Below are 57,671 nucleotides of genomic sequence, written 5' to 3'. Positions count from 1 at the left end.
CTCCTAAACCAAATAGCGCTATAAATAACAGTTCAAAGATACAATCATCATCTAATACCATTACATCGAATACATCAACTAACACACAAAGTGTATTGGATAATCAACCTGAGCCTTTAACGCAAAAAGAATATGATGCGTTAAAGAATAAATTATTAAAGGCTAATGTCATTAATATAGACGATAACCAATATGTAAACATAATGAACATTATTCAAGATAATCTAAATGCGATGATTGGAAAGACGGTAACCACAAAAGGATTTGTGTATCGGGAAAAAGAATTTATGCAAAACCAGGTTATTGTTGCTCGATTTGGAATCACATGTTGTGTTGCGGATGCCTCCGTATATGGAATGATGGCAAAAGGAGAGGTCGCTGCATTGCCAAAGGATAAATGGGTTCAAGTAACAGGAAAAATTGAGCAAACCCAATTCAATGGGGAGACAATTCCTTTTATAAAAATTAACCAGCTTTCAAAAATTACTGCTCCACAGCAGCCCTATGTGTTTGATGTAGGTATTAAAATTGAATAGACCTTTATTTATTAATGAAAAAAATGATTACTCTATCAAATTAAAAACAAGATGAAAGGCATTTATTTTTATCTATTTATAAAATATTCACATTTTAGGAGTAGAATCATTTTTTGGTAAACGAACCATTACCTAATAAGAGATCCAGCCGTAATTGTGCTGGATTTTTGGTTTTAAATAAAACATTTAGAAAATTTTTTTGAACTGTTAACAATTTCGTCACAAAGATTGTTTAATATATTTTATTGGGAAACATATCTACCACATATGGAAAATCAAAACATATCAAATTAGTGATAAGTTTGATATGATAGAAGTTGTTTTTTTAAAGAAACCAATTGTGTTATATCACAGGAGGAGTATGCATGGATCGATTATTACAATTAAATACGATTTTTATAAGTATTATTATTGAAGCATTCCCATTTATTGTCGTTGGGGCTTTTATTTCTGCACTGATAGAAGTTTTTGTTTCTGAAAATACATTGCTTAGAATTCTGCCGAAAAATAGATATTTATCTGTTGTTGCGGCTAGTTTTATGGGAGTATTCTTTCCTGGATGTGAATGTGGGATTATTCCCATCGTTTCACGGTTAATAAAAAAAGGACTCGCCCCTCATGCAGCCATTTCCTTTATGCTTTCTGGCCCAATTATCAATCCAATTGTTTTATTCGCTACATTTATTGCTTTTGGAGATAGCTGGAAGATGGTAGGGTACCGAGCAGGATTAGCGATCGGTGTTTCTATTTTAGTTGGCCTTGTATTATCTTTTGTCATAAAGGAGAATCCATTAAAGGAAAATAGTGAATTACACACTCATGACCACTCACACCAAAATACTAAACAAAAAATAATGAGTGTTTTTAACCACACCGTTGATGAATTTTTTAGTATGGGAAAATACGTAGTGCTGGGTGCACTAATTGCCTCTACTATGCAAGTTTATGTTCCTACACGGATATTAACAACACTGGGTGGTACGCACGTAACGGCTATATTGGTTATGATGGGTTTAGCTTTTATCTTATCTGTTTGTTCGGAAGCTGATGCTTTTGTAGCAGCATCTTTTCGTAATTTTTTCCCCCAGGCTTCCATTGTATCTTTCTTAGTGTTTGGCAATATGGTAGATATTAAAAATTTACTTATGATGTTTGGGTCTTTTAAAGCAAAATTTGCTCTACTTTTAGTTTCGTTAATTTCTTCATTTGTATTCATTGGTTCACTTCTTTTGTAAAGGATGTGGGAGGATGTTTAAAGTCCTTATTTTAATACTTACTACAAACTTGTTTTTTATGCTGCATGTCACAGGAAATATTTCAAAATATATAAACATGAAGTATAGCTTCTTATCTGCAAGTATGATCGTGATTTTATTCATACTTACAGTTGTCGAAGGAATTAAATTATGGTCATCTGGAGACGAGAAAGAGAAACATCATGATTGTGAATGTAGCCACGATCATCATGAGCAAGAACACCATCATGAACATGGTCACGAAAAAAAGAAACCATCTGCTGGAAAAAAGATAAAAAAATTCTTGGCTTACACGCTTGTATTAATTCCTGCCATTTCTGGAGTAGTTTTGCCAGTGGCAACTCTTGATTCACAGCTTGTGGATGCAAAGGGGTTTTCATTTCCAACATTAGAAGACGGAACGAATCGGGAAGGGATGCACCAAGTTCTAAATCCTGATATGAGTAAATTCATGAATCAAACTGATTTTGAGGATTTAGTCAGGAAAGAGTCTAAGTCTTATATTCCAAAAAATAATATTACCTTAACAGATGAAGACTATTTAGTCGGGTTAGAAGTAATGTATAATTTTTCAGGGGCTTTTGCAGGGAAAACTCTTACCATGAAAGGATTTACTTACAATGGTCCAGGAGTACAACCTAACCAGCTGTTTTTACTTCGATTTGGGCTCATTCATTGTGTCGCTGACTCTGGTGCCTTTGGAATGATGATTCAATTCCCGAAAAACGTACACATTCCGAATGACCAATGGTATCAAGTAACAGGTACAATGGATACAGTTTATTATCCACAAATGAAAACCAAAATTCCTGTTTTAAAAGTGACAAGCTACAAAACCATTCCAAAGCCGAATGACCCTTATGTTTATAGAAACAGTTTGAATTAATAAGAAGGACCCTGTGGAGGGTCTTTTTTTATGTCGATTTATGTATGGAAATACAGAATGAAATCATCTGCTTTCAACTGATTTCTAAATAGATGTTAGGGATAGATTTGATCCAATCCTTCATTTCTACTATTAGACATCTGTTTTATATAGTGCTATTTTTTTAAAGGGGGTGTTGATTATTGTCACGCGTAAGATTAGTTGAGCCGCTGATTATGATCGTAACGATTTTACGGTGGTTTGTTTTAGCAACAATAACTGGGGCTATTGTGGGTACAGGGACAAGTCTTTTTTTAAAAGGGCTATACTTTTTTACAGATAAATCCTCCAATCTGCCATTGTGGATCACTATGTGTCTTTTGCCTATTGGCGGGTTGTTAAATGGTCTCATTTTATATTTTGGTTATCGAAACGGATCCAAGGATAAAAAAGACTCTGTCATTGCAGCCGTTCATGAACAATCCGGTCTAATGCCTTATAAAACCATCGCTATTAAACCAATAGCCGCTATTATTACACTTGCTTCAGGTGGGTCTGCCGGTAAAGAAGGTCCTTGCTCTCATATTGGTGGAACACTGGCATCCTGGTTTGGACATATCATCCGATTAAGTCCCGAACTTCAAAAACGTCTGGTTGCCTGCGGTGTAAGCGCCGGCTTTGCTAGTGTATTCGGTACGCCGATTGCAGGAGCCATTTACGGAATAGAAGTTTTAACCATTGGACGAATTCGGCATGATTTTATTTTTCCGGCCGTTATTGCAGGGGTTACTTCCTTTGAGGTAAGTAAATTATGGGGAATTACTTATGATTATTATCCGATTCATCTCTCCGAACAGTTTTCAAATAGTTTATTTATCAAAATCCTTCTAATTGGAATGATCTGTGGTCTTATTTCATGGTTACTTATTGAGTTATTTGAGCTCGTACGCAGAACTTTCAGTATGATTCAGCAAAGATTACATATTTGGCCGCCGATGATGCCTTTTATAGGTGGTCTCATTTTATCTATTCTTCTTTTGATCATACCAGCGGATTATTTTGGTTTAAGCTTACCCATTATGGATGATGCCTTAAGTGGGGAACGAGTATCTTACCTAGGTTGGTTTTGGAAAATCATTCTTGTTTCCATTACATTAGGTTCTGGCTTTTATGGAGGAATCGTTACACCGCAATTTGTAATTGGAGCCATAGTAGGAAATGTTTTAGCACATGTTCTAGGTATCAATCCTGTTTTAGGCGCAGCAGTGGGTATGGTATCGGTGGTTGCCTCCGCATCTAATACCCCAATAGCAGCCGTTTTTATGGGATTCGAGTTATTCGGCAGTTTCACGGGAATATATGTAGTGGGGGCCTGTATTACAGCCTATATCACCATAGGGCATAGGAGCGTTTATCCAGACCAAATGGTTGCTTATCCAAAATCCTTGTGGATGAGACTGGTGCCAGGGATTGCATTGGAAAATGAAAAAATTCACGTATCCTATACGCTTTTAAAGAAGATTAAACGATGGCAGTCTCATCAAAAACGAATATATGTTTATTTGAAACGTCCTAAAAAGCTTTAAAGTTCTAAGGGCCTATGTTGATGGTAACAATATGGATTCTAGTGTGGAAACTTAAAATAGATCCTCCTATTCACTCAACCAAACGGTCCTTATGTGCTTTTTTTTCTTAGGTGTTTGTTAGGCAATAATCAATCAAAGATAAGAAAAATAGCAAATTTTTTCTGTCAAAAAGGGTACCTTAGTTAAATTTTTAGTAGAGAGAAACAGGAAGAAGACTAAGTTGAAAAAAATGAAATAGAGAATTAGAGAGTCTACAGGAAATTGTAGGCTTTTTTAATTGGGATAAATTACCTGTAAGTGGAATTTAAACAATCTAACCAATGGAAGACGATTTTTGCCATTTATTATGAGAATTTTGGGAATATACACTTGATGATGTAAATATAAATAATTGTGTAACCGTTTTCTTATAAGAGAATTTAAAAGAGGAGGTCTTTACACAAAAAACTATTCTTAAAGAGATAAATATAGAAAAAATCATCATCGCACATAAAATAGAAGAAAGTTTATTATATGGTCTATTATGTAACCGTTACCACAAATGGTATTTGCAATTATCTATAAAAGTCTTGAACTGTTAAAAGTTAATTAGTTTATTTTGGACTGGAAATTCGGTAAAACGATCGTTGCGACATAGATCAATAGACAGCATAGGATAATCTTCACATTGGACTGTTAAGCGTTTTTTATCAAAATTATCACTAGTTAGGAGGATTTCAATGAAAAAAGGAGTCTATGCTTTATTGTTTTCCGCACTACTACTATCCAGTGCCGGATGTTCCTCAAACAAAGATGTGAGCAGCAGTTCAAACAATTCTAAGGCCGGTGATTCTGGCAAAGTTGAGTTGACGTATGTATCAACTCAAGGTGAAGAAGCTATGAAAGCTGTTATTGACGGTTTTGAACAGGAGAATCCCAACATAAAAGTAAAAGTAGAGCATTACCCGTTCCGATCTCTATTTGAGACCATTGAAGTAAAAATGGGATCAAAATCCAAAGATGTTGATTTGATAGATGTTGACGTCCCCTTAGTAACAAATTACTCAGTAAAAGGATATTTGGAGCCACTTGATAAATATTTAAGTCCAGGCATTAAGGAAAAATGGATTGATTCTGCGGTTACTGCTGGTTCCTATAAAGGCGAGCTAATGGCGCCTCCGTTAAATTCATCAAGCCAGGTATTATTTTATAACAAGAAAATTCTGCAAGAAAGAGGGGTAACACCACCGCCGATGGAACCTGAAAAACGGTGGACATGGGAGCAAGTAGTAGAAGCAGCTAAGAAGCTGACATACGACAAAAACGGAGATAAGCAAACAGATGTATTTGGATTTTCATTTGAACAAATCAGCCGTCCTTATCAAATTTTACCTTTATCACAAGGATTGGGGGCTGAAGCCGTAGATAAGGATGGGCTTGTTTCCGAAGGATATACTAATTCAAAAGAAGCCATTAAAGCTGGGAAATTTTATTACGATTTATTTAATACTTGGAAGGTTAGTCCAAAAATCCCTGTCGAACAAGCACCTGAATACTTCAAGTCTGGAAAAATTGCTTTTTTTGTAGGAGGAACTTGGAATATTAAAGCATTTACTGACGCTGGAATTGATTTCGGAGTTGCACCGCATCCTTATTTTGAGGGCGGAAAAATTGTTACACCGACAGGAAGCTGGCATATTGGCGTTTCGAAATATTCTACCAAAAAAGAAGCAGCAGCAAAATTTGTTGAGTTTTTAACAGCCGGAAAAGGTGCACAAATTTGGCAGGATCAAACAAAAGGGCTGCCTGCAAATGTGGATTTGTTGAAGCAGATTGAAACAGATCCAAAATATGAAAAATTCCCTGAAAACGTTAATAGATTAGGGGCATATGAAGCGAGCCATACTGCAGTCCCACGCCCGCTGACTCCTGGTTATTTGGAATGGGAAACACTGGTGAATAAGGCCTATGAAGATATTAAAAATGGAACGGATCCAAAGCAGGCTTTAGATACTGCAGCTGCTCAAATTGACCGCCAGTTGAAAAAGTACACATCCGCCGTAAAATAGTCTTTTTATTAGTAGTTCACAAATAAGGGATAGGAAATGCCGGTTCTTCTGACATTTCCTGTTTCACATTCTGTATCCTTAGTTAAAAGGTGTGTGAAAAATGAAAAGGGAAAAGGCTGTACCATACTTTTTTTTACTCCCTGCATTTATTGGAATCATTATTTTTAAACTATATCCGATTATTGATGCCTTTATTGAAAGTTTGTCTACAGCTTCTTTTAAGGCAGGAGAAAGATTATTTGTAGGAATGGAAAATTATTGGCTGCTTTTTAAAGATCCTGTTTTTTGGAATTCGTTTAAAGTAACTTTATGGTTAAATGTTTTTATCAATCCGATACAAATCGCGTGCGCCTTTATTTTGGCAATTTTATTAAATCAAAAGATAAAGGGTATTGGCCTATTCAGGGCTATCCACTTTATCCCCATTGCCGTTTCAATGCCCATTGCTTTAATTATGTGGAATGTGATGCTTAACCCGGAACAAGGGGTCATTAATACGATATTAGTTGCAATGGGATTAGATGCCCAGCCGTTTTTGGGAAGTAAAGCCCAGGCTTTATGGATAATCATCCTGATCGCTTCGTGGAAAGGTATTGGGTATTGGGCGATTTTTCTTTTGGCAGGATTGCAGGAGGTGCCCAAGTTTTTATATGAAGCCTCTTCGATCGATGGAGCTGGAAAATGGCAACAATTTAAAAATGTCACTCTTCCCATGATGAAACGCCCATTAGCGTTTGTCATTGTTGCGGATACAGTAGCCAATTTCCTCTTATTTGCTCCAATGTATATTCTTACAAAAGGAGGACCTGAAAATAGTACAAATGTCTTAATGAATGAAAGTTTTAATAGTGCGTTCGTTTATTCTGATATGGGAAGAGCATCTGCTATCGTCATGATCCTTCTGGTTCTAATCCTGCTTATTATATTGGCAGAATTTAAATTATTAAAAGCAAAACATTAGGAAAGGAGGAACACTATATGAGCGGCACAAAGGCATTTACCGATACCCAAACTTCTGAACGGATTTTGCTCCATCCGAATGTATCAGCAAAAAAATCAACAAAAAACAAAAGTAAGAAAATATTACTCTACATAGTTCATACCGTCTTAGCTTTTGTTATTTTGTTCCCGTTGTTTTTTGCAATTGTTTCTTCATTTCGTCCACTCGAGGAAATTTTTAAATATGTCTCACCTATCTCGTGGAAAACCTTTATTCCAACCCAAATTACACTGGATGCTTATATTAATTTGTTTACCGAAAGGGGATTTGGAAAAATTTTTTTCAATACCCTTTATGTTGCGATACTAAGTGTCGTTTTTTCCATTCCTATCAATTCCATGGCCGCATTTGCTTTTGCCAAATTTGAGTTTAAAGGTAAATCGGTGCTCTTTGTTATTGTGTTAATTACCTTTATGATTCCATTTGAAGTCATTTCCATCCCTTTATATAGCCTTGTCGATCAACTGGGATGGATCGATTCGTATTATGCACTAATCGTACCGGGACTTGCAAATGGGCTGGTTATATTCCTCTATAGGCAATTTTTTATGGATCTTCCCAATTCTTTAATGGAATCTGCACGAATTGATGGTGCTTCATGGTGGACAATTTATTGGAAAATCATTATGCCTTTATGTAAACCTGTAACTGTAAGTGCTAGTTTATTAATCTTTGTTTTTCAATGGGAATCATTTATGTGGCCACTGATTGCAACACGTTCTGACAATTACAAAGTAATCCAAGTGGCAATGAGTGATTTTGTTACAGAACATGCTACCTTTTGGAATGAAATGTTTGCAGCATCTGTTTTATCCACCATTGTTCCAGTCATTTTGATATTAACTCTGCAACGCTACTTTGTACAAGGAATTGTAGGAACAGGTTCAAAAGAATAAGAGTTGAGGTGGGGTATGAGACGTATCACTGTCATTGGCAGCATCAATATGGATATCGTAACCCATGTTCCTAGACTCCCGTTACCGGGAGAAACGCTTAAAGGATTGAAAACCGCCTATAATCCAGGAGGCAAGGGAGCGAATCAGGCGATTGCTGCCTTTTTGGCGGGAGGCAGCGTAACTATGATAGGAGCTGTAGGTGAGGATGAGATTGGACAAAAATTGTTGGTGAATTTCCAAAGTATGGGTTTGGACACTTCGAATATTTTGACAAAAAAAGACCAATCAGGTATTGCTTTTATTACGGTGGATTTGTCAGGTGAAAATCAAATTGTTTTATCTGAGGGTTCCAATGCCAAATTATTCAAGCAAGACCTGTTAAAATTAAGTGAAGTAATTAAAACTTCTCATACCATTTTGCTCCAAAATGAAATTCCTTGGGAGACTACTAGATACTTAATCGAACTTGCACATTCTGTTGGGATTCGAGTGGTTTTGAACCCTGCCCCGGCTATTGCAATGGAAGAAAACATTCTTAGGCACATCGATGTTCTTATATTAAACGAAACGGAAGCAGAAACTATTACCGACTTCAAAGTTCTTGATGAACCAACAGCCAGAAAAGCCGCAGAAAAGCTGCTTGATTCAGGGGTCAGGGAAGTCATCATAACACTAGGTGAAAAAGGCTCCCTGTATTTAGACCAAAATGGTGAATATATTTTTACTAGTGCCTATTGTGTTGAAGCTGTGGACACCACCGCAGCCGGAGATACATTTATTGGAGTATTTACCGTCACCAGTGCCATGAATCTACCAAAACAAGATTGTTTGAGATTTGCTTCTGCTGCAGCAGCTATCTCAGTCACACGTAATGGCGCTCAAGGATCGATTCCCCACAGGGAAGAGATTGAATTGTTTTTAAAAGATAACAATAGACGTAATGGGATCAATTGCTAGATAGCAAGATTTCCATATATAAAGTAAAAAAAATAAAAGGAGTGTTAGAAATGAAGTTCCCTCAAATTAATGCCGACAAATTAGTAAAAAGACTTCAAAAGCCAAATAAGAAAATTCGCATGGTACTTGATACAGATACGTTTAATGAAATCGATGACCAATTTGCAATTGTGTATGCGCTGCAATCTAAAGATAAATTGGATGTAGAAGCCATTTATGCCGCCCCTTTTGATAATGAGCTTTCCACAGGTCCTGAAGACGGGATGGAAAAAAGTTATGATGAAATCCTAAGGATTTTGGACCGACTAAATATTTCATCGAAAAATTTTGTGTTTAAGGGTTCAAGAGCATTTTTGACTGATGTAAATCAACCATATAGAACTGAAGCAGCCTTAGATTTGGTAGAAAGAGCTATGAAATCGGACAAAGATGATCCTTTATATGTGGTTTCAATCGGGGCGATTACCAACATTGCATCTGCATTATTAATAGAACCAAGCATTATTGAAAAAATTGTGGTGGTTTGGCTAGGGGGGCATGCTTTCCATTGGCCCGATACAAAAGAATTTAACTTGCGTCAGGATATTCTATCGTCCAAAGTTATCTTTGACAGTGGAGTTCCTTTAGTGCAGATTCCTTGTATGGGCGTTGCTTCCCATTTGTTAACCACATTGCCTGAGATGGAGCAATATGTGAGCGGCCATGGAAAAATTGGAGACTTCCTTGTTGATCGATTTAAAAATTGCCATAATGATCATTTTGGTTATTCTAGGGTAATTTGGGATATTTCGACGATCGCTTATCTTGTTCTGGATGATGCTGTAACTACAGAACTTGTTCACAGCCCCATTTTAACGGATCAATACACTTGGAGTTTTGATTCGTCCAGACATTTTATGCGGTATGCATCCTTCATAAATCGAGATGCAGTTTTTAAAGACTTGTTTATGAAGTTGGCTTTGCACAAATAATCGAGATATATAATAGAGGCCATTCTTCCATTAAATGGAGGAATGGCCTTTACTTTTTAACGTGGATGCCCGAGCCACCAATTTTAATTCCAACTCTTGACCACTCTGCTCGCAGGGGATCTTTTTTTGAATTTGATCAATTAAGCAATTTACGGCCATAGCCCCTATTTGGTAAATCGGTTGGGCAATCGTGCTGATTTCAGGCTCCATTTGACTGGTAATGGAAATACCGTCAAACCCAATCAAGGCAACCTCTTCCGGGATTTTCTTTTTTAACCGAATTAAAGCCTTAAGTGCTCCAACTGCCATTAAATCATTAGCAGCAAATATTCCATCTATTTCCGGGTGATTACTTAAAAGGCGATTTGCCATTTCAAAACCGCTTTCTATTGAAAAGTCTCCTTGTACTACATATGAAGGGTGGAATTGATTTATATCTTCTAAAGCATCAACATATCCTTTATACCGCTCGATGGAGGTATGATAATAAATGGGTCCACATATATGTCCGATTTTTGAGCAGCCCATTGATAGCAAGTGTTTTACTGCCATAATCCCTCCTTCATAATTTTGAACACCAATGGAGGGGAGCCCCTTCAAATTAACAGCTCGGTCTAAAGTAGCCATTGGGATTCCTGAATCTTTAATTTGATTTATTTTATCTAAAGAAAGTTCATGGGAAGCAAAAATAATTCCATCCACATATCGATTAGTTAGTGATTCAATATAACTGGTTGTTTTTTCTTTATTGCTGTCAGAATTAGCTAGAATGAGAGAATAACCAAACTTTGTAGCCGTATCTTCAATGGCTCGGGCGAGCTCTGGAAAAAAAGGATTTGTAATATCCGGTAAAATTAGAGCCAGCGTATAGGTTTGCTTATTGGACAATGCACGAGCTATGGTGTGCGGTTTATAATTTAATAGCTTCATGCTTTCTAACACTTTTATTTCTGTCTGTTTATTTACATACCCATTTTTATTAATGACTCGTGACACGGTAGCTACGGAAACGCTTGCTAACTTTGCTACATCTCGAATGGTGGCCATAGTTTTCTCCTTTTAATAAACCCTTTTTCATAAATTTATGAGTGTTATATAAATATATATGTAACCGGTTTCATAAAATGAATAATTTATCAAAAAAAGGTTTAAACCAGAGCCATTTCAAGGCGAATTTACGGCAAACATTTATATAGTTTTAGCTTATAGCATCCTACTGGATCATACTAAAAACTTCGTTTAAATTATTATTATCCAAAAAATCAAAGTATTCAAAAAACATTGACAAATAGTATTGATGCATGTTAAATAAAAAATAAAAACGTTTACACAAACGTAGTTGAAATATTTTTTGTGTTATCCATTCTTTGCTTAATCTTTTGAAAGGAAGTGTTGATATAGTCTATTTAAAACAGTGAAATTCTAGTTTCGTGCTAATCATAAAATACATGTTGGGCGAATATACATTGACTTATAAATGAAAATAGTATTGTTCAAATGTGGATTTGGAAAAGATCAAGTATATATAAGGGAGATTGAGTTATATGATATTTTATGCAAAATGTAAACGTTTAGATTTTTGCTTAAATATCGTTCCAGATAGTAGTAAATAAGGATTAAATCTAGAAGAAATATAGGAGTGAGAAATAAAATGAAAGCTAGTATTCTTATTGGTCCTGGAAAAAGCAGAGTAATAGAAATGCCAATGCCTGAAATTGGGGCTACAGAAGTATTAATAAAGGTGTTGATATGTGGTGTTTGTATGTCTGAAGCTTATCCATGGAGTAATGGTATGGATGAGACTGCAAAAAGGATCTTGGGACATGAGCCAATCGGAATTATTGAAGAGGTAGGGGACCAGGTAATAGGATTTAAAAAAGGAGACCGGGTTACCGGATTATTTCAAAAAGGATTTGCTGAATATACTAAATCGGATTATAAGCAATTGGTAAAAGTTCCAGATGGACTAGACGATATTGAAGGAATTGGTGAGCCTTTATCCTGTTTAGTCAGTGGTGCTGATCGTACTCCTGTTAGACTGGGAGATACCATTTCTATCGTCGGAACTGGGTTTATGGGACTTGGTTTCCTGCAATTGATGAAATTAAAGGGAGCAGGAAAAATTATCGCCGTTGACGTTCGGCAAGAGGGTCTTGATCATGCCTTAAGTTTTGGGGCCGATGAGGCAGTATTTCCTGATCAAATTGAACCAAAATATAAGGTCCTTGAATGGGATGAAATCGGTCAAGGTGTTGATGTTAGCGTGGAAGCTAGCGGCTCTCCAGATGCACTTCAATTAGCAGGGGAAATGGCGGGGGCTCATGGTGTATTATCCATTGTAGGATACCATCAAAGCAATAATGGAAATAGAAATATAAATATGGATTTTTGGAATTGGAAAGCAATTACAGTAATTAATGCCCATGAGCGTAGAGAATACATTCATTTAAAAGCAATGGAATCAATTATGAAACTTATTCAAAATAAAAAATTTAATATGAAAGATTTAGTTACCCATACATACAGCTTAGATGAGGTAGATCGGGCATATGAAGATTTGAAAAATAAACCGGAAGGCTTTATTAAAGGAATAATCAAAATGCATTAATAGAAGTTGGGAATAGTATAAAGCATATCATCATTAAAAAATGAAGCAATAGTTGATAGACTTATTTATTTTTTTGTTATTTTCTGAATTTATTGACTTTACCAATAATTAGATATAAAATAAAAACATAGTAAAAACGTTTACATTCTGAAGTGGTAAGGTGCAAAAATGAAGAAAACGATTAAAGATGTTGCAAACGAAGCAGGTGTTTCTATCGCAACGGTTTCAAGGGTTTTAAATAAAAAGGATCGTGTGAAAGAAACTACCCGTAAAAAAGTAGAGGAAGCAATCAAGAAATTAAATTTTAACCCCGATCAAATCGCAAGGACAATGATTATGAAAGAAACAAAGACAATTGGATTAATCGTTCCTGTTCTATCAAATGAATATTGGTCCTCAGTTTCAGAGGTTATTCAGGAGGAATTATGGCAGGCTGGATATACGGTTTTACTTTGTGCAACATCTACTTGGGATAATCCAGCAGAAAGGGAAAGTGCCTTTTTTAGAAACCTGATACAAAGAAAAGTTGACGGGATCATCTATGCTACCAATAACGATTTTCATAAGAATGGATATCACCCAATGGTTAATGAATTGATAGATTATGATATTCCTTTGGTAGCCTTTGACCAAAATATTCCTGGAATTAGTAAGGTGAGAGGAATGCATCTAAGAGGTGCCTTGGATGCAGTCGAACACCTGATTGATCTTGGACATAATCGTATAGCCTATATAGGCGGGCCGTTATTCAGCCCTGATCGTGAATTGGGTTATCGGAATGCTCATACTCTCAAAGGATTAGCTGTTTTTGAATCACTCATTAAAAGAGGGAGTCCCACATTTCAATTTGGATATGAAGCTATGTCAGAGTTACTGGAATCGCCCGAAAAGTTTACTGCAACTTTTTGTGCTAATGATATGATAGCTCTCGGGGCTATACAGTGTTTAGACAATATGGGTATCAGGATTCCAGAGGAGATGGCAATAGTGGGGTATGATGATATCAAAATGTCACAATTGATTAAACCGGCCCTTACCACCGTTCAGCAGCCGATTGGTGAAATGGGCGCTGCCATTGTAAAATTATTATTGAATCTAATTGAAAATAAAGGGGATATTCTTTCTCCTCAAACTCTAGTATTTGATATGAAATTAATCATAAGGGAGAGCTGTGGTGCAGTAAATAGCAACTCACAGGTAAGTATGTCATGATGATAGTTTACATTGATAAACTTACTTTTTGATAAAAAATGTAAACGTTTTTATTTTTATAGAAAAATGTAAACGTTTTTACGATTGGTTCAATAGAGATTATTTGAATGATAAGTGGGGAAGGTCAAGTTAATCAGCTCTTTTCAGTACCAAGAAATTAGTTTACTAAATTATTTAAACATAAATCTATTAAATTAATTTAAGAGGTGAAAACATGAGAAAGAGTAAAAAACTGATTTCTGTATTTATTGCACTGTTATTATCCTTAACTTGGCTTGCAGCATGTTCGAAGGGATCGGATGAAACCGCTTCTTCTTCTAGTGGCGGCAAACAACCTGTTCAACTTCAATTCTGGGATATGGTTTGGGGACCACCTGAATATATAAAAACGGCAAAGAAACTAGTTGATCAATTCAATAAAGAAAACCCCGGAATTCATGTAAAGTATCAATCTACCCCTTGGAACAACTGGTATCAAACCTTCTCTACAGCCATTGCCTCCGGTTCTGCACCTGATATTAGTACAGGAGCAGGATACCAAGCATTCCAGTTTGCGCAAATGGGAGCGATCCTTCCAATTGATGATGTCATTCAAAAAGATACAGTAGATGTCAATGACTTTTATCCAGGCTCCATTGATTCGATGAAGTATGATGGACATTATTATGCATTGCCATGGGCCGATGATATTCGAGTCATCTATTATCGAAAAGATCTATTTGAAAAAGCAGGAATCACAACTTTACCTTCCACATGGGATGAACTTAGAACAGCTGCGAAAAAGCTTAGTGGAAATGGTAACTATGGAATAGTCATGCCGAATGACACCGGCGGCTCTCATTATGTCATGTCATTGATGATTAATAATGGCGGAGGATTATTTACAAAAGATGGTAAGCCGGATTTAACTAATCCGCGTAACCTTGAAGCGGTTAATTTCCTTTTAGATATGCAAAAAGATGGATCACTAAACCCTGCCGGTGCAGGAATGCAAGGTGCAGATGCACAAAAGTCTTTCGCACAAGGTAAAGCAGCCATCCTAATCGATGGTCCAGGTCTTAAAGAATCATTACCCGAACTAAAGGATAAAATCGGTATTCTGACTCCATTAACCGGCCCACATGGGGATCAAGGAACGATTAACTGGATCAATAACATTATGATTTATAAACAAACCAAATACCCAGATGAAGCGAAAAAATTCTTGGCATGGTGGTCCAAGAATGAAAAGCGACTATGGACAGAAGGACATGTAGGACAGTTGCCAATTCGCAAGTCTTTCCAAGCAGATCCATATATCCAAAATAACGAGGATGTAAAGTTTATTATTGACAAATATCTTCCTATCGCAAAAACGACGGCTTTTCATAATGCTTCCCTATTCCCTGAATTAAATACGGTCGAAGGACAAGGATTTCTGCAAACCATGACACAACAAATCAGTATGGGTAAGGATAGTAAGGACATCATTGATAAAGCAAACAACGCCTTTAAAAATATTATGAGTCAGCAGCAGTAAGGTATATGGAGCAATTATTAATTACAAGGAGGAAGATGAAAAGCTTCTTCCTTGTAGAAAGGAGTGGGAAATATTAATACTTCGACCACTGTAGTGGAGGAAAAACTTTACAAACGAAATCGGAGACCTAAACGGCAAAAAAACCTGTTACCTTTTACCTTTATCCTTCCTTCACTCATGATGATTTTATTGATTAATTTATACCCGACACTTTCTGGATTTGTTTACAGCGTCCGAAATGGAAACCTGATTCAACAGGGTTCCTTTGTAGGATTACATAACTTCACACAAGTCCTAAAGATGCCGGATTTTTGGAATGCATTGCAATTTAGTTTGATTTTTTCAGTTGTTTCTGTTTTGGGAAGTTATTTATTCGGATTAATTCTCGCGATGATATTAAATCAGGACTTTTTCGGCAGAGGATTCTTTCGTGTAGCATTATTAGTGCCTTGGATTATTCCGTCCATTGTTTCGATTGTCAGCTGGCGTTGGTTAATTGGAGATCAAACAAGCCTGATAAATGAAGTACTCGGCTGGTTTCATATCCATCCCATCCTATTTTTAGCAGATAAAACCTGGGCAATTGTATCCGTCTCGATTATTAAAATTTGGAGAAGTTTCCCTTTTATGATGCTTTCCTTGCTTGCTGCCCTTCAAAGTGCAGACGAAAGTCAATATGAAGCTGCTGATATTGATGGAGCCACCTCATGGCAAAAATTCTTTTATATTACTTTGCCTCATATAAAAGGTGTCACGATTATCTGTTGGATACTTATGACCATTTGGTCGGTAAACGATTTTGATACCATCTATCTGTTGACCCAGGGAGGTCCGGATTATGGTACTGAAAATCTGATTATCTTAGCCTATCGATTGACATTTGGGACAAATAATGTTGGTTACGGTGCAGCCATCGCAATTATCACACTGATTATTTTAATGGTCATTGCTTTTGTATTTCTCAAGCAGCAAAAAAATTCTGAGACGATGGAGGATTGATCATGAACTCCAAAAAAAGAAAAAAAATAGTACTGTTTTGGGTCATGGTTGTCCTTACCATTTTGGTCAACTTTCCTATTATCACCATGCTTTTAAATTCATTTCGAACGACTTCAGAGATTATGTCATCAAAAAGTATTCTCCCTTCCAAAATCACATTCTCAAATTATATTCATCTAGGTTCCAGCACAAACTTTGGTGCTTACTTCAAAAACAGTTTGATCGTAGCACTGTCTGGTACCTTAATTAGTATTATTATCGCGGCCTTTGCCGGATACGCCATGTCTCGTTATCGTTCCAGGTTTATTTCAGGATACTCACAATCCTTGCTCCTTTTGCAAATGTTTCCGGGAATTCTTGTCTTAATTCCTTTGTTTATTATGTTTCGAAATGTAGGACTCGTAAACACGTATTGGTCCGTCATTTTGCTTTACATTACAGGAAACCTTCCCTTTGCAATCTGGATGTACAAAGGATTCTTTGATTCTATTCCTAAAGAATTGGAAGAGGCCTCATGGATTGACGGTTGTTCTAGGCTTCAAAGTTTTCTACGGATTACGCTCCCATTATCCGGACCTGGTATTGCAGCAGTAGGAATTTTTTCATTCTTGTTTTCTTGGAATGAGTATTTAGTAGCCAGCACGTTTTTACGAGGCGATGATTTAATGACCATTCCTGTTGGTATTCAAATGTTCATGCAACAGTTTTCGACTGATTGGGGCAGCCTAACTGCTGCGGCAACTCTTGCCATGATGCCGCCGTTTATCTTCTCGTTGTTTGTACAAAAACACATGGTCCATGGTGCTGTTGCTGGTTCAGTTAAAGGGTAAAAGATTGATTCAAAAAAATAACTAATTGATAAAGGAGTTATGTCATATGAAAAAAGTAAAAGTTGGAGTTATCGGTTTAGGAGAAGTCGCACAAATTATTCATCTTCCCATTTTAGATAGTTTAGCAGACCGTTTTGAAATTGCTGCTCTATGTGATATTTCAGAACAGCTTTTACAATTAATGGGTGAAAAGTATAGGGTAACTCGTCTTTATAACAATCCAATTGATCTTTGTGAACAACCTGATTTAGATGCTGTCTTTGTTTTAAACAGTGACGAATATCATGCTGAATGTGCGATTGCTGCCATGAATAATAAAAAGCATGTCCTTATTGAAAAGCCAATGTGCCTAACACAACGTGAAGCAGATGAAATAATTAAAGCAAGAGATGCAAATGGCGTTCAAATTATGGTGGGCTATATGAGAAGATTTGCTCCAGCTTTCTTACAGGGCGTCGAAGAAGTAAAGAAATTGAGCAAAATCAATTATGCAAAAATTAGAGATATTATCGGACAAAATCGTTTAATTATTGAACAATCCAGTATCGTGCATCGCTTCAACGATATTTCTGCAGAAGCGATCCAGGATAAAACAGACCGGGCAAAGAAGATGGTTTTAGAAGCGATTGGAGAGGCCCCACAAGAAATTAGCGGAGCGTACCGTCTATTATGCGGCTTGAACAGTCATGATATTTCAGCGATGAGAGAAATCATTGGCATGCCAAAGCGCGTAGTTTCAGCTGCACAATGGAAAGGCGGTGGTTATATCAATGCTATTTTAGAATTTGACGGGTTTTTCGCCACTTTTGAAACAGGGGTGGATAATCAAAGAAGATTCGATGCTTCCATCGAAGTTTTCGGTGATACGAAATCACTGACCGTTCAATACGATACTCCTTATATTCGCCATTTGCCAACAACCTTGATCGTGAAGGAAACAGTTGGTGATACCTATAATGAAACTGTCATTCGCCCAACCTTCAAAGATCCTTATACTTGTGAAATCGAAGAGTTTTATGAAGTAGTAACAAACGGGGCACAGCCTAAAACTACGCCAGAAGATTATAAACAAGATTTAATAGTATTTAAAATGATTATTGATGCATTAAAAGAAGCAGTTCAAAAAGAGACAGTTTCAATTTAATAATTAATTACCCACACTTATTATTGAGTTAATAACAGATTTCAAATAAAAAGCTTTAAAGTCACTTTGTCTACATTCACCGGCTTTTGCCTATCTGGTTGTATATAAACCATCAAGTAGAAGTTTTAAAATAAAAAGTAATGGGAGTCAGACCCCCATTACTTTTTTAAAGTTTTTCATTTATTTTAATAGTTTTTTAGTAGCATTTTATCTAATTCACGGACTTTATCATAGGAATTTACTAATTTTTCCGGAACCAAGGTTCTGCCATAATCCCAGGCCTTGGATTCTATATTAGCTAGAAGCTGTGCTTTTTTTTCATCCCCGAAATACTTTAAAACCCTTAAATCATGTTTGTTGTTCCTAAATGCTAAATAATATCCAAGCTGATGATAGAGCATAAGTCTTACACAGTCTTCATCTGTCTCTTTAATCTTAAAGTTAATATTAGCTAGGTATCCATTAATTTGTAAATAGTTAAACTTAATCGTAGTATTTGATACGTTAAAACTCATAGGTGCGGGTAGGTTATTGTTAAATTCATAATCAACCGTTAATTTGTGTTCTTGCAATGTATTTTCAATTATTTTCTCAATATCTCTTATATAAAGCATTTATCGATCACAACCTTTACAAAATCTTCTCCTTTTATTTTTCAGAAATAATAGTGGAAAGTAAATCCTACTATTTTCCTTTATCCTTTTTTTCTAGCGCAAATGGACTGATTAACTAAAATAACTGAAAAAGGTTAACCTATTATTTTTTTAAGTCATTTTTATCTGAATCTACTATATCCTTTATAGGCAGGACTATTGAGAGATTTTTTGCGGTGTATGAGTTTTTACTCATTTTTTATGTATTTATTATTTTTAGAAATGTAAGTGTTTTCAATTAATACTATGCCGTTTATTATACTTAATAAAGGCACTGGAAAAAGGAAGTTTGGGAGAGTCAGAGGTGTAAGGGTATGCGCAGAACAGGCCATTTAAAACTGATGCAAGAACTTAAAATAGGTGAGCTAAATGCTATAGATATTTGTACGGCGGCAAAAATGGGGGACTCCTTTTCAATCAGCTTGCTGGAAGAAACTGGGGAATATCTTGGATTAGGGATTATTAATCTGATCCATCTTTTTAATACAGAAGCGGTGATAATGGGCGGGGGTGTAATGAACGAATCAGAATTAATCCTGCCATCAATCCGTAGAACTGTTCAAAAGCATGGCATTCAAAGTATGGTGGAACGTGTAAAAATCGAGAAATCATGTCTTGGCAGCTATGCATGTGTAGTGGGGGCAACCGGTTTATTTTTTTGCAAGGCTGATGAACTAGCAGCCCAGCCTCATTAGATCTAGGGTTGTTTCCAATTTAATAAAACTAAGGGAGAGATGAGAGTGTTACATGTACTTTTAATTGGGGCTGGCACGATGGGAAATGTGCATGGAGAAGCCTTTGCCAATATGGAAAATGCCGTTCTTTCTGGAATCGTCGATAAAGATTTGGAAAAAGCGGGGAAGCTGGCTGAAAAATTACAAACTACAGCCTTCCAAACATTTGAAGAAGCCATAGAAACATTGAAAAAAGTGGATGTCGTTTCCATTTGTTTACCTACGCCATTTCATAAGCCTTTTTTGAAAATAGCTGCCGATCAAGGGCTGCATGTCATTTGTGAAAAGCCCCTTGCCAGGAACCTAGTTGATGCTCGAGAAATGATCGATTACTGTAAGGAAAAAGATGTCAAGCTTTTTGTTGGTCATGTGGTGCGATTCTTTCCTGAGTATGTTCGTGCCAAAAAGATGATTGAGGAAGGAACAATTGGAAATACCGCTGTTGTACGTACGTATAGAGGGGGAGGATTTCCAAACGGATCTGATGACTGGTATGCGGATTATGAAAAGAGCGGCGGATTGGTGTTAGATATGATTATCCACGACTTTGACTTCCTGAGATGGTGTTTTGGGGAAGTGGAGCGAGTCTATGCCAAAAGCATCAAAAATGGGATTTTGAAGCGAATTGATTATTCGTTGGTGACTCTCCGCTTTAAAAACGGCGTGATTGCTCATGTAGAAGGATCCTGGGCGCATCAATCGTTTACTACTCGATTTGAATTTGCGGGTCAAAGCGGAATTATTGAACATGACAGCTCCAAGTCTGTTCCCGTTCTATTTGAAGGCAGAAAGAAAAGTACATCTGGCGGTGGCGTAGCTGTACCGGAAAGTCCGTTAAAGGACAATCCTTATTTCATGGAATTAGCCCATTTTATTCACTGCATTGAAACCGGCAAGGCCCCGATTGTCACAGCAGAAGATGCCTATAAAGCAATGGAAATCGCGCTTTCTGCCCTTAAATCAATTGAAACCGGCAGAGAGGTTGTCATTAATGAAAATCAAAAAGAGGAGGCACAAATCCGATGAAGGTGGGAATTATCAGTTTTGCTCATGGCCATGCCAATAGTTACGCAGATGCATTAACCAAAATTGATGGAGTTCAATTGGTTGGAATCGCGGATGAAGATGAAAATCGTGGTACAAACGCAGCCTTGAGATATCAATCTCAATATTTCAGCCGTTATCAAGAATTACTGGAACAGGATCTAGATGCCGTGATCATCACATCTGAGAATAGCAAACATCGCGAACATGTCGTGGCAGCAGCAAAGGCTGGTAAACATATTTTGTGTGAAAAACCCATTGCGTCGAAATTGGAAGATGCAAAAGAGATGATCGAAGTATGTAAGCAGAATCAGGTCATTTTGCAAACAGCGTTCCCGGTAAGATTTAACTCAGCGATTCTTCGCGCCAAAAAGATCATTGACAATGGGGATCTTGGGCAAATCCTCGCCATTAAAGGCACCAATCGTGGGACCAATCCCGGCGGATGGTTTGTCGATCCTAACCTTTCAGGTGGAGGAGCTGTGATTGACCATACCGTCCATGTGGTCGACATCATGAGGTGGTTCATGGGTTCTGAGCCAAGAGAAGTATATGCAGAAATTGACCATTCCATCTCCTCTTATCTCATCGACGATTGTGGGATCCTCACGATTGAGTTCGATAATGATGTATTTTCAACTTTGGATTGCAGCTGGTCACGTAACGAAACCTATCCAACCTGGGGGGACGTAACGCTAGAAATTATCGGCAGTGAAGGAACCCTTAAGGTCGATGCATTTGCTCAAAAGTTAGATGTTTATGACAAGAGCGGTGCTAATTGGAATTTTTGGGGAGATGACATGGATTTTGGATTGATAAGTGACTTTTTGAATAGTGTTTCCACTGGAAAAGACCCTTCCATCACAGGGACTGATGGCTTAAAAGCACTAGAGGTTGCCTTAGCTGCCTATGAATCCGCAGCCAAACGTCAACCTGTTAAGCTGATAAAAATTTAAGGAGATGATTGCATGTTAAAAGGTATTAATCAATGGTGCTATCCAGAAGGTACTTCTTTGAAAGATGTATTTGAATTCAGTAGAGAAGCTGGCTTCGATGCGGTTGAATTGAACCTGTACAATTCTGGAGGAATAGGTTTAACAATGGACACGACACCAGGTGAAGCAGAAGCAATTGTTACCCTAGCCTCGTCTTACGGATTACAGTTAAGAAGCATTTCCACCGGGTTATTATGGCAAAGTCCCTTATCATCTCCTGACTCAACTATAAGAGAACAGGGCAGAAAAGTCATCTTCAAGCAACTAGAATTAGCTAGTGTGATGGGGATTGATACAGTGTTGGTCGTTCCCGGTTCAGTCTCAAAGAATGTATCTTATGATGATTGTTACAACCGAAGTCAAGAAGAACTTAAAAAAGTACTAGTTGAAGCAGAAAAACGCCAGGTTGCCATTGGAATAGAGAACGTCTGGAATAAATTCCTTTTGTCACCGCTTGAAATGGCGCGATATATAGATGAGTTAGATTCTGATTATGCAACAGCTTATTTTGATGTAGGGAATGTCCTCCAGTTTGGTTTTCCAGAACAATGGATTCGGATTCTTGGAAAACGAATCAGTAAAGTCCATGTAAAGGATTTTAGTACAGCAGTTGGGAACATCACTGGATTTGTCCCTCTATTAGCTGGTGATGTCAATTGGCCTGCTGTTGTCGATGCACTAGAAGAGATCGGCTATAACGATACCATTACAGCTGAGCTAAGCCCTTATGCCATCAATCCAAAACAGCTGCCGAATGATACCGCGCGTCATATGGATGTCATATTAGCTAGCAATTCAAAAGTGAGAAACTTTTAGGAGGTAACAGGTGCGCAAAGTAAAAGTTGGATTTGTAGGTGTAGGCGGAATTGCTGGAGTCCATTTGGAGAATGTGAAAAAATGCGATCATGCAGAAATAGTTGCTGTATGTGACATCGTTGAAGAAAGCGCCAAGAAAAAAGGATTGGAATTTAACGCCGCGGTCTACACCGATCTCGATGAGATGCTTGAAAATGAAGCCTTAGATGCTGTCTTTGTCTGTGTTCCTCCATTTGCACACGGGGAGATTGAAGAAAAGATCGTCAAGCGCGGTATTCATCTATTAGTAGAAAAGCCGTTAGGCCTCGATTTAGAAACGGTACAAAAGAAGGCGAAAGTCATCAAAGAATCAGGGGTTATCTGTGGAGTAGGCTATTGTTTACGCTATCTGGATACAGTTGCGAAGGCAAAAGACTATTTAAAGGATAAGACGATCGCGATGGTAAGGGGACATTACATAACATCCTTTGTTCCTACCCCGTGGTATCGCGAAATCAATAAATCCGGCGGACAACTTGTAGAACAGTCCACTCATACATTAGATTTAATGAGATATTTAGCGGGTGATATTGAGCAAGTTTATGCCAATATGAGGTTACAGGTTTTATCTGATATCCCTAATATGGATATTCCAGATGTCACATCGGTGAATGTTATTTTTGAATCTGGTGCTGTAGGACATCTTGATTCTTCCATTATTCAATTTGACCATCGTTCTGGCATTGAAATTTTAGGTAAGGATTTCCGTGTGGTGATTGATGGAACAAATCTTACTATTGCTGAAAAAGATTCTTCGAATACCTACCAATCGAAGGTGGATTTTTATCTGGAGCAGGATAGACGATTTATTGAGGCGGTCCTGAAGGGGGATGCTGCACTTCTCTTATCAAGTTATGAAGATGGAGTAAAAACTCTTGCTGCTACATTAGCGGCAAACAAATCGAATGAAGTGGGTCTGCCAATCAACCTGTCAGCCTTAGAAGGAGAAAAAATCACGTTAGCTAATCAATAGTGCAATCGTTGATGCAAGGGAGTATCAAAATACTCCTCTTCTTTATATGATCATTCTTTTCGGTGGTAAAGGTTCATATTAATGAATTGCACTTATGTTTAATTTTGGAGGTAGAAAATGAAACTTGGTTTAAGCTCTTATAGTTTATATTCAGCCCTTAAGTCAAAGGAATTAAATATCCTTGAAGCAATCGAATGGACTGCGGAACAAGGCGGAGAACATATTGAAATCGTCCCAATGGGGTTTTCATTGGACGAAAATCCGGAATTAACAGATGCGATACGCCAAAAAGCAGAAAATGTTGGTATTAAGATTTCTAATTATGCCATTGGAGCAAACTTTATTACGGTGGATGAAGAGCAATTTGAACAAGAAGTAGAAAGAGTAACTAAACAAGTCGATATTGCAAATAGACTTGGGGTAAAGCTTATGCGTCATGATGTGGCATGGAGACCTATCGGAGAGACTTCTTTTCAACAATTTGAACAAGATTTACCAAGGCTCACTGATGCTTGTAAAAGGATTGCGGATTATGCAGCCGGATATGGTATTACAACTAGTGTTGAAAACCATGGATATTTTGTACAAGCAAGTGACCGTGTCCAAGCTCTGCTTCATCGTGTAAATAAGGATAATTTCAAAACCACATTAGACACCGGAAATTTTCTTTGTGTAGATGAAAATCCTATCAAAGCAGTCAAGAAAAATATTCAACATGCTTCAATGATTCATATGAAAGATTTTTATTACCGGCCTGAAACGTATAACCCTGGAGAGGGATGGTTTCAAACAACTTCTGGGAATTATTTAAGAGGCTCCATCATTGGCCATGGGGACATTGATATATATGAAATCATTAAAGTGATTAAGCACTCAAATTATGACGGCTTTATCTCCATAGAATTTGAAGGTATGGAAGATTGTAAGAGGGGTTCAAAGATTAGCTTAGACAATGTTCGGAGAATTTGGGAACAAGTTTAATAGAAGGGGAGAATGAGTAATGGGGAAACTTAAAATAGGGGTTATCGGTGCTGGGTCCATTTCGGATATGCATTTGCAGTCCTATCAAAGTAATGAAAGAGTAGAGTTATATGCCGTTTGTGACAAGAATACAGAAAGAGCAGAAGAGAAGGCAAATAAATATGGTGCTGCCAGAGTTTATGGAGATTATTTGTCATTACTAGCTGATCAAGACATTGATGCTGTCAGTATCTGTACATGGAATCACTCCCATGCGGAGATCGCCATTGCCGCATTAAAGGCAGGAAAACACGTTCTAGTAGAAAAGCCATTAAGTACCACTGTAGCTGAGGCTAAGCAAATGGAAGAAACTGTAAAACAGACCGGAAAAATCCTTCAAGTCGGTTTTGTCAGAAGATATGCGTCCAATACAGCGATATTAAAGAATTTTATTGATGCGGATGAGATCGGTGAGATTTATTATGCCAAAGCTTCCTGCATAAGAAGACTCGGAAATCCAGGCGGTTGGTTTTCAGATATCGAAAGATCAGGTGGAGGACCTTTAATTGATCTTGGCGTACACATGATTGATATTTGCTGGTATTTAATGGGGAAACCGAGAGTAAAGTCGATTAGCGGGAATACCTACACTAAGCTCGGGAACAGATCTAATATTAATAATCTCTCATTCTATAAAGCTGCAGATTATAATCCGGAAATCAATACCGTTGAAGACATGGCAAATGCGTTGATCCGATTTGAAAACGGGGCTTCTTTAATGGTAGATGTCAGTTTTACTCTCCATGCAAAACAGAATGAAATCTCAGTCAAACTGTATGGAGAAAAGGGAGGACTCGAAGTTGAACCAGAATTATCAATCATTACTGAAAAGCACAATACGATATTGAACATGACTCCTCAGGTAGATTCGTTAACATTTGACTTCGAACAAGGCTTTCAAAATGAAATCAATCACTTCGTATTAGTCTGCCTAGGTGAAACCGAGACCTTAAGTCCAGTGGAAGACGGCTTAGAAATGATGAAAATTTTATGTGGCATCTATGAATCCAGTGAAAAAGGAATGGAAATTTCGTTTGACTAACATTGATTCAGGAAAAAAGAGATCATGACAGTTTTATCATGATCTCTTTTTAAGAGGTAAAGATAGTTTAGTCGTGTTGTGGCAGCTTAGTGATTTTATCAAACTTTAAAGAGAATACTATCATGCATAGGTACTACTGGATCATTATCCTTCATTAAGCCTTTACTTTCTCCATGATAAGCAACTTGTATCAGCCATCTCGTGAAGGGGGCTACATTCATCGACTCGATTTCTTCTAAACTGTAAAACCCTGCTTCATCAGACTCTACACCATCTGGTCTTGGAACTCCATCCAAATATTCCATTTCAAAAGCAACATAAAGATTATGAATGTTACGTGGAAGATCTCGAATCGCAACAATTCCTTTTACTTTTGCTTTTATTCCTGATTCTTCCTCAACCTCTCGGATAATCGTATCTTCAATCGATTCCAATTGTTCGATATATCCGCCTGGATTCGTCCAGTATCCTTTTCCAGGATTATGTGCCCGTTTCACTAGCAGGATCTTTTCATCCTTAATGACTAATGCTCCAACGCCAACGCTATAGTCACCCCAGAATATAAAATCACAACGGGGGCATGCCTTTCTCATAGTTCCATCCATATCACGAAATTCCAGTCCAGTACCACATTTTAAACAGAAATTTGCTGACAAATTCGCCCATCCTTTCTACTTCAAAAAACATCGTGTAATAATCATTTTCGACGTTATTTATTTATATCCTTTACAATAGTCCTTTTTTTACTGTCAAAATGCAAACAAAGTGATTTAATCGTTGTTGAGTTTTTTAATACATATTATTCAGGTGTTTATAAGTCGAAAATCTAATTAATATAGTAGAAATTTCATTTTACAGGGCAGGTGCTGAAAAAGTGACAGTAATCAACGATTTTAAATTATTTTTGAAAATCAAAGGAGCTTGGATTCTACTAATTGGTATGTTTTTGTACGGCATTGGAACGGGGATTTTGGCACCGATGAACGCGGTCTATATGCGTGATGAAATTGGTTTATCTAAAATTGAAATCGTTTCAATTTTTTCTATTTCTTTATTGCTGAATATGGTAACGACCATGGTGGTCGGTATAATCAGCGATAAAATCAAGCGAAAGAAACGACTGCCCATATTTGCCTGTATCGTTTGTATGGCCGGATTGCTAATTTATATGAATGCTGCAACCTATGTGATAACGCTGATGGGTATGGTTTTTGCTGTCGCACCTTCTGGACTTATTATGGGGCAGTTATTTGCCATGGCACGAAATCATTTTATGACCCTTGCCCCCGACATTTATGAAATGGCGCAAATCTGGCTTCGAGCCACGTTTAGTGTAGGATTTTTTACTGGATTGCTAGTAGGAGCGAATTTATATATGATTGGCGAATTCAAAAGTGTTCTGTGGGGGAACTTTCTGGGATATGCAGCTTTGTTCGTGGTACTTATCATCTACAAAGAGTATGAGGCTCAAAGCTCCATATCAAGTGTAAAAGGTGAAACTTTCTCCCTCGTCATGCTTTTTGCTCTTCTTTTTCTCGCCTGTGCTGACGCATTACGAGGACTCTATTTACCACTTGTTGTCGTTCAATTGTTTAAAGCTCCCCAGATCATGTCTTACTTATGGAGTGTTCAGGCTGTTTTTGAATTAGCGTTTATGACAGTTGCAGGATATTGGGCCAATAAGTTCGGCAGTAAACCTGTTATCATGATTGGAAGCATAGGTGCGTTAATCACTTATATATTGTACTCAGTACAACCGCCGTTATGGGTGTTCTTTCTAGCCCAGCCCCTATACTCTTTCTTCGTCTCGGTTTTGTATGGGGTAGCAATGGGATATGTACAACGTATGTTTCATACTCGCATTGGATTTGGTTCTAGCTTATATGTTTTCTTATCTCAGACAGCTTCTTTGATTGGTTATTTTCTGCCCTTTTTCATTCCTGGTTACCAGCCGCGAATCTTCATCATTCCAAGTATATTGGTTTGCGCGTCGATTATTTTAATGGTTGGACTTGTATTCATTCATCGAGTTCGGGCAAAGAAAAATTCTCAATCAGTTGGAATAACAGGATGAAATGTGGTTTATCATCTTGAAAAAGTTTTTTATAAAGGGGCCATGGCTTACGCTATTACGATCTTCCCGTTATAAGTAAGTAGAGGACCAATCCACAAGTGTTTTAATAGAAAAACAAAGAACTAAACCTAATCAGCATTCATTTGATTGATTAAGTTTTTGTTTTTTTTTACCATTTTCATAGAACTCAGAGAATATGGTTTTAAATTTTTGAAAGATAGGGTACTAAACAAATAAAGAAATAGGAAAGGAAAACGATTTCAAAGCCTTTTCACAACCAGCCCTGTCATCTGGAACTCACCATCCCGCCTTTTGGAATCTCCATTTTCCGGCCTGTGAAAACAAGAAAGGGGAGTAAAAGTAATGAAACAGAAAAAAAAGTGCGTAGCCATGTTACTGGCAGGCGGACAAGGTAGCCGTCTTAGTTCATTGACGAGGGATAAAGCAAAACCGGCTGTTTCTTATGGTGGAAAATATCGAATTATTGATTTTCCTTTAAGTAACTGTACAAACTCTGGAATTGATACAGTAGGGGTATTAACTCAGTACTTGCCCCTTGTGTTACACTCCTATATCGGGATCGGCAGCGCGTGGGATTTAGATCGAATGAATGGTGGAGTAACTGTATTGCCTCCATATTCGGAATCTTCCGGTCTTAGGTGGTATAGAGGTACGGCAAACGCTATTTATCAGAATTTGAATTATTTAGACCAATACAATCCAGAATACGTGATCATTCTTTCCGGTGACCATATTTACAAAATGAATTATACTGAAATGCTTCATTATCATATGGAAAAAGAAGCTGATGTTTCCATTTCTGTGATTGAGGTGCCTTGGGAGGAAGCAAGCCGTTTTGGAATTATGAATACGAATGAGGATTTAGAGATTATTGAATTCCAGGAAAAACCAAAATCCCCCAAAAATAATTTAGCGTCAATGGGTATATATATCTTTAAATGGCCAGTTTTAAAAGTGTTTTTGGAGATGGATGATAAAAATCCAGAATCCACCAATGATTTTGGAAAGGATATTATTCCGCTGTTACTGGAAGAAAACAAAAAGGTGGTAGCGTACCCATTCAAGGGCTACTGGAAAGATGTTGGGACCGTTCGTAGCTTGTGGGAAGCGAATATGGATCTATTAAAGGATGAGACAGAACTGGATCTTTATGATCGTGATTGGAGAATTTACTCTGCCAATCCAAACCGGCCGCCCCAATATATTGCCCCGTCAGCTCAAATAGTAGAGTCATTGATTAATGAAGGATGTATGGTGGAAGGAAATATCCATCATTCTGTATTATTCCAAGGTGTAACAGTAGAAGAAGGCAGTCAGATTTTCGATTCTGTTATCATGCCGGACGCTCGTGTAGGAAAAAATGCGTTGATCGAAAGAGCCATTATCGCCCCGGGGATTGTAGTCGAAGATCATGCTGTCATTCGTCCATCAAAACAGGATGACGTCATCCTGTTTGCTGGAGAAGAAAAGTAAGAAAAGCCACAGAGGAGAAAGGGAGATACTATGTCATGTTCAATGCTTGGAATCATTAATGCCACTAGTGAGTTTGATACCTTTCAAACGTTAACTGCGGAGCGTTCTTTAGCCTCTCTTCCGTTTGCAGGACGATATCGATTAATTGATTTTATGTTATCGAATATGGTGAATTCAGGGATTACGAATGTGGCTATTTTTACCGGCCAAGAGATTCGCTCGCTGATGGATCATTTAGGATCAGGCAAACAATGGGACTTGGACAGAAAGCGTGATGGGCTGTTTTTGTTTTCGCCTGATGGCAATTCTAGCAACGAGATATTTGGTTCCTTTGCCCATTTGGCAAGAAATATGACCTATTTCTTACGTAGTAAGCAACAGTATGTCGTTATTGCCAATTGCTATACCATGGGAGTCATTGACTTTTGTAAGATTTTAGATCGGCATTTGGACACAAGAGCGGATATTACAGAGGTCGTTCATAATGGGAGATCTATACAGACATACATTTTGAGCAAAGATTTATTGCTCTCTCTGTTTGAACAATACAAGAATCAGGGTTATTACAGTATATTAGATGTCGTCCATGATACACGCCATAAATTTCAGATTAATAGATATGATTGGACTGGATATATCGCCATCATTGATTCTCTCAACCGTTATTATCAAAATAGCTTAGATATCCTTCAACCATCCGTATGGAAACAGGTTTTTTCGAAGAACGATCCCATCTTTACAAAGGTAAAAGATGAACCGCCAACACGCTATAAAAAGGGAGCAAAGGTTACGAACTCGATGATTGCAAATGGGTGCATCATTGAAGGAGAAGTAGAGAATAGCATTATTTTTCGTGCCGTTAAAATCGGCAAAGGTTCGATTGTTCGAAACTCTATTATTATGCAAAAGTGTCGGATTGAAGAAAATTGTGTACTGGATGGAGTCATTTTAGATAAGGATGTCACTATTGGGGATGAAATCCAATTGAAAGGGACGACGGAGTCTCCTTATGTAGTAAAAAAAGGTACCGTACAAAGGGGCGTTAATCAATCATGAAAGTTTTATTTGCCGTATCGGAGTGCGTCCCGTTTGTGAAAACAGGAGGTCTGGCTGATGTAGCGGGGGCACTACCTAAAGCGTTACAAGATCTTGGTACAGAAGTGAGAGTTATTTTACCCAATTACTCTTTGATTCCTGAAAAGTTTAAAAAATCCTTTCAGTTTCACAAAGAAATTCATGTGCAGGTTGGATGGCGGAACCAATACTGTGGCATCTTTAAAGGAGAGCAAGACGGGATTACCTATTATTTTATTGATAACGAATATTATTTTTATCGGGATTCCTTATATGGTCATTACGATGATGGAGAACGGTTCTCTTTTTTCTGTAAGGCCGTTCTAGAGTGTATTCCTCATTTGGATTTTAATCCTGATGTCATCCATTCCCATGACTGGCACACAGGGATGGTCAATTTTTTATTGGACGCACACTATCGTCTTAATCCGCTCTATAAAGATATTAAAACCGTATTTACGATTCACAATTTGCAATTCCAGGGAATTTTCCCCTATAGCGTAATGAGTGATCTGTTAGGATTAAACCAACAGTATTTTAACAATGAGCAACTAGAGTTTTATGGGGATGTGAGTTTTATGAAGGGGGCGATTGTGGCATCTGATATCGTGACGACTGTCAGCCCGACCTATAAAGAGGAAATTCAATATCCCTATTTTGGCGAAAGACTTGATGGGCTCCTGCGAAAGCATAGAAATAAGCTGATAGGAATTGTCAATGGGATAGATGATACGGTCTATAATCCAGAAGGAGACCGTGATCTTGCTGTTTCCTATGATATCGATTCGTTAGAGGGGAAAGCGAAAAATAAGCAAGAACTACAGCACTATTTCGGATTGGTAGAATTAGAAACCACGCCTATTATTGCGATGGTCACACGCTTAACCAATCAAAAAGGATTGGATTTAGTTCTCCGTGTATTTCGGGATCTGATCAAGGAGGATGTCCAATTTATCGTTCTTGGTTCAGGTGACCCCCATTATGAAAACTTCTTTAACCAAATGGAACAAGAGTATCCAAATCAGGTAGGGGTATATCTTGGTTTTAATGAAGCTTTGGCACATCAAATCTATGCAGGGGCTGATTTGTTTTTAATGCCTTCTCAGTTTGAGCCATGTGGATTAGGACAGCTTCTTGCATTACAGTACGGTACCATTCCCATTGTCAGAGAAACAGGCGGCTTAAATGATACGGTTCAATCCTATAATGAGTTTAAAGGTACGGGTAACGGTTTCACATTTAAAAATTTCAATGCTCATGATATGCTGCATACAGTTAGAAGGGCGATTTCTTTTTATCACCAAAAGGATACTTGGAATCGGTTGGTACAAAATGCGATGAGTCAAGATTATAGTTGGCTGCAATCAGCAAAGAAATATAACGAGATTTATGAGTGGCTGCTACTTGACCCAGTAATCGAGTAAAAGATTTTTTTCTAATAAAAGGATTAATGCTAATGCGATCTTCCCATTTTTATAGACAAATCTACAAGGGCTTTAATAGAGAAACAAAGAACAAAACCTAATCAGCATTCATTTGCTTGATTAGGTTTTTGTTTATTATGACATCTTTTCTGTAGATATCCAGGAGTGAAAAAAAACTACTTTTTCGGTTAATTAATTTTGTTTTTTATTTTTATAATTAGTGTCCAGTTCCTTAGTAGTTGGAAAGACCTTTTCCTAATTCTTTTCGCAACAACCTATTATGCAGTTTGGATAGGAAAAGTAATGCAATGATTGTACCAGCTAAGGTTAATACCATATCCCATTGTGCATCCCATATATCGCCTTGGTTCCCTAAAAAGTTTTTAGCAGTTTTTCCTCCCTTGCCTATCACAAAACTAATCCATTCAACAATTTCATACATAGCAGAGATGGCCAGAGTAATACTTGTAACGATCCAAAATAACCAAGTGCCTTTTGTTAAAAGGGTTTTCCTTACTAATATTTCTCTTATTACCATACTTAACATGCCTTTTATAAAATGGCCAAATCGATCGTAGTGATTTCTCTTAAAATCAAAAGTATCTTTTAGCCAATTAAAGAGAGGAACCTTTGAATAGGTGTAATGGCCGCCGATAAACATCAAAATAGCCAAAATAGTAATAATGACGTAAGAGAGGGTAGTTAATCGAAACTTATTGTATGTAGATAGTGCGATCATCAAAACGATAATGGCCGGAATGGCTTCCAATGCCCATGACAAATAGCTCGCAGGCTTGATAATTGACCAAATAAAAACCGCGGTAACAACCAGTAATAACATAGCATGGATTGTCAGGATACTTTTTCCCTTCATATCTTCTATCACTTCCTAAATACTTTCCTCCAATATGTAAGCTGAAAAGTACCACTTAGTTTTAACTCATTACCCCAATATCATTCTCAACATGAAGGATTGGAATTTCGATTATTTATTATTAGGCCATTTCCATGGTGGCCAAATATACTGGCCTAAACCTTATCATCTCAATGGGGAAGTAAAATGATGCAGATGAATATGATCAAAGGGCTGCATTATAGATTTTAACTAGTTTTCAAGCAGGTTTATTCTATATTATTTTTAACTCCCTTTGGTTATTAAGTGCATTAAATATTCCCATTTAGAAAAACTACAAGGAGATATAAGGAACACAAATCATTTAAGGATTAAGGTATGGATTTAGCCGTTCTGACTTTCTTTCAAAAGAAGGACAAAGAGGTGAAACAGGTGGTTTTAACACATCCTACAGATTATGAAGTATACCTTTTTCACGAAGGGAGTTTGTATGAGAGCTACAAAGTATTTGGCGCTCATGTTGAATTACAAAAGGGGATAAAGGGGACTCGTTTTTCTGTTTGGGCTCCACATGCGATTAAAGTGAATGTTGTCGGAGATTTTAATAAATGGGATGGAAGCAAGCATGGAATGACTAAGCTTAATGATCAAGGAATCTGGTCATTATTTATTCCTGGGCTCCTAGAAAATGAAATCTATAAGTATCAAATAAAAACAGCTGCAGGAGATACCATACTTAAAGCAGATCCTTATGCTTTTTTTTCGGAGCTCAGACCTCACACCGCTTCTGTTATCTATAATATTGAAGGATATGAATGGAAGGATCAAAGGTGGTTTAAAAACAAACGGAAGAAAACGGTGTATGAAGAACCGCTTAGCATTTACGAGGTTCACTTAGGTTCTTGGAGGAAAAGGGATGAACATACCTTTTATACTTACAGGGAGCTGGCTGATGAACTCATCCCATACGTGCTTGAGCATCATTTTACGCACATTGAAATCATGCCTCTTGTGGAACACCCATATGATCGTTCCTGGGGATATCAAGGTACAGGATACTATTCGCCGACAAGCCGCTATGGCACACCCCACGATTTAATGTATTTTATTGACCAATGCCATCAAAATGGGATAGGTGTTCTGCTTGATTGGGTTCCCGGACATTACAGCAAGGACGCCCATGGTTTGTACAAGTTTGATGGACAGCCTACCTATGAATATGAAGATGTATACGTACAGGAAAACGAGGTATGGGGAACAGCGAACTTTGATTTGGGTAAGCCTGAAGTGAACAGTTTCTTAATTTCTAACGCCTTATTCTGGATGAAATACTACCATGTAGATGGATTTCGGGTGGATGCAGTGGCCAATATGCTGTATTGGCATGCCAGCGGTACATTTCAGGAGAACCCATACGCTGTTTCTTTCTTGCAAAAACTGAATGAGGTTGTGTTTGAAGCCGAACCATCTGTTCTCATAATTGCTGAAGATTCAACAGACTGGCCGCTTGTGACATCGCCTACTTACCAAGGTGGTTTAGGCTTTAACTTTAAATGGAATATGGGTTGGATGAACGATATTTTAAAATATATGGAAGCAGACTCGCGGAACAGAAAGTATTTACATGATAAAGTAACTTTCTCATTAATGTATGCGTTCTCAGAAAACTTCATCTTGCCTTTTTCACATGATGAGGTCGTACATGGAAAAAAATCACTTTTAAATAAAATGCCGGGTGATTACTGGCAAAAATTTGCTCAACTTCGTTTACTTTTAGGATATTTAATGACACACCCTGGCAAAAAGCTGCTGTTTATGGGCGGAGAGTTCGGGCAATTTGATGAATGGAAGGATTTGGAGGATTTAGATTGGGAATTACATGATTTTGAGATGCATCGTTTAGTGCATCATTACTTTAAAGATTTAATGATGCTATACAAACGTTCTAAGGCATTGTGGCAATTAGATCATGAAAATGAAGGCTTTGAGTGGATCGATCCTGATAATAAAGAACAAAGTATTTTCTCGTTTATTAGGAAAGGAAAACAGGAAGACAATCTTCTGATCATCGTGTGTAATTTTACAGAGGTAGTTTATGAAAACTTCAAAGTCGGAGTTCCTTCTTACCATTACTACAATGAAATTTTCAATAGTGACGCCATACCATATGGTGGTTCTGGTCAAGTAAATAAAAAGAAAATGAAAACGATTGTAAAGCCTTTTCACAACCAGCCCTGTCATCTGGAACTCACCATCCCGCCTTTTGGAATCTCCATCTTACGACCTCTGAAAACAAGAAAGGGGAGTAAAAATAATGATACAGAAAAAAAAGTGCGTAGCCATGTTACTGGCAGGCGGACAAGGCAGCCGTCTCAGTTCATTGACCAAGAATAAAGCAAAACCTGCTGTTTCCTATGGGGGCAAATATCGAATTATTGATTTTCCTTTAAGTAATTGTACAAACTCTGGAATTGATACAGTAGGGGTATTAACTCAGTACTTGCCCCTTGTGTTACACTCCTATATCGGAATCGGCAGCGCGTGGGATTTAGATCGGATTCATGGTGGAGTAACCGTGTTGCCTCCTTATTCGGAAACTTCCGGTGTTAGGTGGTATAGAGGTACGGCTAACGCTATTTATCAGAATTTAAATTATTTAAAACAATACCATCCAGAGTACGTGATCATTCTTTCCGGTGACCACATTTACAAAATGGATTATTCTAAAATGCTTGATTACCATATTGAAAAGGACGCAGATGTTTCCATTTCTGTGATTGAGGTGCCCTGGGAAGAAGCAAGCCGGTTTGGAATTATGAATACAAATGAAGACTTAGAGATCATTGAATTCGAGGAAAAACCGAAATCTCCCAAAAATAATTTAGCTTCCATGGGTATTTACATTTTTAAATGGCCGGTTTTAAAAGTGTTTTTAGAGATGGATGATAAAAATCCACAATCAACCAATGATTTTGGCAAGGATATTATTCCGCTGTTGCTGGAAGAAAATAAAAAGGTGGTCGCGTACCCATTTAAAGGCTACTGGAAAGATGTTGGGACCGTTGGCAGCTTGTGGGAAGCCAATATGGATTTATTAAAAGAAGAAACAGAACTCGATCTTTATGCTCGTGATTGGAGAATTTACTCTGCCAATCCAAACCGCCCGCCCCAATATATTGCCCCGTCAGCTCAAATAGAGGAATCATTGATTAATGAAGGCTGCATGGTGGAAGGTAATATCCATCATTCTGTACTATTCCAGGGCGTAACCGTAGAAGAAGGGAGCACAATTCGCGATTCTGTTATTATGCCGGACGCTCGTGTAGGAAAAAATGCCGTGATAGAGAGAGCGATAATTGCCCCAGGAATCGTAGTGGAGGATCATGCGGTCATTCGTCCATCAAAGCAAGATAGTGTCATCCTGTATGCAGGGGAAGAATCCTAAGATAACCGAAAGAGAAGAAAGGGGAATTTTATGTCGTGTTCAATGCTTGGAATTATCAATGCCACCACTGAGTTTGACACATTTCAAAATTTAACTGCTCATCGTTCTTTAGCCTCTCTTCCATATGCAGGAAGATATCGATTAATTGATTTTATGTTATCCAATATGGTGAATTCAGGAATTACGAATGTGGCTATTTTTACCGGTCAAGAGACTCGGTCGCTGATGGATCATTTAGGATCTGGTAAACAATGGGACTTGGACAGAAAGCGGGATGGGCTGTTTGTGTTTTCACCTGATGGCAATTCTAGAAACGAGAGATTTGGCTCCTTTGCTCATTTCGCAAAAAATATGACCTATTTCTTACGTAGTAAGCAAAAATATGTAGTTATTACTAATTGCTATACCATCGGAACCATTGACTTTTGTAAGATTTTAAATTGTCATATGGAAACAGGAGCGGATATTACAGAGGTCGTTCATAATGGGAATTCTCTACAGACATACATTTTGAGCAAAGATTTATTGCTCTCTCTGTTTGAACAATACAAGAATCAGGGTTATTACAATATTTTAGATGTCGTGCATGATAAACGCCATCAATTTCAAATTAATTTGTATGATTGGACAGGCTATATTGCCATCATTGACTCTCTCAGCAATTATTATCAAAACAGTTTAGAACTTCTTCAACCAACCGTTTGGAAACAAGTCTTTACTAAGAACGAGCCCATCTTTACAAAGGTAAAAGATGAGCCGCCAACACGGTATAAAAAGGATGCCAAGGTTACGAACTCGATGATTGCAAATGGGTGCATGATTGAAGGAGAAGTAGAGAATAGTGTTATTTTTCGGGCCGTTAAAATCGGAAAAGGGGCGATTGTCCGTAACTCCATCATTATGCAGAAGTGTAAAATTGAAGAAAATTGTGTACTTGATGGAGTAATTATAGATAAAGATGTCAATATTGGGAATGGAATCCAATTGAAAGGAACAACCGAGGCACCTCATGTAGTAAAAAAAGGTACAGTCCAAAAGGGGCGTTGATCATTCATGAAAGTTTTATTTGCTGTATCTGAGTGCGTCCCGTTTGTGAAAACAGGAGGCCTTGCCGATGTAGCAGGGGCACTTCCTAAAGCGTTAAAAAATCTTGGTACAGAAGTACGGGTCATTTTACCCTTTTACTGTACCATTCCTGAAAAGTTTAAAAAATCCTTTCAGTTTCAAAAAGAGATTCATGTGCAGGTTGGATGGCGGAGTCAATACTGCGGCATTTATACTCTTGTCCATGATGGGATTACCTATTATTTCATAGATAACGAATATTATTTTTATCGAGATTCATTATATGGTCATTACGATGATGGAGAACGATTCTCTTTTTTCTGTAAGGCCATTCTAGAATGTATTCCACACCTGGATTTTGTTCCTGATGTGATTCATTCCCATGACTGGCACACAGCAATGGTGAATTTTTTATTAGACGCACACTATCGTCTGAATCCGCTCTATAGGGATATCAAAACCGTTTTTACTATTCACAATTTGCAATTCCAGGGAATTTTCCCTTATACGGTTATGAATGATCTGTTAGGGTTAAGTCCTCAATATTTTAACAGCGAGCAACTAGAGTTTTATGGGGATGTTAGTTTTATGAAGGGGGGAATTGTTGCATCCGATATGGTGACGACGGTCAGCCCAACCTATAAAGAGGAAATTCAATATCCCTATTTTGGTGAAAGACTCGATGGGTTCTTGCGAAAGCACAGAAATAAGCTTGTGGGAATTGTCAATGGTATAGACGATACCGTATACAATCCAAGGGAAGACCGTGATATTGCTGTTTCATATGATATCGATACGTTAGAGGGTAAAGCAAAAAATAAGCAATCATTACAGCGCTATTTTGGATTACCAGAAAAAGAAAACACACCTATTATGGCAATGGTCACACGGTTAACCAATCAAAAAGGCTTAGATTTAGTGCTTCATGTATTTCGGGAAATGATGAAGGAGGATCTTCAATTCATCATTCTAGGTTCAGGTGATCCCCATTATGAAAATTTTTTTAACCAAATGGAACAGGAGTATCCCGATAAGGTAGGGGTATATCTCGGTTTTAGTGAACCATTAGCCCATCAAATTTATGCAGGGGCTGATTTGTTTTTAATGCCTTCTCAATTTGAGCCTTGTGGATTAGGGCAGCTTATTGCCTTACAGTACGGCGCGATACCCATTGTCAGAGAAACAGGGGGCTTGAACGATACGGTTCAATCATACAATGAGTTTACAGGTAGCGGGAACGGATTCACCTTTAAAAATTTTAATGCTCATGATATGCTCCATACACTTAGAAGAGCGATTTCTTTTTATAAACAAAATAAAATTTGGAGCCACTTAGTACAAAATGCGATGGGTCAAGATTATAGTTGGTTACAATCCGCAAAGAAATACAACAAGATATATGAGAAACTGCTATTTGACTCAGTAATAGAGTGAAGGAATTTTTTTCAAATCATGAATTTATTAAGATAAGCTGCTCAATTTTATGAGCAGCTTATTTCTGATATTTTCACTATAAGGAACAAACACCAAAAGGTATTCCATCAAATTAAACAAAATAAGAGAACGAAAGAAACTGTTAGAAGTTGACAATTTGAATTTAGGTAATATAATAGTCATATGACTTTAGAACAAAACGATACGCAACGAATAAAAATATTTAATGCCTTAGCTGATGAAAAAAGGATCGCAATCATCCGCTTATTGTATTACGGAAACAATCGCCCGATGTGTACGGATATTGGAAGGAGTTTAGGTGTAAGTAAGTCCAATGGTTCCTATCATTTAAAAATTTTATCCGAAGCAGAGCTGGTGAAGATTGACCGTGAGGGTGTCATAAAATATGTTTCATTAAATGAGGAAACATTCACCCGCTATTTACCTGGGTTTTTGGCTACACTTTAATGTAGCCTCCTTTTTTGGTTATTAGTTCTAAAGTTTTATGACTTTAATATAATGGAGGAGAAATAGATGAATCAAAAAGAGAATAGGTTGATTATCACATTATGTATAATCGTTTTATCCGGGGTAGCCAATTCACTTCTGTTTAATGTTGCCTTATTTGATATGATGAATGGGCTTGAGGTGACAGCCTCCAAAATTAGCTGGGTGGTTATTTCCTATACTTTAGTAATTGCCTGTGGTTCGATTACATATAGTAAGCTAGCTTCTTATTTCCAAATCAAGAGCTTATTAATCTTTGGGATTAGTTTATTCGTTACAGGTTCCCTTATAGGGTACACGACGAATGATTTTATCGTTGTGGTCTTGGCTCGTATGATTCAAGCGTCCGGTGGTAGTTCGTTTATTGCATTATCCATGATCCTGACGAATCAGTTTCTCGCCTTACCTAAACGCAATCTGGCTCTAACATTAATAGGTGCCTGTCTATCACTCGGTTCAGGAATAGGATTTTTGCTGGGAGGCTTCTTTACTCATTTTTGGGGCTGGCACTCTCTATTTTTATTAATGAGTATGTCTATTTTCACTTTGCTAGGAATTATTTGGTTTGTGCCATCCGGGTATGCCAATCAGAAGAAGCTTACCCAACCGTTTGATTTTATAGGCTTCCTTTATTTATTGATTTTTGTCGTGACGTTTATTTTAGGAGTCAAATTAAATGGTTATTTACTAATCATTACAGTGATATCTGTATTTTTTATGGGGATCCATGGCAAACGTCAAGATGTCGGGATATTTATGGATCTTTCTTTTTTTCGATTCTATGCCTTTAATCGGTTCCTTTTGCTTAGTTTTATTAATAATGCTGCCATGGTGGGAATTATTTTTCTTTTTCCGCTGTTAGCGGGACAGCAGTTTCATGTCTCTGCCATGAAAACTGGCTTTATTTTGGCGGGGATATCCATCTTTTCCTTTTTGCTGAGCTTCGTAATAAGACCAGCTATAACCCGCATCCAAGGGAATGGTCGATTGGTCGTTGCTGTCGTCCTTCAATTCATTGGATTTCTGCTATTAGTCATCTTTGGAGTAAACCAATTTGCAGTGGCTAGTGTTGGAGTTGCCCTTATTAATATAAGCTTTACAATCCTTACCATTATTATCAATGTTGATATTCCCCACACGATAAAGAAGGAAAAAAGTGCAATTGGGCTGGGGATCTATAACTTAATCAACTTTTTAGGGATGTCATTTGGCCCTTCAATAGCGAGCCGAATCCTAAACGTGTCATCAAGTTTCAGCCTGAGCTTTGGGTTTTTCGTTAGTCTATTACTTGTGGCATTGCTATTATCATGCGTGAGCAGCATTCCAGTCTCTTTAAGGAAGATAAAGCAGTCACGTCAACTGTAATCTTAAAAAACTGGTTAGATATTTTTTAGCCAGTTTTTTAGTGCTTTTAAGGCAGTACCTTTTTAATATTGAGAAATGTAAGGTTTGTCCTTTACGCGAAGGATGTTATATAGAAGGAGCGAAAACTCAGTCCTATTCTGTAACCATGAAACCAACAGAACATCTGGATCAAGAGGCATTTCAAAATACCGTTGCATTTAAAGAACAAGCAAAAACTCGCTATAAAAAAGAAGCGAAAAATAGTTAACTTAAACATAGACACGGGTATGATATAGCGTCATCTGCGGGTCTGTTTGGCATGGAAATTCAAGCAGCTTCTGCAATATTTGGAGTCAATCTCAAAAGGGTTCAAAACTCCTTCATGAAAAAGAATAAAAAAAGAGTAAAAATAGACAAGTAAAAAGGCAATTTGTTGTCTGAATTGACTTAAATGATAGCCTGCTCTCGTATCTAGAAGAATTAGTAGAAGAGGAACGGAACCGAAACTCTGTTTATAGGTCATTAAATAAACATAAAAAAATCTCTTCAGCATCAAGCTGAAGAGGTTTTTTAGTATTTTCACATTCATATTCCTATCTATTTGGCTTTTCGTAAATCTAAATATTGCACTGTCTTTCCATCTCGATCGATCTGCACAATTAATTGTTTTTTGTTAAATTTATAAATGATTTGTTCACATTTGGCACTTTCATAGCAGGAAACGATCTTCACTTCATGGGGGTTTCCATACAGCCCGAGGATTTTGCTTTTCTCAGTGGGAACGGAAGCTGTTTTCAAATATTCCGGGTACACTTGCAACTGTTCAATGGAATCATTTGCTGCATGGAATGTTACGCGAACACCGGCACCGTCATTTCTATAATAAAGAGACCTGGTATTCTGATCGTCTTCAATTTTTGATGGTTGCCCGAATTTTAGAACAAGCTGTTTGTAAGAAGATCCTACAGTGATTCCATTAATATGAAGAGGCTTCTCAGTTAAAAGGAAAGCATCTTTTATCCCGTTATTCTTTAGCTTCGTTTTCATTTTCAACGCTTTTGATTTACTTGAAAAAGCCCCGGCCTGAACACGGTATAAGCTTTTACCATTTATGACTTTCTTTACAATGACCGCTTCAATCCCTTTCTTTTTTAAAAAAGTGACACGCTTTTCTGCATTCGCTTTCTTGCTAAAGGAACCAGCGACGACTACATACAAAGGTTTGGTTTGTTCAATATCTGGAATCATCAACTCTTGACCAGCAATAATCTTATTACTGGTTAACTGGTTGTATTCCTTTAAATTTTCAACGGAAATATTGTATTTTTTCGAAATGCTATATAATGTATCTCCTTTCTTTATCGTAATATAAAAATCCTCAGCAACTGCCTTCCCATTGCCAAAATAAAATACTGACCCCATCAACACAGTGCAAAGGACAACCTGCAGAATCCGTTTAAATATTTTCATTTATGATCACCTCATATATTTTGACGAGGTAATAACAAATTCGATTCTGATAAATAAGCCCAATTTTTCTTGATAAAAAATAAAAGGGCGCATGCAAGTTTCAGGTCAAAGTTATTAAATAATAAAGAACATGATGGTTATCGTGGAGCAGTTCCTTTATGTTGTTCTGCTAACGTTTGTCATGCTATGTAACTTAATTTATGTAAATCCTTAAAAGCTATTTAACTAGAAGATTTTGGGGATAATTGACCAATTTGTTGTATAATGTAGAAAAATGTAAATTTTGGTGAAGTATGTCATTCCTTAATCATCCCCGTTAACATTAAGATATTATTAGGTGGGGGTTAAGAGGTGCACCAACGTTGAATGAGAACCAATTTCTTATCCTAATTAAAGTCAAGGATAAAACAGAAGATATTGATTAGTAAATGAGGAGCAGTCACAGGGAATTTTAAATCGTTAACGGTTTTTAACCCAGAAATACATAGAACGTATGTGGAAACACTGAACCATTTATCTTGTGTAATAACTGGAAAAAATTTGATATATACTTATAATTAGCTGGATATTGAAAAGAGGGTCTATGAATGAAAGACAAGCTAATACATATGAGGGACAAGCTTAACGATATAAGCCGGCGGAATCGATCGATTCGATTAGTGAAGCTTTATAATAAGTGGAGCTTCGATTTAACCGATTTGGATGCCATGGATAAATTATCAAAAGAAAAACAAAGTGAGTCTATTGTGGAGCAAATTGTTCATCGCTCGAAGCATGAACTGATCTTATTAAAGCCAACGCTTACTAATGATATATCCATGGTCATTTCTAAGAAATTGACTGACTTATATCGAAATATAAAGGCGATCGAAGAGGAAACAGGGATCCATGACTTTTATTTGGGGTTTCCATTTTTATCTGGTACTTTTTCCGATGGTACATTTTTTCAAGCGCCGTTATTCTTATACCCGGTTAGACTTGAAAAGAACAATGTAAACGCTCAAAAGTGGATGTTGAAGCTCGAAGAAGATGGTCCTCAAATTAACCGGACGTTATTTTTAGCTTTTAAAAAGTTAAATAATCTTTCCTTTACCGAAGATTTCTTTGAAAAAGCAGCTGATATAGCAGCCCATTATAACATCAATGAATGGGTAAGTTTGTTGAAAGATCATGAAATGAATGTTTCGTATATATCCAAAGGTTTATCGAAACTGATGGAATATAAAAAAGAAGATGAGCCAGAGGTTGCAGGTCTCACATTACTTGAATATGCCGTTATTGGTAATTTCCCGCAAGGTGGTTCTTCATTAGTAAAAGATTATGATGAACTCATTTCTCTTTCAGAGGACAGCCATTTATCCTTGGCTGGTGAACTGATTGAACCTCTAGATGATATTGAAGCTGATGGAGACAAGTTGGAACAAGGTGGATTAGCTCAACAAGAGGATGTAGAGATTTTAAACCTGTTACAAGCAGATGGATCTCAAGAAGAGATCATGAAGGAAGCACGCTATAAAAGAGGGATCGTCGTACATGGACCGCCTGGTACGGGGAAATCTCAGGTCATTGTGAACCTAATTACGGATGCCTTGCAGCAACAAAAAAAAATTCTTGTCGTATGTCAAAAACGTGCTGCGTTGGACGTGGTTTACCAGCGTTTAGATGGAGTCGGATTAAGTAATCACGTGGCTCTCGTCCACGATGAAAAGAATGACCGGAAAAACCTCTATGCCAAAGTGGCAAGTGTGATCGAGCAAAATCAGATTTCCTTTGAAAATTCGATGAACCAATTGAATTCCACATCAAAGAAACTATCTGCGCAGGAAGAGTTATTGAACAGTATTGCCAGTGCCTTATATAGTTATCAAGACTTCGGGTTACGTTTGTATGATCTATATGGTTTGGCAAAGCCGGTTTCGGAAACCACTCAAATGATCGATCTTCATGAGGTGCTTCCGGCATTAAATAAAGATGTGTTGTTCGATATCTCTGAAAAAGTTTACACCTATGCAGAATGGTTTGAACGGTTTGGGGATGAAAATTTCCCTTTAAAAGAGCGTAAATCATTTTCAAACTTTAACATGAAGGAAAAATTAGAAGCCATTGAGCTGCTAAATGATGTTATTGCTAAAGCCAAACAATCGGTCGAATATATTGAATCATTGGACCATGAAAAAATTACGCCAGGTTATACGTGGCTTATTGAGAATAAGCTGGATAAGATTTATCCCGATCTCGAGGATGGTACGAAAAGAACGTTACAAGGACTAAGACTTTGGTGGTGGACCTCTGTTTCGGGCAAAAGCATTATCGAGGAGTTATTGGAAGGAGAAAAATTCAAAGGGATCAGCTCTTCTGAATGGTTAAAAATTAAGAAGTCACTAGTGATTATGCATCAGTTGGGGAAAGTGACTAAATCCATGGCAGATGAAGTAGAAAAGCTAAAGAAGTTTCTTCAGGATACGAAAGTAAATACGTTAAAAACAAGAATTTCTGAAGGTGATATTCCCTTACAGGAATTAGATAAAATAGTCGAATATATTCATCGAGATTTTGAAGAATTGCAGCAAATGGATGTCTATTGGAATCATTGTAATGAGGTGGAAAAGAAGGTCATTCAGCTTCTTAGTAAGAAAACCGAAAAGAATGAATTAACGTTATCTGATTACTGGGTGGATTTATTTCAGAATTCCGCTTATGTTCATTGGATTGACCAAATCGAAAAGCAACATCCTCAGGTACAGAAAATATCGACGAATGAATTTTCAAGAATCAGGGATTCGTTTGCAGAGTTATTAGAGGAAAAAAGAAAAGTGGGGACGCACTATTTAATTCATACTTTAACCAAAGAAGTAGATCACGTGCAAACCACCTATTCGAAACATATCCGAGAATTAAAACATCAGGTAGGAAAAAAACGCCAGGTTTGGCCGCTGCGGAGATTAGTGAACGAATTTGCGGCGAACGGACTGGTTGAAATTTTGCCCGTTTGGCTTGCTTCTCCTGAAATTGTCTCGTCGATTTTTCCATTAAAAGAGGGATTATTTGATTTAGTTATTTTTGATGAAGCCTCCCAGTGTACGGTGGAAAGTGGCATTCCAGCGGTTTATCGAGGAAAACAGGTAATCATAGCTGGGGACGAAAAGCAGCTGCCACCTTATAATTTGTTCCAGTCCTCTATGATTAATGATGAGGATGAGGACGAAACCTATGATACAGATGATTCGGTCAGCTTATTGAACTTAGCTAAAAGAAGGTTTTCTGAAAAAATTCTTCAATGGCACTACCGTTCAAAATACGAAGAATTAATTAATTATTCTAATCACGCTTTTTATAACGGGCATGTTCAAATCGCTCCTAATGTGGTTCCGTTCAAACAGCCGCCAGCCATCCGCTGGAAAAAAGTTGATGGAAGATGGATTAATCAATGTAATGAGGTAGAAGCGGTGGAAGTCGTCCAAATTCTACGGGATATTTTAATCCAACAGCCGGAAAAAACCGTTGGAATTATTACCTTTAACGCCAAGCAGCAAACGAAAATTCAGGATCAGATTGACAGGCTGCTAAGTGAAGATGAAAAGTTTAGTGCCGTATATAATCAAATGTTAACCAGGGATCTAGATGAACGTGTATTTGTAAAGAATATTGAAAATGTCCAGGGAGATGAGCGGGATATCATCCTATTCTCCATCACTTATGCCAAGAACGAAGAAGGAAAAGTGGTTAATCGCTTCGGTGATTTAAATAAAAAGGGTGGGGAAAATCGCTTAAATGTTGCTGTCTCACGGGCAAAAGAAGCGATTATCGTCGTTTCGAGTATTGAACCGGAGGAACTGAATGTTGCTAATACTGCCAATATAGGACCCAAATTGTTTAAGGCCTATCTCAAATATGTGAGGGCTGTTTCCACTTCTAAAGTGGATGAGATTAAAGCCGTAGTTCAGGAAGTCAATGAAAATGTAAACACTCATGTTCAGCAAAAAGAATTACACTTCGATTCTCCGTTTGAAGAACAAGTGTATCAGCAACTGAGAAATCTAGGTTACAAGGTAACGACTCAGGTGGGGATGTCAGGTTATCGAATTGACATGGCGATTGTCCACCCTCAGGATTCCTCTCGCTATATTTTGGGGATTGAGTGTGACGGGGCGATGTATCATAGTTCTAAAAATGCGAAGGAAAGAGATGTATACCGCCAGCGCTTCCTAGAGAGTAGAGGATGGACCATTGAACGAATTTGGAGTCGAAACTGGTGGAAGAATGCATCGGCTGAGATGGAGAGGATTGACCAGAAAGTAAAGGAAATGTTGAGAACTGAAGGGGTTCGGGAGCGGGTTATGAAGTAATTTTTAGAAGAGTCAGGACCTAGATAAGGTGCTGACTCTTTTATGGCTCTTTTTGCAAATGTACTTTGAAGATGTATATATGAAAGCAGAAAAAAGAACAAAAGCTACCACTTATAAGAGGAGTGCATAACTTTTTAAGGTGAAATGAAGCGAATGCTTGACAGATAGGAGGGGTTTTCGCATATAGCTAACTCAAACTCGCAAAATGGATTGTCCTATGATATAGACAACCCATTTTTGCTGTTATTTATTCAATTCAATTGTTTCATTAACATCTGTTGATTTAGAACTTTGCCCTGTCATGCGTTTATAGAGAAAGGCAATTTTCTTCGTAAAATTACCGGTTTCCCAATATTCGGCTGCTTCCGCATTTACTTTTATCAAAATAACGTTAGGATCATCATAAGTAGTTTGCATAATTTTCTCATATGCTTTATTCCACAATTCCTTTTTCTTGTTTAAATCCTCAACGATTTCCGCTCTTCCGCGGACGGATACATAGGATTTACCTGCATAAGCCACATTAACATCTTTATCATGTAAAATTTCTACATATTTATCAGTCTCTTTTTTAGTGAAAAACCATAAGTCACCATCAAACTCTACTTCTTGTGTTTTCATAGGACGAGAAATAAGCCCATCTTCAGTTACGGTAGTCAGCATGGCCGTGTCTACGTCTTTGATTAACTCTCTTAATGTTTCCATTTCTTCTTGTTTCATCATGTTAGACATTTCCATCACCTCTTTAATGTTTACAGAGGTATACTACCCTTTACACCAACTTTTATTCAGGTATGGCAGATTTCTAAACGAACTCTACCAAAATGAATCCAAAGAACCAGAACATCTAAGAGAGTTCGTACATAGAAAGGTACTGACTCTTTTTGTGTGAACGATAGGTTTATTTTTGTTTTATAGTAAATGTTTGTATCTGCCATGATTTTAATGCTATTTTTAAAATATCTTTATTTTTATTGCAAAGGGAAAGACTTTAGAAAGGATGGGGTATTATGAAAAAAGCTACAGGTTTGATTATTATCCTATTGTTGGTTATGATGGCAAGCTGCAGTTCGAATAACTTTGACATAAAGCTAACTACTCCTAAATCATTTTCTCCAGGCCAATCTTCTGCGATTCAACTTAAAATCTTAGACCGGGATGGTCAACCCGTAACAGGTGCGAAGGTAAGTACCATAATGAAAATGCAGGGAATGAGTCATGGAGATTTTTCAATGAAGATGCAGGAAACTGGGAATGGTGTGTACGTTGGAAAGGCTAACTTTGAAATGGAAGGGGATTATACGGCGATCATTTATATAGATCATAACGGGGAAAAATGGAAGGGCGAAAAAAGATTTTCGATTGTTTACAACAAGGGACAATAGTTTAAGTAATTAAATAATGGAACGAAAAAGAACTGATGATAAAGATTTTTTATCAGTTCTTTTTGTTTTATTTCTGATTATGCTCTTTGGTGCTTTACTCTATCGATATCCATTGCAGAAGCGTTTTCCTCTTATATTTAGGTCCCATTGTCTATTCATAAAATGAATTTGTATATGTAAAAATTGTGCTTGAAACTTGTCATAATCGTGCGTTTACAATTTGACAGAAAAATTTAATAATTAAAAATGTAAACGCTTTAATAATAATTGGAGGGGTTCAGGTGAATAGAAAGATAAGAGTATTATCCATTTCCATTGTGCTGTTGCTTTCCCTGATGTTATCTGCCTGCAGTAGTTCTAAAAGTAGCGGAAACGCTCAAAAAGGGAAATCTTCGGGGGAAAAAGTAGAAATCAGTTTCATGACACACACACCTGAGACAGAAGAGCAGAAAAAAGTCACCCAAGAAGAAATTATTAATAAGTTTGAGGCAACTCATCCAAACATTAAAATCAAGTGGATCTATAATCAGGATCCAGATACGTTAACCAGACAGCAACTCGCATCAGGTGGCGGTCCAGACGTTATCATAACGGATGGTCCAACGACGTTGAGCCAATATGCAAACTCTGGTTACCTGCTGCCTTTGGACGATTACGCGAAGGAATTTGGCTGGAAAGACCGCTATGCAGATTGGGCTTATCAAACTGGATTTAGTAATGGAAAGTTATATGGTCTTCCAGGGGAATATGAGTCACTGGTCGTTTGGTATAACAAAGATATGTTTGAGAAAAACGGCTGGACTGTTCCGGAAAATTATGATCAGTTTACAGCATTGATGGGGAAAATCAAGAAAAAAGGCATCATGCCATTTGCATTTGGTACAACGGATTTCCGACCTTCCAATGAGTGGTGGTTATCTTTAGTTTACAATTCCTATTTAGGACCAGATGAATTCAAGAAAGTATTGAAGAATGAAGAACCATGGACAAGCGATTTAGTCGCTCAAGCGACAGAAAAGTGGAAAGAAATCTGGCAAAAAGGTTATATCAATGACAAGCAATCACATGCCATTTCACTTGAGGATGCCTGGGGCCTATTTAATAATGGCCAGGCAGCCATGAAGATGGAAGGTACGTGGGCTACAAGCCGTTTAACCACTAGTCCGCCTTCATTTAATGTCGATTTCTTTGAAATGCCAGCATGGAGAGAGGGAGTAAAAGCTAACCTGCCAATGGCATTAGGTGAGGCCTCTGGAATCAATGCCAAAACGGCTCATCCAAAAGAAGCAGCTGAGTTTCTGGACTGGTATTACGGGGATGAAGTGGCAAAGAAATATGTGGAACAAGGAAGATTTTTACCAAATAAATCTATTAATGTAAACGAAATCAAAAATTTAAACCCGATTGTATTAAAAGTGTATAAAGCATTAGAACAAGCCAATTCTGAAGGTAATACAGGCTACGCTTCCTGGACGTATTGGGGTCCTGCTGTTGAACAATATCTATGGGGGAATATTGATGCCGTATTCTTAAATGAGCTTTCAGTTAAGGATTATTTGAAGAAGGCAGAAGAGAACGCGAAAAAAGATGAACAAGGCGGTTTATTATTTAAATTCCAGGACTAATGGTTATGGAGCAAGAGGATGCGCTTACTACTCATCCTCTTGCTACGGAAAGGAAGTGAGCATGACCAATGGAACTTTCAACAGACATAACGAAGTCTATTAAAATGGCAAAGAAAAAGTCGAAAAGAAGACGGGCATTATTACCGTGGTTATTATTATCTCCAACGATTCTATTATTGCTGCTTGTTGTTGGTGGACCGATTATTGGAACTATCGGACTTTCCTTTACCAATTGGAACGGAATTGCTCCTGCTGAATTTATCGGGCTTCAAAACTTCGTTCAATTAATCCATGATGAGGTGTTTTATAAAGCCTTATTTAATAATTTTAAATGGATGATCTTCTTTTTAACGGTTCCCGTCATTCTTGGACTATCAATCGCTCTATTAATTAGCAGAGTCAAACGGGGAAGAATGTTTTATCGAACCGTTGTTTTCTTGCCCTATATTGTGGCCACTGTTGTAACTGCGAAAATATGGCTGTGGATCTATAATCCTTTTTTTGGGATCAATGTGAAATTAAAAGAGTGGGGTTTCAATGACCTGGCCATTTCCTGGCTTGGTGAAATTAAAACGGCTCTTTTTGCGGTAGCTGCCGCGGATGGTTGGCACTTCTTCGGGTTCTTGGTGGTGTTATTTTTGGTTGCGTTACAGCAATTGGATAAACATTTAGAAGAGGCAGCCATTGTGGAAGGAGCGAATCGTTTTCAAGTACTATGGCATGTTATTTTGCCGCAAATACGTCCGACCATCGTACTAAATTACATGTTAATCATTATTTGGTCCTTTGCTGCATTTGATTATGTATTTGTTATGACGCAAGGAGGACCGGGAAATGCCTCCGAACTCCTTGCCACCTACATGTACAAATTAGCAATTTATGGACAACAGCCTGGCTATGCAAGTGCAGTCGCTCTTACTATGGGAATCTTTAGCTTGTTGGTCATTCTAGGGTTTGGCACCTTAAAGAAAAAAGGGTGGGATATTTAATGCACAAATATTTAAATTGGCGACATATCCCCTTACTTATGGTCACTGCTGTTTCCATTGGGCCTTTGCTGCTTTTATTTAGTAATGCTTTAAAGTCACGTGAGGAATTTACGAAAAATCCATTTGGATTTCCTTCCAAATTGGTGTTTCAAAATTTAGTAGATGCCTGGGAAAAGGGATCGTATGGGCAAGCTTTTTTAAATAGTTTAATTGTGGGTCTATCTTGTATTATCATTATCTGTATTTGTGCAGGGTTAGCAGCTTATGCGTTATCAAAATTACAGTTTAAAGGTTCGAATACCATGATGGGGATCCTATTATTTATCTTATCCATTCCAATGGGACTTTTCCTAGTACCGTTATTTTTCATTTGGAAAAACCTAAATTTAATGGATTCCTTATTTGGGATAATTCTTATCTATTCAGCTATTTTTCTACCATTTAACATTTTTTTGCTCCGTTCCTTTTTCGTGGCCATTCCAAATGAACTGTTGGATAGTGCCAGGGTGGACGGTTGTAATGAAATGCAAGTTATTTACAAGATTATGATGCCGCTTGCACGGCCGGCATTCTTAACCGTGATGTTGTTGGTTGGATTGTGGACATGGAATGAGTTTTTCTTTGCGAACGCTTTCTTGCAAACAGAAGAATTAAAGACTGTGGCTACTAGATTCCTCGTTTTCACTGGACGATTTAGTTCCGATTGGACCATGATGTCTGCTGCAGGAGTGATTACCATTTTGCCGATTACGGTCATCTTTCTAATCCTTCAACGTCGATTCATTGAAGGAATCACGGAGGGTAGTGTTAAGGGATAAGAGCTGACAAAGGAAAAGTCAGTAATCTATTAGTACTTTTATTAAAAAATAAACAATATTTTTACAATCAGGGAGGTTCTTATGGATATATCTGTTCAAAATGAAGAAGTGGTAAAAAAGGGGAATTGGTCTATTCCATCCGATTATGTTGAACGTGTTTACGCTGGTTGGCTTGGGAAAGTCATAGGAGTCCGTCATGGCGGAAATATTGAACAATGGACGTACGACCGAATTGAAAAAGCATTTGGTGAAATTAAAGGATACCTGCATGAATTTAAAAATTTTGCAGCGGATGATGATACAAATGGACCGATGTTTTTTCTTCGTGCACTAGAAGATTACACCCATTCAGAGGATATAACAGCCGAACAAATGGGACTTACCTGGTTGAACTATGCACCGGATGGTCATGGATTTTATTGGTGGGGCGGCTATGGAAAATCCTCTGAACATACGGCTTATTTAAATTTGAAAAATGGAATCATGGCGCCTCGGTCTGGATCCATTGAACAGAATGGCCCTGCTGTCGCAGAACAAATCGGAGGTCAGATTTTCATTGATGTATGGGGATTAATTGCACCCGGAAACCCAGAATTAGCTGCGAGTTATGCAGAAAAAATAGCCAGTGTATCCCATGATGGAAACGGGAAGTATGGCGGAATGTTTATTGCAGCATCTATTGCTGCAGCTTTCCAAGAGCGTGACATCGAAAAAATCATTGAAGCGGGACTATGTGTCATTCCATCGGATTGTGAATATGCCAAAATGACCCGAGATGTGATAAGAGTCTATAAAGAGAACCCAGAGAATTGGAGGGATTGCTTCCAGTACGTTTACGAAAATTATGGCTATGATCGCTATCCCGGAGCCTGTCACATTATTCCTAATGCAGCAGTAATCATTCTTTCTCTATTATACAGTGAGGGGGATTTCTCAAAGGCTATTAATATCTGTAATATGTGCGGTTGGGATACGGATTGTAATGTGGCCAATGTGGGTACAATCATGGGAGTTCGAAATGGTTTAGATGGGATTGATATGTCTTGGCGAAAGCCAATCAATGATTTCCTCTGCTGCTCCAGTGTTATCGGAACCTTGAATATACTGGATATTCCATGGTGTGCTTCTTATATCGCGAACTTGGGATATAAAATCGCTGGGGTGGAGCCAGAAGAAAAATGGAATAACGTGTTGAAAGGTAATGGACCAAAATACCATTTTGAATATCCTGGTTCGACACATGCATTTAGGCTGGATAGTGATTTAGGGAACGAAACCGGGGTTTTGGAGAACACCACTGAGGCAGCATGTAGTGGAGAACGTTCATTGAAGGTAATGTTTGATTATGTAAACGGTGGTTTAGGATACCGTACTTACGTCCAAACCTATTACTCACCTGAAGATTTTAATGATAGTCGATATGATCCAAGCTTTTCTCCTTTGGTCTACCCAGGACAAACAATCGAGTGTAAAGTGATGGTGCCTGATCAACGGGTCAAGGATGTGAATGTTCGCTTATATATCAAGGATCGAAATACAAACAAACGCTACTATAGTGATCCTGTTCATGTTTCAATTGGAAAGTGGGAGCATCTTCTCTTTACCATCCCTGCACTGAGCAACGTGTGTATTGAACAAGCAGGTGTTGAATTTGTTCCGGTAGAGGAAGAAAGAAGAGTAGGCCCATTCCCCGGACAGCTGCCAACCTTTATTGCCTATATCGATGAATTTACTTTTACTGGAAAGCCAAATTATGAAATTTCATTTGCACATGAACGGCTTGAAAAGTGGAATGAATTGCATATTGAAGTCAGCCAGTTAACCTATCTTCGGGGTATATGGACATTGGAGGATGGGGAGTTAAGCGGAAGCTATTACGGAGAGCCTGCGGAAGCTTATACGGGGGACATAAAATGGAATGATTATCAATTCTCAAGCACTCTCATTCCAAAATTTGGTGAACATCACCGAATTAATTTCCGCGTGCAGGGAGGGATTCGTTCCTATGCAGTCGGATTTGCTGAAAATGGAAAACTAGAGCTTTATAAAAACGATAATGGTTATCGATTGCTTGCTTCTACTGATTTTGAATGGGAGAAAGAAAGAGTATATCAATTCCAAGTAGATGCGATAGGAAATAACTATCGGATTTTTGTTGATCAGCAACTTATTCTAGAATACCAGGATCATCAACATCCTTACCTTAATGGACAAATTGGTTTTTCCAATACCAATGGAAGCCATACCCATTACAAAGGATTTAAGGTTAAAGGTCTATAATAGTTTAATATAAAGGAAAGGGGGGAGGCGTTTCCCCCTTATTCTTTTGCCATAACATGATAAAAAATGTAAACCCTATCATTTGATTAAGGTATAATAAAACTATAGAAAAAATTTGGTAGAAGGGGATTAGAAGTGAAGATTAATATCATAGTTGTAGAAGATGAAGCAAGAGTGAGAGATAGCATTTCATCTTACATTATGGAATTGGGAAGTCCCTTTCATTTGGTCGGATGTGCCAGTGACGGGGTGGAAGCAATTAAACTTCTAGAGAAAAACCTCACCAATATTGTGTTAACCGATATAGAAATGCCAAAAATGGACGGGTTGCATTTAATCAAACAAATTTCAGAAAGATGGCCAGAAACGAAAACTGTCATTTTAAGTGGCTATGATCGTTTTGAATATGTTCGTCAGGCTATGAAATTTGGCGTGAAAGACTATCTCCTAAAGCCTATTCAAAAAGAAGAATTAAAGGGGGTACTTGTTAATCTTTCCTCGCATTTACGAGACCATTCGAAAAAACATTTATCCATCATGACCAATTTGGAAAAATGGGATATGGCGTTGATTCGCTTGGAGACAAAATTGTTCGATGCCATTGATAAAGGAAATACAGAAGAAGCAAAAATTGCACTCCATATGATGCTACATGAAATTAATCACAAGGTTGATCATGATCATTTGCGACTACTGCCGTTTATCGTAGATAGTTTCATTTCACTAAGAAAACGACTAACGTCATTTGAAACCGTCCCCGATTATTTTGATCAAGAGTGGAAAAAATTCTTGGCTACACTTGATCCACAAGATTCCTTTGAAATAATTGAACACAAGGTCTGCGAATTCGTTATTTTTTGTACGACCAAGGTAATGGAGTGCCGAAAGCAGTCCTGTCCAAGTGTACTGTTTGCCTGCCAACAATTTTTGCAGGAGAATTATATGAAAGAGATTTCTCTCCAAGAATTGGCAGCTATAGGAGGAGTGGCCCCATCTTATTTAAGTAGATTATTTACCAAGGAATTGGGGATTAATTATACCGATTATTTAAACCAAATTCGCATGGAAAAAGCAAAGGAATTATTAGCGATTCCACACATCAAAGTATTAGAGGTTGCGTCAAAAGTGGGCTTTAATAATCCTCATTATTTTACTCGCGTGTTTAAAAAATTTACAGGAATGACCGCTCAGGAGTATCAATTGGAAAGAGTCGGGCTTTCATGAAGGAAAAACTACGCAACATCTCACTTTATCAGCGATTATTAATTATTATTATTGTTTTAGCACTATTTCCTTTACTCATTTTTAGCTATACGGGTTATAAGATGTTTTCCAATCTTATGCTTAAAATGATTGCCGAATCGAACTTGAAAACGATGGAGCAGGTACAATTGCAATCAGAGCGTATTTATGAAGATATTAACGATATTTTGACCAGGGTGTCGATCCATCCTGATGTACAAAGGATGATGAATGAAGAGTCCATTAGTGAGTGGGACTCCTATATGGAAGCCCGAAATTTTTCGGAATTTACCAATAATCTATTGGTTAGTCATTCGGAAATCGCTAATATTAGTATAATAAATTTCAATGGAAAGCGGATTGACAGCCTAGGGAGATTCCTACCGATACAATTGGATGATAAAATGGCTAAAATGGTAAAACAATTAAAAACAAGGTCGGTAGCCATCGGTTCAATCCATCATACCCAGTCAGGGGAAAACTTGATTTCCTTCGGCAAAATGATCGTTGATGTCAAAAGCGGGAAACCCTTAGGATTAGTCACTCTTGATGTTAATCTGGAAATTTTAGACGAAGAATTTAAGAAGGTCACCTTATTAAAATCCGGTTATGTCTACTTATTAAATGAGAAGAATCAAGTCATCTATCATCCTTCTAAAAGTGTCGGACAACAAATGGAAAAGTTACCTGAAACCGAAAAGCATTATTTTTTGAAGAAAGGCCAGAATGGTGAAGATTATCTTTATTTAATAAAGAAATTACCTTCCACTCATTGGGTGCTTACTGGGATCATCCCATATAAAGAAGTCACAGATGAAAATGTATTTATTCGGAATGCATTTTTTGTGTTTCTGATTTTGATGATGATTGCTCTGTTATTTGTCGCGTTTTTACTAAAAAAGGTTCTAGTAAATCCAATTAGTAAGATGCAAACACTAATGAATTCGGTTCAAGAGGGGAACTTCCAAGTAAGGACGAAGTTCCACAGGAATGATGAAATCGGAAAACTAGGTGCCGCCTTTAATGGTATGGTTGCACAAATTGATAATTTGATTGAGCGGGTCTATCAAGTGGAATTGAATGAATCAAGAGCCTTGCTGCTTCAAAAACAAGCTGAATTAGAGGCATTACAGGAAAGAATTACGCCGCATTTTCTTTATAACACCCTTAATTCGATTAGCTGGTTTGCCAATCAAAAGGGAATTCGGGAAATTGAATATGTGATTGATTCCTTAAGCAATATGCTTCGATATAGCGTGGGTAATGGCTCGAACTTAGTACGTCTTAAGGATGAATTCGCGTATATAAAACTATACGCAGAAATCATCGACTTTCGCTTTGATGGCTCGATTACATTTACCTATTCTTTATCACCGTCATTAGAGGATGTTCTCATACCACGATTATCCCTTCAACCAATTGTAGAAAATGTAGTGAAATATGCCTTTGATCATACTGAAACCTTTAAAAAGATTGAGGTATCAGCCTTTGAAGAGGGAGATCAGGTTTGGGTGATGGTTAAAGATAATGGTGACGGTATATCGAATGAAAAAGTCAATCGAATTAATGAAAGTTTGAACGTATTTGGGTACGATTTATCTGCACAATTGACGAGGAAGGAAGAATTTGAGCATGTTGGCGGTATTGGATTAAAAAATGTACATCAACGACTTAAGCTAACGTTTGGAGAAAAATATGGTGTCCAATTGCAAAGTCGGATTGGTGAAGGAACCATAGTTAGAGTGAAACTTCCTTTAAAAAAGATTTCTTAGTGAAGGAAAGTAAATCGTTTAGTTAGTCATTATTATTTGGGTCTAAAAAGGCGGGACTAAAATGAGTAAGATTATTGTCATCGGCAGCATGAATATGGATATTGTCAATCATGTGGAAAACCATCCACAGCCAGGTGAGACCATCAAAGGGTGGGGAACTGCTTATCATCCAGGTGGGAAAGGTGCTAACCAAGCAGTTGCTGCCGCACGTTCAGGGGGACAAGTAGTGATGGCCGGAGCGGTTGGAACGGATTCTTTTGCCGGAAAGCTGGTTAGTACGCTCCAGGATGAAGGAATCCATACAGATTTTATATTGAAGAAGGAAGGTACATCCGGAATTGCATTCATTACGGTTGATTCATCCGGTGAGAATACTATTATTCTATCAGAAGGATCTAATGGGAAATTCATGCCTGATGATCTGGTAAGGATTTTCGGTATGCTAGAAAGTGGTGATATTATTCTGGCCCAGAATGAAATTCCATGGCAAACAACCGAATATGCGATTCAAACAGCTCATAAAAAAGGAGTACACGTCATTTTGAATCCTGCTCCAGCTGTTAAAGTGCCAAAGCAACTGTTTCCATTAATTGATACACTTATATTAAATGAAACGGAAGTAGAAGCCATCACGAATACCCCAGTTCCGGACATCAATCAAGCGCGAATGGCAGCAAAACAATTAAACGAATCGGGAATAAAAGAAGTAATCATTACGCTCGGAAAAAATGGTTCCCTTTATCGTAATCAGGAAGGATTGGATATTTTTACGCCGTCCTTTTCCGTAAATGCTGTTGATACGACCTCGGCTGGGGATACATTTATTGGTGCATTTGCTGTAGAAAGTGGTTTGGGACATCCTATCCAAGAGTGCCTTCAATATGCTACTGCTGCGGCAGCGTTGGCGGTGACCTTGAAGGGAGCTCAAAGTTCCATCCCCACTCGGGAAAAGATTCTAGCATTCTTGAAATCAATGGAAAAGTAGGCAGGTAAAGCAATCCTCGAACCCAATAATGGCTCGAGGTTTTTTAATGGATATATTTCTAGTAAATCTGATATATGATTTTTTCAACAAAGTAATTTGTATGCCTAAAAGCTACCAAAAATATAAACAAGGATTGAAAAGGAAGCATGAGAACCGTCCCTATGCTTCTTTTATTATTCTAGAAAAATAATTCAAATCACTTGGTTCAATCGTACAAGCCTTATTTTTCTTATTGCATCTACTATATTGTAATTCAATTTCCTTTATAGGAGGTGCTAAAATAAGTGCCAACTGTTTCTATT

At 37.6% G+C, this 57,671-nt stretch carries 48 protein-coding genes and 2 pseudogenes (2 of these 50 only partly in view); 44 read left to right on the top strand and 6 right to left on the bottom strand.

The window, feature by feature from the left end; all coding sequences use genetic code 11:
• From CVD27_RS02210 to CVD27_RS02170, 9 genes are all read left to right on the top strand, one after another.
• On the top strand, positions 1-536 hold the 3' portion of the coding sequence (locus CVD27_RS02210) for a TIGR03943 family putative permease subunit (protein WP_101646253.1). 391 nt of this gene lie to the left of the window's left edge; the window shows 536 of its 927 coding nt (coding positions 392-927); its start codon lies off the left edge, out of view; it ends in the stop codon at positions 534-536.
• A 347-nt stretch (positions 537-883) separates the two neighbouring features.
• Complete coding sequence (locus tag CVD27_RS02205) at positions 884-1,771, top strand: permease (protein ID WP_374703033.1); 888 nt, start codon at positions 884-886, stop codon at positions 1,769-1,771.
• Between the two features lie 13 nt (positions 1,772-1,784).
• Complete coding sequence (locus CVD27_RS02200; RefSeq protein WP_101646251.1) at positions 1,785-2,678, top strand: TIGR03943 family putative permease subunit; 894 nt, start codon at positions 1,785-1,787, stop codon at positions 2,676-2,678.
• Between the two features lie 182 nt (positions 2,679-2,860).
• On the top strand, positions 2,861-4,243 hold the full coding sequence (locus CVD27_RS02195; protein ID WP_219621277.1) for a chloride channel protein: 1,383 nt from the start codon (positions 2,861-2,863) through the stop codon (positions 4,241-4,243).
• Between the two features lie 719 nt (positions 4,244-4,962).
• Positions 4,963-6,291: an ABC transporter substrate-binding protein gene (locus CVD27_RS02190; RefSeq protein WP_101646250.1), complete on the top strand. Its 1,329-nt coding sequence runs from the start codon at positions 4,963-4,965 to the stop codon at positions 6,289-6,291.
• Between the two features lie 100 nt (positions 6,292-6,391).
• Entirely contained in the window at positions 6,392-7,252 is an 861-nt protein-coding gene (locus tag CVD27_RS02185; RefSeq protein ID WP_101646249.1) for a carbohydrate ABC transporter permease, read from the top strand.
• A 17-nt stretch (positions 7,253-7,269) separates the two neighbouring features.
• Positions 7,270-8,187 carry a carbohydrate ABC transporter permease gene (locus tag CVD27_RS02180; RefSeq protein WP_101646248.1) on the top strand — a complete coding sequence of 306 codons (918 nt, stop codon included), beginning with the start codon at positions 7,270-7,272 and terminating at the stop codon, positions 8,185-8,187.
• A gap of 15 nt (positions 8,188-8,202) precedes the next feature.
• Positions 8,203-9,144: a ribokinase gene (gene rbsK / locus CVD27_RS02175; RefSeq protein WP_101646247.1), complete on the top strand. Its 942-nt coding sequence runs from the start codon at positions 8,203-8,205 to the stop codon at positions 9,142-9,144.
• A 50-nt stretch (positions 9,145-9,194) separates the two neighbouring features.
• Complete coding sequence (locus CVD27_RS02170; protein ID WP_101646246.1) at positions 9,195-10,115, top strand: nucleoside hydrolase; 921 nt, start codon at positions 9,195-9,197, stop codon at positions 10,113-10,115.
• A gap of 30 nt (positions 10,116-10,145) precedes the next feature.
• Here the strand turns inward: CVD27_RS02170 and CVD27_RS02165 are convergent, their stop codons facing one another.
• Positions 10,146-11,162: a LacI family DNA-binding transcriptional regulator gene (locus CVD27_RS02165; RefSeq protein ID WP_101646245.1), complete on the bottom strand. Its 1,017-nt coding sequence runs from the start codon at positions 11,160-11,162 to the stop codon at positions 10,146-10,148.
• Between the two features lie 604 nt (positions 11,163-11,766).
• On the opposite strand from CVD27_RS02165, the gene CVD27_RS02160 reads away from it, so the two are divergent.
• The 6 genes from CVD27_RS02160 (at position 11,767) to CVD27_RS02135 (ending at position 18,427) form a co-directional block, all read left to right on the top strand.
• Complete coding sequence (locus CVD27_RS02160; RefSeq protein WP_101646244.1) at positions 11,767-12,723, top strand: zinc-binding dehydrogenase; 957 nt, start codon at positions 11,767-11,769, stop codon at positions 12,721-12,723.
• Between the two features lie 168 nt (positions 12,724-12,891).
• Positions 12,892-13,935 (top strand): LacI family DNA-binding transcriptional regulator, encoded by a 1,044-nt coding sequence (locus tag CVD27_RS02155; protein WP_101646243.1) that lies wholly within the window; start codon positions 12,892-12,894, stop codon positions 13,933-13,935.
• Between the two features lie 214 nt (positions 13,936-14,149).
• Complete coding sequence (locus CVD27_RS02150; RefSeq protein WP_101646242.1) at positions 14,150-15,454, top strand: ABC transporter substrate-binding protein; 1,305 nt, start codon at positions 14,150-14,152, stop codon at positions 15,452-15,454.
• Positions 15,455-15,517: 63 nt separating this feature from the next.
• Positions 15,518-16,453, top strand: a complete 936-nt coding sequence (locus tag CVD27_RS02145; RefSeq protein ID WP_257984226.1) for a carbohydrate ABC transporter permease — start codon at positions 15,518-15,520, stop codon at positions 16,451-16,453.
• Positions 16,454-16,455: 2 nt separating this feature from the next.
• On the top strand, positions 16,456-17,283 hold the full coding sequence (locus CVD27_RS02140) for a carbohydrate ABC transporter permease (protein ID WP_101646241.1): 828 nt from the start codon (positions 16,456-16,458) through the stop codon (positions 17,281-17,283).
• Positions 17,284-17,329: 46 nt separating this feature from the next.
• The gene (locus tag CVD27_RS02135; RefSeq protein ID WP_101646240.1) at positions 17,330-18,427 is read left to right on the top strand and encodes a Gfo/Idh/MocA family protein; all 1,098 of its coding nucleotides are present in this window, start codon (positions 17,330-17,332) and stop codon (positions 18,425-18,427) included.
• Between the two features lie 185 nt (positions 18,428-18,612).
• Here the strand turns inward: CVD27_RS02135 and CVD27_RS02130 are convergent, their stop codons facing one another.
• Positions 18,613-19,041: a hypothetical protein gene (locus CVD27_RS02130; RefSeq protein ID WP_101646239.1), complete on the bottom strand. Its 429-nt coding sequence runs from the start codon at positions 19,039-19,041 to the stop codon at positions 18,613-18,615.
• 353 nt (positions 19,042-19,394) lie between these two features.
• Here CVD27_RS02130 and CVD27_RS02125 point away from each other — a divergent pair, with 353 nt between their 5' ends.
• From CVD27_RS02125 to CVD27_RS02095, 7 genes are all read left to right on the top strand, one after another.
• Positions 19,395-19,775 carry an ROK family protein gene (locus tag CVD27_RS02125; protein ID WP_101646238.1) on the top strand — a complete coding sequence of 127 codons (381 nt, stop codon included), beginning with the start codon at positions 19,395-19,397 and terminating at the stop codon, positions 19,773-19,775.
• Between the two features lie 45 nt (positions 19,776-19,820).
• Positions 19,821-20,840 (top strand): Gfo/Idh/MocA family protein, encoded by a 1,020-nt coding sequence (locus CVD27_RS02120; RefSeq protein WP_101646237.1) that lies wholly within the window; start codon positions 19,821-19,823, stop codon positions 20,838-20,840.
• Entirely contained in the window at positions 20,837-21,814 is a 978-nt protein-coding gene (locus CVD27_RS02115) for a Gfo/Idh/MocA family protein (RefSeq protein ID WP_101646236.1), read from the top strand. Before CVD27_RS02120 ends, CVD27_RS02115 begins: the two co-directional genes overlap by 4 nt.
• Before the next feature lie 12 nt (positions 21,815-21,826).
• Positions 21,827-22,669 carry a sugar phosphate isomerase/epimerase family protein gene (locus tag CVD27_RS02110; RefSeq protein ID WP_101646235.1) on the top strand — a complete coding sequence of 281 codons (843 nt, stop codon included), beginning with the start codon at positions 21,827-21,829 and terminating at the stop codon, positions 22,667-22,669.
• A gap of 10 nt (positions 22,670-22,679) precedes the next feature.
• On the top strand, positions 22,680-23,681 hold the full coding sequence (locus tag CVD27_RS02105; RefSeq protein ID WP_101646234.1) for a Gfo/Idh/MocA family protein: 1,002 nt from the start codon (positions 22,680-22,682) through the stop codon (positions 23,679-23,681).
• Between the two features lie 117 nt (positions 23,682-23,798).
• Entirely contained in the window at positions 23,799-24,662 is an 864-nt protein-coding gene (locus tag CVD27_RS02100; RefSeq protein WP_101646233.1) for a sugar phosphate isomerase/epimerase family protein, read from the top strand.
• A 19-nt stretch (positions 24,663-24,681) separates the two neighbouring features.
• Entirely contained in the window at positions 24,682-25,743 is a 1,062-nt protein-coding gene (locus tag CVD27_RS02095; RefSeq protein ID WP_101646232.1) for a Gfo/Idh/MocA family protein, read from the top strand.
• Positions 25,744-25,841: 98 nt separating this feature from the next.
• On the opposite strand, the gene CVD27_RS02090 is transcribed toward CVD27_RS02095, so the two are convergent.
• The gene (locus tag CVD27_RS02090; RefSeq protein WP_101646231.1) at positions 25,842-26,399 is read right to left on the bottom strand and encodes an NUDIX domain-containing protein; all 558 of its coding nucleotides are present in this window, start codon (positions 26,397-26,399) and stop codon (positions 25,842-25,844) included.
• Positions 26,400-26,617: 218 nt separating this feature from the next.
• Between CVD27_RS02090 and CVD27_RS02085 the strand changes: the two genes are divergently transcribed.
• The 4 genes from CVD27_RS02085 to glgA (CVD27_RS02070) all read left to right on the top strand — a co-directional run bounded on the left by CVD27_RS02085 (position 26,618) and on the right by glgA (CVD27_RS02070) (position 31,809).
• A complete protein-coding gene (locus tag CVD27_RS02085) occupies positions 26,618-27,817 on the top strand; it encodes an MFS transporter (protein WP_101646230.1) in 1,200 nt (399 codons plus the stop codon).
• Between the two features lie 363 nt (positions 27,818-28,180).
• Entirely contained in the window at positions 28,181-29,311 is a 1,131-nt protein-coding gene (locus tag CVD27_RS02080) for a glucose-1-phosphate adenylyltransferase (RefSeq protein WP_101646229.1), read from the top strand.
• Positions 29,312-29,341: 30 nt separating this feature from the next.
• On the top strand, positions 29,342-30,367 hold the full coding sequence (locus CVD27_RS02075; RefSeq protein ID WP_101646228.1) for a sugar phosphate nucleotidyltransferase: 1,026 nt from the start codon (positions 29,342-29,344) through the stop codon (positions 30,365-30,367).
• Entirely contained in the window at positions 30,364-31,809 is a 1,446-nt protein-coding gene (glgA, locus tag CVD27_RS02070; RefSeq protein WP_101646227.1) for a glycogen synthase GlgA, read from the top strand. The genes CVD27_RS02075 and glgA (CVD27_RS02070) overlap by 4 nt, the downstream gene beginning before the upstream one ends.
• Before the next feature lie 232 nt (positions 31,810-32,041).
• Here glgA (CVD27_RS02070) and CVD27_RS02065 read toward each other — a convergent pair whose 3' ends face one another.
• Positions 32,042-32,683: a DUF2238 domain-containing protein gene (locus tag CVD27_RS02065; RefSeq protein ID WP_101646226.1), complete on the bottom strand. Its 642-nt coding sequence runs from the start codon at positions 32,681-32,683 to the stop codon at positions 32,042-32,044.
• A 49-nt stretch (positions 32,684-32,732) separates the two neighbouring features.
• Between CVD27_RS02065 and CVD27_RS02060 the strand changes: the two are divergent.
• From CVD27_RS02060 to CVD27_RS02025, 8 genes and pseudogenes are all read left to right on the top strand, one after another.
• Positions 32,733-32,905: pseudogene (locus tag CVD27_RS02060) on the top strand (metallophosphoesterase); the annotation flags it as partial.
• Between the two features lie 135 nt (positions 32,906-33,040).
• Positions 33,041-35,056, top strand: a complete 2,016-nt coding sequence (gene glgB, locus CVD27_RS02055) for a 1,4-alpha-glucan branching enzyme (protein WP_101646225.1) — start codon at positions 33,041-33,043, stop codon at positions 35,054-35,056.
• On the top strand, positions 34,977-36,107 hold the full coding sequence (locus CVD27_RS02050) for a glucose-1-phosphate adenylyltransferase (RefSeq protein ID WP_101646224.1): 1,131 nt from the start codon (positions 34,977-34,979) through the stop codon (positions 36,105-36,107). Before glgB ends, CVD27_RS02050 begins: the two co-directional genes overlap by 80 nt.
• A gap of 30 nt (positions 36,108-36,137) precedes the next feature.
• Complete coding sequence (locus CVD27_RS02045; RefSeq protein ID WP_101646223.1) at positions 36,138-37,154, top strand: sugar phosphate nucleotidyltransferase; 1,017 nt, start codon at positions 36,138-36,140, stop codon at positions 37,152-37,154.
• 6 nt (positions 37,155-37,160) lie between these two features.
• Positions 37,161-38,606 carry a glycogen synthase GlgA gene (gene glgA, locus CVD27_RS02040; RefSeq protein WP_101646222.1) on the top strand — a complete coding sequence of 482 codons (1,446 nt, stop codon included), beginning with the start codon at positions 37,161-37,163 and terminating at the stop codon, positions 38,604-38,606.
• 183 nt (positions 38,607-38,789) lie between these two features.
• Positions 38,790-39,074, top strand: a complete 285-nt coding sequence (locus CVD27_RS02035) for an ArsR/SmtB family transcription factor (protein WP_098573007.1) — start codon at positions 38,790-38,792, stop codon at positions 39,072-39,074.
• A gap of 66 nt (positions 39,075-39,140) precedes the next feature.
• Positions 39,141-40,478, top strand: a complete 1,338-nt coding sequence (locus CVD27_RS02030; protein WP_101646221.1) for an MFS transporter — start codon at positions 39,141-39,143, stop codon at positions 40,476-40,478.
• Between the two features lie 55 nt (positions 40,479-40,533).
• A pseudogene (locus CVD27_RS02025) lies at positions 40,534-40,878 on the top strand (transposase); the annotation flags it as partial.
• Positions 40,879-41,054: 176 nt separating this feature from the next.
• Here the strand turns inward: CVD27_RS02025 and CVD27_RS02020 are convergent.
• Entirely contained in the window at positions 41,055-41,927 is an 873-nt protein-coding gene (locus CVD27_RS02020) for a LysM peptidoglycan-binding domain-containing protein (RefSeq protein ID WP_101646220.1), read from the bottom strand.
• A gap of 587 nt (positions 41,928-42,514) precedes the next feature.
• Between CVD27_RS02020 and CVD27_RS02015 the strand changes: the two genes are divergently transcribed.
• The gene (locus CVD27_RS02015; protein WP_101646219.1) at positions 42,515-46,273 is read left to right on the top strand and encodes an AAA domain-containing protein; all 3,759 of its coding nucleotides are present in this window, start codon (positions 42,515-42,517) and stop codon (positions 46,271-46,273) included.
• 243 nt (positions 46,274-46,516) lie between these two features.
• On the opposite strand, the gene CVD27_RS02010 is transcribed toward CVD27_RS02015, so the two are convergent.
• Positions 46,517-47,005 carry a pyridoxamine 5'-phosphate oxidase family protein gene (locus CVD27_RS02010; RefSeq protein ID WP_101646218.1) on the bottom strand — a complete coding sequence of 163 codons (489 nt, stop codon included), beginning with the start codon at positions 47,003-47,005 and terminating at the stop codon, positions 46,517-46,519.
• Between the two features lie 278 nt (positions 47,006-47,283).
• On the opposite strand from CVD27_RS02010, the gene CVD27_RS02005 reads away from it, so the two are divergent.
• The 9 genes from CVD27_RS02005 to CVD27_RS01965 form a co-directional block, all read left to right on the top strand.
• On the top strand, positions 47,284-47,658 hold the full coding sequence (locus tag CVD27_RS02005; RefSeq protein ID WP_101646217.1) for a FixH family protein: 375 nt from the start codon (positions 47,284-47,286) through the stop codon (positions 47,656-47,658).
• Between the two features lie 281 nt (positions 47,659-47,939).
• On the top strand, positions 47,940-49,283 hold the full coding sequence (locus tag CVD27_RS02000) for an ABC transporter substrate-binding protein (RefSeq protein ID WP_101646216.1): 1,344 nt from the start codon (positions 47,940-47,942) through the stop codon (positions 49,281-49,283).
• Between the two features lie 68 nt (positions 49,284-49,351).
• The gene (locus CVD27_RS01995; protein WP_101646215.1) at positions 49,352-50,272 is read left to right on the top strand and encodes a carbohydrate ABC transporter permease; all 921 of its coding nucleotides are present in this window, start codon (positions 49,352-49,354) and stop codon (positions 50,270-50,272) included.
• A complete protein-coding gene (locus CVD27_RS01990; protein WP_101646214.1) occupies positions 50,272-51,090 on the top strand; it encodes a carbohydrate ABC transporter permease in 819 nt (272 codons plus the stop codon). Before CVD27_RS01995 ends, CVD27_RS01990 begins: the two co-directional genes overlap by 1 nt.
• Positions 51,091-51,171: 81 nt before the next feature.
• Positions 51,172-53,370, top strand: coding sequence for an ADP-ribosylglycohydrolase family protein (locus CVD27_RS01985; protein ID WP_101646213.1), 2,199 nt, complete (start codon positions 51,172-51,174; stop codon positions 53,368-53,370).
• 135 nt (positions 53,371-53,505) lie between these two features.
• Positions 53,506-54,594 carry a response regulator gene (locus CVD27_RS01980; RefSeq protein ID WP_101646212.1) on the top strand — a complete coding sequence of 363 codons (1,089 nt, stop codon included), beginning with the start codon at positions 53,506-53,508 and terminating at the stop codon, positions 54,592-54,594.
• Positions 54,591-56,384, top strand: a complete 1,794-nt coding sequence (locus CVD27_RS01975; protein ID WP_101646211.1) for a cache domain-containing sensor histidine kinase — start codon at positions 54,591-54,593, stop codon at positions 56,382-56,384. Before CVD27_RS01980 ends, CVD27_RS01975 begins: the two co-directional genes overlap by 4 nt.
• Before the next feature lie 61 nt (positions 56,385-56,445).
• Positions 56,446-57,369: a ribokinase gene (rbsK, locus tag CVD27_RS01970; protein ID WP_101646210.1), complete on the top strand. Its 924-nt coding sequence runs from the start codon at positions 56,446-56,448 to the stop codon at positions 57,367-57,369.
• Positions 57,370-57,653: 284 nt separating this feature from the next.
• Positions 57,654-57,671 carry the start of a hypothetical protein gene (locus CVD27_RS01965; protein WP_101646209.1) on the top strand. Its footprint extends 945 nt past the window's final position, so only the first 18 of its 963 coding nucleotides appear in the window; its start codon is at positions 57,654-57,656; the stop codon falls past the right edge of the window.

Origin of the sequence: Neobacillus cucumis (assembly GCF_002860255.1) — a bacterium.
Classification (GTDB): domain Bacteria; phylum Bacillota; class Bacilli; order Bacillales; family Cytobacillaceae; genus Neobacillus; species Neobacillus cucumis_A.
The sequence above is the reverse complement of the archived record's forward strand: the minus strand, read 5'-3'. Positions and strand labels throughout refer to the sequence as shown.

Coding starts and splice junctions, on each gene's coding strand:
- CVD27_RS02030 (WP_101646221.1), top strand. CDS start 39,141: ATGAATCAAAAAGAGAATAGGTTGATTATCACATTATGTATAATCGTT.
- CVD27_RS02190 (WP_101646250.1), top strand. CDS start 4,963: ATGAAAAAAGGAGTCTATGCTTTATTGTTTTCCGCACTACTACTATCC.
- CVD27_RS02155 (WP_101646243.1), top strand. CDS start 12,892: ATGAAGAAAACGATTAAAGATGTTGCAAACGAAGCAGGTGTTTCTATC.
- CVD27_RS02115 (WP_101646236.1), top strand. CDS start 20,837: ATGAAGGTGGGAATTATCAGTTTTGCTCATGGCCATGCCAATAGTTAC.
- CVD27_RS01990 (WP_101646214.1), top strand. CDS start 50,272: ATGCACAAATATTTAAATTGGCGACATATCCCCTTACTTATGGTCACT.
- CVD27_RS02135 (WP_101646240.1), top strand. CDS start 17,330: ATGAAAAAAGTAAAAGTTGGAGTTATCGGTTTAGGAGAAGTCGCACAA.
- CVD27_RS02095 (WP_101646232.1), top strand. CDS start 24,682: ATGGGGAAACTTAAAATAGGGGTTATCGGTGCTGGGTCCATTTCGGAT.
- CVD27_RS01985 (WP_101646213.1), top strand. CDS start 51,172: ATGGATATATCTGTTCAAAATGAAGAAGTGGTAAAAAAGGGGAATTGG.
- CVD27_RS02010 (WP_101646218.1), bottom strand. CDS start 47,005: ATGTCTAACATGATGAAACAAGAAGAAATGGAAACATTAAGAGAGTTA.
- CVD27_RS02170 (WP_101646246.1), top strand. CDS start 9,195: ATGAAGTTCCCTCAAATTAATGCCGACAAATTAGTAAAAAGACTTCAA.
- CVD27_RS01975 (WP_101646211.1), top strand. CDS start 54,591: ATGAAGGAAAAACTACGCAACATCTCACTTTATCAGCGATTATTAATT.
- CVD27_RS02050 (WP_101646224.1), top strand. CDS start 34,977: ATGATACAGAAAAAAAAGTGCGTAGCCATGTTACTGGCAGGCGGACAA.
- CVD27_RS02165 (WP_101646245.1), bottom strand. CDS start 11,162: ATGGCCACCATTCGAGATGTAGCAAAGTTAGCAAGCGTTTCCGTAGCT.
- CVD27_RS02005 (WP_101646217.1), top strand. CDS start 47,284: ATGAAAAAAGCTACAGGTTTGATTATTATCCTATTGTTGGTTATGATG.
- CVD27_RS02065 (WP_101646226.1), bottom strand. CDS start 32,683: ATGAAGGGAAAAAGTATCCTGACAATCCATGCTATGTTATTACTGGTT.
- CVD27_RS02045 (WP_101646223.1), top strand. CDS start 36,138: ATGTCGTGTTCAATGCTTGGAATTATCAATGCCACCACTGAGTTTGAC.
- CVD27_RS02125 (WP_101646238.1), top strand. CDS start 19,395: ATGCGCAGAACAGGCCATTTAAAACTGATGCAAGAACTTAAAATAGGT.
- CVD27_RS01995 (WP_101646215.1), top strand. CDS start 49,352: ATGGAACTTTCAACAGACATAACGAAGTCTATTAAAATGGCAAAGAAA.
- CVD27_RS02185 (WP_101646249.1), top strand. CDS start 6,392: ATGAAAAGGGAAAAGGCTGTACCATACTTTTTTTTACTCCCTGCATTT.
- glgB (WP_101646225.1), top strand. CDS start 33,041: ATGGATTTAGCCGTTCTGACTTTCTTTCAAAAGAAGGACAAAGAGGTG.
- CVD27_RS02075 (WP_101646228.1), top strand. CDS start 29,342: ATGTCATGTTCAATGCTTGGAATCATTAATGCCACTAGTGAGTTTGAT.
- CVD27_RS02160 (WP_101646244.1), top strand. CDS start 11,767: ATGAAAGCTAGTATTCTTATTGGTCCTGGAAAAAGCAGAGTAATAGAA.
- CVD27_RS02150 (WP_101646242.1), top strand. CDS start 14,150: ATGAGAAAGAGTAAAAAACTGATTTCTGTATTTATTGCACTGTTATTA.
- CVD27_RS02015 (WP_101646219.1), top strand. CDS start 42,515: ATGAAAGACAAGCTAATACATATGAGGGACAAGCTTAACGATATAAGC.
- glgA (WP_101646222.1), top strand. CDS start 37,161: ATGAAAGTTTTATTTGCTGTATCTGAGTGCGTCCCGTTTGTGAAAACA.
- CVD27_RS02100 (WP_101646233.1), top strand. CDS start 23,799: ATGAAACTTGGTTTAAGCTCTTATAGTTTATATTCAGCCCTTAAGTCA.
- CVD27_RS02035 (WP_098573007.1), top strand. CDS start 38,790: ATGACTTTAGAACAAAACGATACGCAACGAATAAAAATATTTAATGCC.
- CVD27_RS02140 (WP_101646241.1), top strand. CDS start 16,456: ATGAACTCCAAAAAAAGAAAAAAAATAGTACTGTTTTGGGTCATGGTT.
- CVD27_RS02130 (WP_101646239.1), bottom strand. CDS start 19,041: ATGCTTTATATAAGAGATATTGAGAAAATAATTGAAAATACATTGCAA.
- CVD27_RS02180 (WP_101646248.1), top strand. CDS start 7,270: ATGAGCGGCACAAAGGCATTTACCGATACCCAAACTTCTGAACGGATT.
- CVD27_RS02080 (WP_101646229.1), top strand. CDS start 28,181: ATGAAACAGAAAAAAAAGTGCGTAGCCATGTTACTGGCAGGCGGACAA.
- CVD27_RS02200 (WP_101646251.1), top strand. CDS start 1,785: ATGTTTAAAGTCCTTATTTTAATACTTACTACAAACTTGTTTTTTATG.
- CVD27_RS02020 (WP_101646220.1), bottom strand. CDS start 41,927: ATGAAAATATTTAAACGGATTCTGCAGGTTGTCCTTTGCACTGTGTTG.
- rbsK (WP_101646247.1), top strand. CDS start 8,203: ATGAGACGTATCACTGTCATTGGCAGCATCAATATGGATATCGTAACC.
- glgA (WP_101646227.1), top strand. CDS start 30,364: ATGAAAGTTTTATTTGCCGTATCGGAGTGCGTCCCGTTTGTGAAAACA.
- CVD27_RS02110 (WP_101646235.1), top strand. CDS start 21,827: ATGTTAAAAGGTATTAATCAATGGTGCTATCCAGAAGGTACTTCTTTG.
- rbsK (WP_101646210.1), top strand. CDS start 56,446: ATGAGTAAGATTATTGTCATCGGCAGCATGAATATGGATATTGTCAAT.